The organism is Thiogranum longum, from assembly GCF_004339085.1.
In the GTDB taxonomy this organism is placed as follows: domain Bacteria; phylum Pseudomonadota; class Gammaproteobacteria; order DSM-19610; family DSM-19610; genus Thiogranum; species Thiogranum longum.
Genome location: NZ_SMFX01000001.1, coordinates 2,584,573 through 2,641,390, shown reverse-complemented (window position 1 = coordinate 2,641,390; position 56,818 = coordinate 2,584,573). Strand labels below are relative to the sequence as shown.

Genomic DNA, 56,818 nt, shown 5'->3' with positions numbered 1-56,818 from the left:
TCGGTGTCGAGATTCTCTACCAGGTCAGTCTGGTTGACGATATCGACCAGGTGCTGCGACTCGGTGATTCCCCAGTAGACCTTGCTGATCCCGGCTGTCAGTTCCCACCATTCCGAAGTTACGCCAATGTTCAGTTCGCGGATATCAGCGTGTGTGCGTGCGGTATCGTATTGCGCACGACGCAGGAACGGCTCAAATGTGAAGCTCTTCTTGCCGTGGTCCCACTCGTGGTAATACTCGGGCTCGAGTGAAAACGACAGGTAGCTGTCATGCTGGGCATCAGACAGAGCCTGCTTGGGGAAGGCCAGCCATTCCACGCCGGCGTTACCCGACCATTCTCCAGCTACACCGGCGTAGCTGGCGCACATGGCAGTGCACAAGGAGATGGTTTTCAGTCTGTATCCGGCATGCATCATGGGGGCTGGTGTCCTAGCGCGCCCGTTTCAGCGAGTTGCGATCAAAATCACGATCACCCAGCCCGGTGCCGAACGCGTAGTTGCTCCAGGCAAGCTTTGTGCTCTTGCCGGTCTGGTGGTTGGTCATGTCCATTTCTGCAGCTTTCCAGAACTTGTCCAGATACTTTTCATAGCCGGAGAAGGTGAGTGTTTTCAGCAGGGAGTTTTTGCGATCGTAGTAAACAATCTTGCGTTCCCGGTACTCGTCCTGGTCCATCCATACGACCTGGCGGGTATATCCGGATTTCTTGTCAACCGGGTAGCGCTCGAAAACAAACATGGCTTCCCCGTCAAGCGGTTCGTCGCGCAAGTACTTGTAGGTGTACTTCTCGACTTCCTGGGAGCTGATATCCTCGTAGGCAAACTCGCTGCCCATAAACGGGCCTGACTTGTTGTTGGAGGCAATACGCTTGACGCGTTTCAGCGCAGGGAGGTACAGCCATTGGTCATCGGAGCCGGTTTTATGTGTAAAGGTCAGTAGCGCGGTGCCCTTGATATCCTGCGGGCGGTCAAAGATGGTCAGGCTCTTGTCGCCATCGCCTTCAACTTCAAGGTTTTTGGAGCGCAGCTCGCGCGTGCTTTCCTCGCCCTGTTTGTTTCGCAGAACCATCAGCAGGTCGGCAGTAAAATCACCGAAACCGTTTTTGCGTTTGTCTGCCTCAACGGCGATCTCGAGTCCCCTGTCATCTGCCGTATCAGCAAGCAATGGGCTGCTGAAGGCGCTCATACCGAGCAGGGCGATTAAAAACGTATTCAGAATTTTCATCAGACTTTACCTTTGATTTTCAGTAACAGGGGCGGAAGGAACAGGAAGTCGGCAAACAGTGCCAGTGCGATGGTAATGGCCGTCAGGAGCCCCATGCCGGCGTTCATCTTGAATGAAGAAAGGGCCAGCACCGCAAAACCGGCAATAAGTACGATCGAAGTCATGATCAGTGCGACGCCAACACTGGAGAAGGCAGCACGAATCGCGTCTTCGGCGCTCAGTCCCTGTTCGCGACGGGCACGCAGGTACTTGCTCATGAAGTGAATGGTGTCATCCACCACGATACCCAGCGTCATGGCAACTACCACGGAAAGCGAAACACCTACCTCACCGACCAGCAGTCCCCACAGGCCGAAGGCCATAATGGCGGGCATCAGGTTGGGTACCAGGCTGAGTAACCCGAACTTGATCGAACGGAAGGCAAAAATCAGCATGAAGGAGATCAACACCATGGCCATGGCATTGCCCTTGAGCATGCTGCGGATATTGCGCGATGTGATATGCGCAAACATGATGGCCGGACTGGCGCCAACGGTGTGCATGTGTGCGGGTGCGTTGGCTTCCAGCCATTCCCTCGCACGTGCTTCAACCAGAAGCAGTTCGTTGGTGGTGAGATTATTTACCGTTACCGTCATACGTGAGGCCGACTTGTCAATATCGATCTGGTTGTTCAGATCCAGGCCATAGGGCAGCGACATTTCATAGAGAAGGAAATATTGTGCAGCAAGTTCACGGCTTTCAGGTATCCGGTACCAGCTACGGTCATCACCGTGCAGGTTCATGTTCAGCCGTTTGATGATATCGGTAATCACATTGACGTGAATGACTTCCGGCTGTTCGCGATACCAGTTGGCGAAGTTTTCAATAACCTGCAGCTGTTCCGGCTCGTTGATACTGCCGCTACCACCGGTTTTCAGCGAGTAGTCGATGGTGTAGATGCCGGTCAGATTGTCGGTGACGAAGTCTGTGGCGCGCCGGAACTCGATGCTGTCGTCGAAATATTCGACAAACTGGTCGTTCAGTTCATTACGGGTAATGGAGAATGCCAGGACGACCAGCAGGGCAAGGTTGCCCCAGAACAACATACGGCGGTTGTTCAGTACAAACTCACCAAGACTGCTCATCCACTTGCTGGCAGTTTCCTGGTTGGCATGTGTGCGTATCGGAAGAATCATCACCAGTGCCGGCATAAAGACAAAGGAGTAGACCCATGCGGCAATTACACCCATGGCGACGATGTTGCCGAGGTCGCGGAACGGTGGTGCGTCCGAGAAGTTCATGCTCAGGAAGCCAACAGTTGTTGTCAGACTGGTCAGCGCGATAGGCTGGAAATTGACGCGCAGGGCCTCGAACATGGCAGCACGCTTGTCCATGCCCTTCGTCATGTTGTGCATCAATGCAACCAGCAGATGAACGCAGTGCGCAACCGCCAGTGTCAGTACAATAGTTGGTGCACTACCGACCGGGGGTGTCATGCGAATACCGATCCAGCCAGCCAGTCCCATAGCGGTCGCGATGGAAAAAGCCACGACCAGCAGGGTGGCGATAATTCCGGTGAGCGAGCGCAACAGGAACCACAGTGCAACAAACACAACCAGGAACATCAGTGGTACCAGTGTGCGCATGTCGTGTTTGGATGCTTCGGGGAAAGCGTTGTTCATCATCACCGTGCCAGTGATATAAAAGTCCAGGTGCGGGTAGATGTCCTGGTACTTCTTCACCATGTCACGTGCGTACGCCACAACACTGGGGACTTCGGTGGTCTGGTCGATACCCGGTGTCTGGATGGTGATATTGATGCCGGTCACTTCACCGCTGGGTGATATCAGGCGATTCACCAGTAGTGGTTCGTGCAGCGCAATGTTCTTGATGCGCTGAAGGCTGGAGTCCATCAGGTTGGCACCATCTACTACCAGGTCGCCGACTACCAGGTCATCTTCCTCGGCTACTGTGTGCTGGTAGTTGGTCAGTGAATCGACCCGAATCGAGAAGGGCACCTGCCAGGCTTCCTCGGTGATAGCTTCGACGGCGGCCAAGGTCTTGCGTGTGAACACCTTGTGGTTCTTTGGTGCCAGTACTATCAGAACATTGTCATTGTTGGTATAGGTGTTCTGTAGCGCTTCGAAAGCCGTCAGTTGCGGATTTTCCTCACTGAAGAATACGCGGTAGTCGGTTGTCAGCGTCAGGTTGCGCCCGCCCATGGCAGCCCATACGACGAACATGACGGTAAGAAGAACCCACAGGTAGCGTCCTCGCAGGATAGCGGTTGCGATTGTCTCAACCATTATTGGTCTCCATGAGCAGTATTCTGCGTAGTGCGCCGTTTAGCGAGGCGCTTGATGTCTTCATCTGCAAGCAGATACTCGGGACGCGGGGCACCGCCCAGCGGCTGTATTTCACGGTTGCCTGCAATAGGCGGTGGCAAGGGTTTCAGCAGGTTAATGCGATTCAATTCGGGATCGACAGTGTGACCGGGCAATGTTTGCAGGTAGTAGGCTACTACGGCAGTTGCATCGACAATGCCGCCAAAGCGGTCCTTGAGCACCTTGATTTCCAGTGCTCGCGAGCGATTGATCTTGCCGGGCAGATCCAGGTACCAGTAACCCGCCACCGTGTAGTAGCGTTCCGGATCCAGGGCCTCGTTATTGACGCGAATGTTACTGGCGCGGAAGCCCCATTGGTTATACGGATCGAGATCATAGGTGATGCCGGAAAAAGCCAGCAGCCAGCCGCCACCCCAGTAACCTACAATACTGGTCAACGAACCCTGTGCGCCGTTCTCTATCATCAGGCGCAGGTCGTCTCCGCTGATCAGGCCGCAGGCGATCTGCGGGCCAATCGGAATATAGTGGTAGATGTCTTCCAGCTTGATCGGTCCGGGCGCGATATGGGTTCCATAACGAAAACCGCGGATGAGGCCGATGTCTGATTCGCAGGCGCCGCGAAAGGCGTCGGCCAGGAAGTCATGCGATGAACCTTCAATAACTGCCGGCAGGGATTTGGCATCGGCATAGTTGGAGCGGTGCAGGGCCTTCCGGGTATAACCGATTGTTGTATCAATCGGTGCGCGCAGTACGTAGCCGTTCATCGGGTTGACGTGAGGAACAAATTCCGCACCCTTGACGAATGTTTTGCGAATCTCCTCGACCCTGGCGGCGATCATCGGGTCGGGCTGGTTGTTTTCTACCGTGATGCGGTGTGCCTTGAAGTCCCAGCTGGCCAGCTTGCCATTCCTGACTGTCAGGTTCATTTCACCAACCATGGTGCCGTCCTGGCCTTCCTCGACCAGTAGCGTGCCGGATTTTGCCTCGACAACCTTCCAGGTTTCCTCGTGCATGTCCGAGGACAGTACAACATCAATGCCGGGCCAGGTTTCCACCAACTCCAGATTCGCTGCAAGGCCACGTTCAGAGATCAGAACCAGCAGATCGACCTTTTCCTCGTTGCGCAGTTTGGGGATGGCGGCCTGTAGTTCCTCCTCGCCAGGTGTCAGGTAAAAGCCGTCCATGACGCGGGTGCTCACAGCTTGCGGGCCACGGTCTGCGGTAAGCCCGATGATGCCTATTCGTACACCATTAATTTCCTTGATCATGTAAGGGGGCACAACACGCTGGCCGGCCTGTTTTGCATAGGGCGTTTCAGGGAATTCATATAACGTTGCGTAGTAGAGGTTGGCGGACAATGTCTGCCAGTTGAACATTGGCTTGCGTCCGTCTACCTCGGCAAACAGTTCGCGAAAGCGCTCCGGACCGTACAGGAAATCCCAGTTCCCGGGAGCAAAGGCGTCGATTTCAAACAGGTTGAGGATGTCGGCCATGGCTTTACCGCGCGAATACAGTGCTTCTGCAGAACCCTGGATGGTGTCACCTGTGTTAACCAGCAGATTATCCGGGTGTTCGCTCCGGATTTTCTTGATCTGGTCATAGACATAGGCCAGCCCGCCGGACATAACACCACGATCATCGTCACCATCACGCATATTGGGACGCGGCACCAGGTGACCGTGCAGGTCACCGATGTGAATCAGGGTGACTTCACCATCGCCGGCGCTGGCGGCGGATGCGAACAGCACCAGCGGCAGAGCCAGGTTGCGGAGTAGTGTGCGAGTTAGTGTCATGAATCTGTTATCCGTCTCAGGGGCGCACGTAGGCCCAGCCCTGGTATTGTTTTTCAACCAGTTCTGAAACGCCTGAAGGCACGTAGCGCAGTTGCTGAAGCATGTCGGAAGGACGCAGCTTGTGAGTACGCATGGCTATTTCACAGGCCACGATACGCACGCCCTCGACAGTTGCCTCCTCGACCTTGTCGGCAATCGGAATGGGGGCGTAGTACTTCAGTGTGTTGACACCATCACCGAATACGACGATTTCAACTTCGACGTTATCCGGTCCAAACTGGTGCTGCAGGTTGCGCGCAGTGTTCAGCGTGGTATTCATTTTGTCGACACTGTTTTCGCTGACCTGCAGCAGTACCTGGTACTTCAACTGCTCGGCAGCCAGGGTTGTGGATGTAATGGCTGCAAGAGCCAGACCGGTTAACCAGTATTTGAAAGTCATGTGGATTTACCTTTGTTCAGCTCGCGTAATGAATGTTGTACTTACCCAGTAGCGATACCAGGCCACTACGCTGTAGCAGGTCGTCGAGATTATGGTCGCGCAGCCACAGAATCAGATCGCCACCGGACTCCCTGCGCTTGCGTGCTTCCTGCGCGATCGAAGCGGCGCCGGCATCGTCCATATTGTCTATCAGTTCGCCGGCGATTATCAGCGGGTTGGCACGATGATCCTCGTGAGCCAGGTCCGAGAAACCTCGTTCAATAGCGTGTGTGGAACCGAAGAAAATAGAGCCGGACAGTTGCACTACTGTTGCGTCATGCACGCCATCAGGCATGTACTGTTCAGCCTCGTTCTCGAACAGCAGGTCCAGTTCCGGGCGCGATACATGGCGCATGTAGGCAATGATGGAAACCGCAATACCCAGCATGACTGCCCACTCCAGGCCGCCGTAAACCGTGGTGAAACAGACCAGCAGAAATGAAATGCGCGGCTCGCCGCGGATCGCCAGCAGCTTCCTGATGTCCTTTATCTTGATCAGGCCGGCACCGACCAGGAACAGGATGCCCGCCATGACGGACAGTGGCATCTGCGCAATGATGGGTGAGGCAAAAGCCACCAGCAGCGCCAGCACGATTGCCGAGACAATGCCAACCAGTGGCGTTTTTCCGCCGATTTCGATGTTGGATGCACTGCGGTTGAATGATCCGCAGCTGGGGTAACAGCTCAGGAAACTGCCAACCACATTGGACAGGCCCTGGCCGATGACTTCCTGGTCGATGTCCACATGCTGACCGGACTTGACCGCCATGGCGCGCGCGATGACGGCAGACTGCATCAGGCCGAGAAAGGCGATGATGAATCCGCCCATCATCAGGCCTTCTGCCGCTTCGTAGAAGTTGGTCGGACTGAAGTCAGGTGCTGACAGGGGCAGGATTTCCAGTGACAGGTAACCCAGCTTGTCGACATTGGTATTGCCGGCACCGAACAGAAATTCGAGCAGCCATCCACCGGCCATGCCGACGATAACCGCAATGATAATGGCCGGCTGACGCGGGAAGCAGCGTTTGACCAGCATGCCGGTAACGACAGTGAGTATACCCAGTGATGCGGCCCACCAGTTCACTTCGGGCATGCGGAACAGCATGGAATACAGGGTGTCTTGAACCGGTTCGCCGGGGTTGACCGTCAGTCCCAGGAAGTTACCGATCTGCTGGATAATAATAATGATACCAACGCCGGTGACAATGGCGACCATGACGGTGTGCGAGAAGTAGTTGAACACCACGCCCAGCTTCAGCACCCCGAACAGTAACTGTATGACACCGGCGATAAAGGTCAGCGTCAGCGTGTACATGATCCAGTCCGGTGTGCCGAGGCTGGCGTAACCGCCGATGATGGTGGCAACCATTACCGAGATCGAAGTGTTGGGGCCGGACAGTACGTGCCAGGACGAGCCAAACAGCGCACACACGATTACCGGGAAGATCGACGTATACAACCCGATCTCCGGTGGCAGCCCCGCCATGGTGGCCAGTGCAATGGCCTGTGGAAGAATCAGGATGCCGGCGGCAACACCTGCCCAGATGTCATTACGTACCGTCATGGCGTCGAGCATCGGCAACCATTCCGTGAACGGCAGGAAACGACGCACCAGCGGGTGAGTGTTGCTGCGATTCATGCTCAGTTACCTCCGCCGGGTTTTGGTGAAAAGCGGTTCATGAAGAATGAGGCGCGCGGGTCATCCGGGCGGAAGTGAATCCACATGTAGGCGGCAACGTCCAGCGCCTCGTCATCGGTCAGCGTGTAACCGGAGCCCAGCGGCATGTTGGCCTTTATGAACTGTGCCGCGGTTTTCACCTTGTTGAGGCCGGCAGCGCGGTTGAAGGAGTCCATGCCCCACAGTGGCGGGAACATGTATCCCTCTCCGTTACGGTTCTTTTGCCCTTCACCATTGGCGCCATGACAGATAGCGCAGCGGGAGTTGTAGATAATTTCGCCCTCAATAGTCGAGGGGTCGTGTGTTTTCTTGATGCTTGCAAAGCCGCGGCCCGGCAGCGCCACACCAACCGGTGCACCGGTCGAAAGCCACTTGGCGTAGGTCACCAGCGCATCCATTTCCGGGGCATCTACTGTCGGGGCGATACCATCCATGCTGTATTTGAAACAGGACTGAATACGTTGCGGGAAAGTCACGACACGCTTGGTCTTGTTACGGGATTCCGGGTAAATCGGGTAGGCGGCCCACAGCGGGGCCGCGTAAGGCTGGCGCCCCTCTGACAGGTGGCAGCTGACACAATTCAGGCCATTGCCGGCATATCGCGGTGCATATTTCTGCGTGTTCACAAAAATATTGCGCCCCCAGCGAATCATGTCGCCGGTTTTGTCATCCGGGATATCGTCATAGGCAGGCGGTACAAAATACTCGCCCGGGTTAACCACTGGCACGGTAATCAGGTTAGTCGGCAGGCTGACCTGCGGACGTACCAGGGTAGGACGTACCTCCAGCGGATCAAGCGGTTCGGCTTTTGCGATGGGTGGCGCACCCGTTGCTACAGCAATGGCCAGCAGCAGGAAAGGAATTATTTTCATGGTGCCGTTACTCCTGGTTAACGCTGTACGATTTGTTGTTGTAATAGCGTGCGGCGTTAATCTTGTCGCCATCCGTCAGCAGGTTGGCCGTGTTCTTCATCATGGCGAGCTGATCATTGTCCCGGTCGCCGTTTTGCCACTTGTTGATCTGGCGGACAATGTATTTGACCGGTTGCCCGGCCAGTGGCGGGAAGTGTTCGCCGAAGCCTTCGCCATTCGGTCCGTGACAGGCATTGCAGCGCGGCATCAGGTATTCGGGTTTTCCACGTACTGCGAGTTCGTGCCCACGCTCCAGGGTTTCGAAATCGACCGGTTCAGGGTTGGCGGAAAACGGCAGGCTCGCGTAGTAGTGGGATACGTTGTAGATCTCTTCTTCGGTCAGGGCCTGCGCAATCGGGTTCATCATGGCGTCGCGGCGAATACCGGGGGAGTAGATGGTGAGGTCTTTATAGATGCGCGGCGTTTTCTGGTAGTCGCGGGCAATCGGATCGACCTTGACACCGATATCCATCTGGTCACGTGCAAAGTCCTGTAACTGCTTGGCGATGTAGCGCGGGTGCAGGCCGGCAAGTCGCGGGTAACCTAGCGGTTCATTGCCTTCACCGTTCTGGCCGTGGCAGGCTGAACAGGCGGCAATTCCGTCGCGCCCGTTCAGTGCGAGATGCTTGCCTTCCAGTGCCGCAACGGCATCAGTTTCGACCGCCAGGAAGTTGGGCTTGTGAGTGAAGCGATATCCCAGCACAACCGCAATAACTAGAGCGAAAAGCAGCGTCATCATGCGTTTAATGCGGGTACCGAAAAAGGTTTCCTTGACCATAGTGTCTCGCTCCGGTCAGGTACTGCGAACTGCGATGGCATCAAGCGGGCTTGCGCCACCGTCGGGCTCACTGCTGTAACGCAGATGCAGGGAGCCAAACAGGTACATGCCAAGCGACATGGACAGCACGAAGGTGAGAACCTGGGGGTTACCAGTGACGCCGGAAACCAGCGCCGGACCTGGGCAAAAGCCGACCAGGCCCCAGCCAACACCGAACATGGCGGCGCCTGCAACCAGCGGAGTGTCTATATCCATACGGGTGGGCAGCTGGAATTTGTCGCCGAATACACCGCTGTCACGCTTGAGTATCAGTCGCTGGCTGATGAAATAGGTTACTACCGCGCCAAGCAGCACCATGACCAGGCTGGGATCCCAGTTACCTACAAAGTCGAGGAAGCTTATGACTTTTTCCGGTTGCGTCATGCCGGAAGCGGCAAGGCCAATGGAAAAAACAAACCCGCTAAGGAAAATTACAATATTAGGCAACATCAGATCGAACCCCCGAAGTAGTGGTTTACAACGATGGCAGTAATTGCACCTGTGACAATGAATGTCGCAGCGGCGACAATAGAACGCGGTGCGAGTCGGCCAATACCGCAGACACCGTGGCCGCTGGTACAGCCATTGCCGAGACGTGCCCCGAAGCCAACCAGCAGGCCGGCAACGATCACGGCAGGCATGGATCGGTCAACGCTGAAATCGAGCGCTGCGGGGTGAAAAAGATCGATGACAATGCCACCGCTGAGCAGGCCGGCAACAAACAGTACGCGCCACAGGGTGTCGTTCTTTTTGGTTTGAAGGAGTCCGCCGAAAATACCGCTGATACCGGCAATCTTGGCATTGAAATACAACATGGCTGCTCCGGCGAGACCAATCAATATGCCGCCGACCAGCGAAGCCACTGGCGTGAAATTTTCCATTTTTCCCGTCCTCTTGCGGTGCCGGGTCATTTCGTGGATCCGGCCGCCTTGTCTGCTTTTTCGCAGTTATCTGCGATTCATTATGTGAATGTTCATGTTCAGCCATGAACGATCGTCTGGGAACATGGCAAGTTACGGGCCAATCAGGAAAATTACTATATAAACAATAATATACAATTATTTGTGAGCATTGGTTCAGATGCCGGGATATCGGCCCGGAAAAGTGATAGAAATTTCGACATAATTAAACAATAAATACGCCAGGTTGCTGTATTAGCTATCCCTTAAATATTTACATAAGAAAATTATATAATACTAATAATCTAATTTAATTATCCCTCAATCTATTGAAAGATATATATTTATTAGAATTTTGATGGGGATGCTCAAAGGGTATAATTCTGTAACATTCATCGACAGGCCGCTGTAGTCGACTGTCTATTTGTCATGTCATGATGACAAATAGACACAAATTTATCAGGGAGAATGTAAGGGTATTCCAAGTATTTAGTGACAAAGTCACATTCGGTATGTTGCTTTGCAAGTGGTGTGCCATCAAAAAACTCGAGCGGCAAACTCAAGGTGTGGGCCTTTTGCGTCGAAAACAGGCCATGATCATTTTATACAAAACTCTTTTTCCCGCGAGCTGCGTGCTCGTGTTTTCCTTGTTCAGTCTGCCCGTGTTCGCGAATTTGCAGCAGTTTCAGTCAAACTGGGAAGAGTCAAAGTGGGTAGTAGATGCGACACCGAAGCATTGTTCGCTGACGCATCGGATTCCGCGCTTCGGGCGTGTGCGATTTGAACAGCATTCAGGGCAGAGGCTGAAATTTTCCCTGTTTGCTGATCAGCCGCCAGTAAGGGAGCAACAGGCACAGATTCAGTCAGAGGCACCGCCCTGGAAGCACCAGGAAGTTCAGCGAGACCTGGGCAGTTTCAGGCTGAAGGAGGGCAAGACGCCACTCAGTATTCCGCGCGATCAGGCGCTCCGTCTCTACTATGAGCTTGAGCAGGGTATGCAACCGACAATCGAATTCGATGACTGGGGTGATGGGCGCGACAAAGTCAGGGTTACATTGATGCCGGTGCGTTTTCGTGAAGCACTGCCGAAGTTTCTCGAGTGTACGGCAGGTCTGCATTACCTGGATTTTGAGCCACGCGCAGAGAAGCGGGTCTTCTTTTCGACCAACAGCGCAAGCCTGAGTCGTAAAGCCCGGCGCATTCTTGAAGATATAGCACGTGACTACCGTAAAAAACCGGATTTCCGTATTGTGCTGGGTGGTCATGCGGATGAACGCGGTGACCCGGATTTCAATATGGCATTGTCACACAAGCGCGCGGGTATGGTGGCACGCTACCTGCGTTCTCGTGGCGTTCCTGCAAAGTCAATTGAATCGAGATACTTCGGAGAGAGCCAGCCAGAGGTTGAACAGAGTAATGACAGGGCCTGGGCAAAGAACCGGCGTGTTACGGTCTGGATTGCGAATCGTTAATACGGTGTAATTATTTTCTGACCGGATGCTTTGCCAGTTTCCGCTGCAGTGTCCGGCGATGCATATTAAGTTTACGCGCAGCAGCAGAAATATTGCCTCCACATTCTGTCAGGACCTTCTGCAGGTGCTCCCATTCGAGACGCTTGACACTCATCGGGCTGATCGATAGCGGAACCTCGGAGTTTCCTTCATCCCTGTGCAGTGCAGCAAGGATTTCATCGGCATCCGCAGGCTTGGCCAGGTAGTGGGTGACGCCCAGCTTGATGGCTTCAACCGCAGTAGCAATACTGGCATAACCGGTAAGAATCACCATGCGTGTATTTTCATCACGGGCATGTAACTGTGCTGCCAGCGTCAGGCCTGATTCCTGGCCAATACGCAGGTCAATAACCGCATACTCGGGGTCCAGGTTACCGGCTTTCTCCAGGGCGGAAGTGATATTGTGTGCACTCTCTACCTGGTAGCCCCGATCCTGCAGGGCATCTTCGAGTACTTCGCAGAACAGCTCGTCGTCATCGACAAGTAACAGGGTGGGGCGAATACCGGCGGTGTCAGTCATAGAGGGGTATCCAGTCTCGTTAGCGGCAGTTGTATACGCGTACAGGTGCCCCCGCCCTGGCGATCGAACAGGGCTATATCTCCGCCAAGGCGCCGCAGGGTTGCATGGGTTAACAGCAGGCCCAGGCCCATTCCATGTTCCTTGTTGCTGCTCTGTTGTTCTCCAAGTGTGGCCGCGATTTTCGGGTGCAGGCCCGGTCCCCGATCGAGTATATCGATAGTAAGTTTGCTGCTGTCCCGGCGGACCTCCATGACCAGCTCTTCTCCCGAGGCATCTGCTGCATTGTTCAGCAGGTTGATAATGGATTGTTGCAGGGTTTGCTCATCGATAATGGCAGCGTCGGTTATTTGTTGTGGAAAGTTAACGGTAATCGATGCGTCATGGCGTTGGGCTTTCCAGGTATCGATAATATGCTCCAGCCAGGTAAGGACAGGTGCGAGTCCGCCGCTTTCCGCGCGTAGCTCGCCGGCAGAAGCCGAGATAACCGACAGGGCCTGCTTGCAGCGATCAACCTGGCTGCGCAGTATGGTCAGTTTGCGCTTCATGCTGTCCGGTACTTCCGCGCGCTCCAGCTCACGGGTAACCACAGCCATAGTAGAAAGTGGTGTGCCGAGTTCATGCGCAGCACCGGTGGCCAGTGTGCCCAGTGCAACCAGCTGTTCATCGCGCAATGCCTGTTCGCGTGCACGTGCGAGTAGTTCATCACGCTGGCGCAGTGTGTTGGAAATACCAACGACAAACCAGGCAATAAGTACGGCGCTGAGCGCAAAGCCGAACCACATGCCAAAGATGTGCTGGCTGAAAGCCTGATCATGGTGCATGTGGGCGTCATTTCCGAGTGGCTGGTAGAAAAAGAACAGCAGGGAATAGCACAGCGTGGTCAGGGCCGCCATAAACCAGACGGCCGGCGTGGACAGAACCGTTGCAGCGATAATCAACGGAATAAGGAACAGCCACGCAAAGGGGTTGGTAGCACCACCGGTGAAATAGAGTACGGCGGTCAGTGCCAGTACATCGGTGCAAAGCTGCAGAAAAAATTCCCGGTCGCTGATGATCGCGCCATTGCCTGCGTGTTTCCAGGTCCACAGACTTGCGAAAGCCATGAGTGTAAAAATTGTAAATAGCGGTATCAGTGGTAGCGCAATATTGGCGAGGAAATATACCCCCAGGACTACAACGAGTTCGGCGGTCAGCATTAGCCCCCGCAGCAGTGCCAGACGCCTGAGGTTACTCGAACTGCTCGATTTTTCGGGGTTTTTCATCAACATGAAAAGTATTCTATCCGTCGGTGGAAAAAGCAGATTACGGCATATTATTGGGTTAAGTATGTCAGAGATCCGGGTTCATGTTTATTATCCCTGTGTTCCGTTACATTCCGGACGGGTGCGACACTGTGTCGCATTCTCCAGGATGCACGTCATTGTTAAAGTACCCGTCATAAAATCAAAAGATAAATACTTTAACGGGAGTCGGGAATGTCAACGAAAATCACAGCACTACTGGCAACAATACTGTTCAGCAGCCCGCAGGTGCAGGCTGTCGAACATGTGCATCACACCGGCCACGCGAACCACCTCGGGCAGGCGCCTGCCGGGGTCATGGGGGACCACGTCCACACCGCGGGTGATCTGATGTTTACCTACAGTTATATGCGTATGCATATGGATGGTATGCGCGATGGTGACAGTCATATCAGTACTGCAGATATCCTGTCCGAGTATATGGTTGCGCCATTGCGTATGGACATGGAGATGCACATGTTCGGTGCCATGTATTCCGTGAGTGATCGTCTGTCGTTAATGGCTATGGTTCCGCTGCTCCGCAAGGATATGGATCACATCACGCGCATGGGTGTGCGTTTTACAACCCGCAGTGACGGGCTCGGCGATATCAGTCTGCGGGGGGTCTATGCATTGTCTGCCGCGCCGGGCAACAGCATCTTGTTGAATTTTGGTCTGTCTGTCCCGACCGGAGATATTGATGCAAGCGACGATACGCCGGCGGCTGCCGATGCGCAGCTGCCTTATCCGATGCAGCTGGGTTCCGGTACGTGGGATCTTCTGCCCGGCATCACCTGGAGCCGACAGAGCAATGTATGGTCGCTGGGTGCGCAGGCGATGGCAACCATCCGGCTCGGCGACAACGATAATGATTACACACTGGGTGATCGCCTGGAATTGAGTGGCTGGGTTTCCCGAAAGTTGTCGCCTTCACTTAAAGGCTCACTGCGCCTCAAGGCACAGACCTGGGACGAGATCGATGGCGCAGATCCAGAGCTGAACCCGCTGATGGTAGCGACTGCCGACCCGGAGTTGCAGGGCGGCTCACGGGTTGATTTTCTGGTTGGTGTGAACTTTTATGGCCCGCAGGGTGTCTTTAATGGCAGCAGGCTGGCTTTAGAGGCGGGCGTACCGGTTTATGAGAATCTTGATGGCGTGCAGATGAGCGCCGACTGGCAGCTTTCAGCAGGCTGGCAGGTTGTTTTCTAGCAAAGGATTCCAGGTTCAGTTATTCAGCGAATTCCCTCCCACTGAACCGGATGATTAACGCGGGCCATGTGCCCGCGTTTTTTTTGCCTCATTCGATCAAGGTTGACTCCGCCAGATGATTGGTGGATAAAAGGTGTCACTATGAGTGGCGCCCCGAACATACTTGATCAATGGTTTCCGCAGGATGATATGGTCCTGCAGCAATTGCGCAGGCAGGTGCAGAGTGTGCAGCTGCCCTCTGGGCATACCGTATTTCACAGAGGGGATGCCTGCAGGAATTATCTTGTCGTTATCCGTGGCAGTTTGCGTGTTCAGGCATTGTCTTCGGGGGGTCGGGAAGTGGTGCTTTACCGGGTTACCGACGGCCAGTCCTGTGTGATCACTACTTCCTGCCTGATCAGCGAAGAATCTTATCCCGCAGAAGGTATTACCGACGAAGAGACCGACGCGCTGGTGATTCCACAGTCTGTATTCAATGAAGCACTGGGGCACTCCGAAGCCTTCCGGCGGTTTGTCTTCGCCAACCAGGGGCAACGGCTGGGTGACCTGATACAACGTGTCGAGGATGTCGCCTTTGGTCGAGTCGATGCCCGGCTTGCGAAGCATCTTGTGGATCGATGCGGTAATCAGCCGGGGTCGGTATCGGCAACTCACCAGCAGCTTGCCAGTGAGCTGGGTACGGCGCGTGAAGTGGTCAGCCGTCAGCTGAAGGTATTCGAAAAAGAGGGCTTTATCGCTGTACACCGTGGGGCGGTAGAGGTTATCAGGCCTGAGGCGCTGACTCGCGTCTGGGAAGCAGTACACTGACCCGAAACAGCGGGGTTATGTGATTTAGTCACTGCAGCCCCGTATGCCAGCTTTGTATAGTTACTGACACCTGATAACCGAAATGCTGTTGCGAGGTGTAAATCATGGCAAATGTATGTGGGGTTGAACGAGTCATTCGTATTGTTGCGGGCGCTGCACTGGTAGGGCTGACCTTTGCTGGTCCATGGACCGGGATACTTTATCCCTGGGGTCTGATTGGCGTTGTGCCGCTGCTGACCGGTATTGTGGGCTGGTGTCCGGCCTACTCACTGTTCGGATTCGGGGGTTGCCGTTCCGCCGAATGAGAGCCTTCCCGGCGGTTACCGGAAAGCTGAAAAAGCCCGCTTTTCAAGCGGGTTTTTTTTGCAGTGAAGTGTGTCCCGCCCACATTTTTCTTCATGAGCAAATGCTCCGTTGACTGGAAGCATTGACGTACATGACATGACAGACTGGCAGCATGGTCATGCCCTCCGTCGCATTTGTTTACATGTTTGATACAATTATTTAATTGTATTTAAACGATTTATTGTTAACTGCATACTTGTTCTGATCAGATTTTGGCTTGAGCGGGCTTGGCAAGAGCGGATATAAATCAATGTCTATATAGTCACTAATTCCATGAATAATATAAATAAAAATCACTATTTCTATAACTGGCAGTGATTTGAAAATATTTGTCATGTCGGAATTATTTACACTATGAGCCAGATATTATCAAGCGTCGCCTCACGGAGACAGTAAGTCATATAACCCTCTGTTTTAAGTGTGGAAATCAAGTTGGCCCGGCCATTGCAATAGTACTGTTTGCTGAATGGCGCCTGTCCACTAGACGGGTGCTGGTTTACCAAACAATCCACGTCAAGTGGGAGGGTACCCAACAATGAAATTGAAAACGATTAAGCAGACGGCACTTGCTGTCGCGGTCGGTTCCGCCATGGTCATGGCTGGTTCTGCCCACGCAGCCAAGTACTTGATGGTCTGGACCGGTGATAAAGGCGGTTGGCAGACCATGGACGGAGCAGCACTAGACAACGATTACGATCCCAACTATGAAGTTAACGGCAAGGGCGCGGCAACCACCGGCACCCCTGACGGTGATTTTATTGCTGTCATTAATGCGACCCGAAGTGATATTTACAATTACGGTGCAGTGGCCAACACGGTTCAGTTGCCGCCAGTACTGAATGCCCACCTGTTGGCCGAAGTTGAGTTTGGCCTCGATAGCAGTGTGACAGATGGCAGTATTGTGCCTGTACCGACAGCTGGAACAGGTGGCCTGTTTCAGGGTGGTATTACTTCACAGTTCGCCAACGAGTCTCATCACACTAACGCATTCATCTCTATCGACGAAGATACGGGCGACAAGCTGTTGTTTGCCGGCGGCCTGATTTCTGCCAATGTGTTTGGTTGTAACGTCAATGACCCGATGAACGTTCGTCCGATTGACGGTACCATCGTCGGCGGAGACGTGACCAGCGCAGTGATTCGTTATGATGAAACCAGCATGGGTACAGATCCGGCCTACGACAACATGTGTGGCCTGGTGATTTCAGGTGGTTTTGATCCGCGTACCGATGCGCTGTCCGGCACTGATGATTTCATCGATGTTGGTGACGGCCTGATGGCATCCTCCTTCATGGGTGCCAAGGGTAACTGGGGGTTCCCCAGCAATATGGGCGCAGCGCCTCAGCTGCCTCCGACCTTGACCACGCCGGGTGGTGTGGTGATTTTCGACAAGGACGGAATGGACGTTCGTCAATTCAGTGCTGTCTACGAAGGTGGTGATGCCCCCCAGCGTTACAAGCCTCGCTGGCAGTGTGGTCTGTGTGCGATTCTGGCCGGTGCACCGGAAACTGTTGCACCGAGCACAGCTGGAATTGCGCATCCGCACGGCATCTTCGCGCGTCAGGATCTGAACACGCTGGTGACTTCTGATTATGGTGACCCGGTTTCCCTGGCACTGGCTGGTGCGACTCCGCCTGACAATGAAGAAGGGGCAGCAACAACCCAGACCTATGACATGGGTACAACAATCCGTTTCTGGGATCTGAACAAGCTGAAAACCCAGGCTTCCGGTACCTATACACCTGATGATCTTGCCCAGGTGCCTGACGGTCCTCGTGTTGAGGGTCGTGAAGGTGGTGGTCCAGAGCAGCTAGGTTCCTCGGCTGTTACCATGGAAGAACCGGAAGGCCTGATGGCTGCCTGGACAACAAATGGTGCGGCTCCGTACTACTCCAAAGGCGGTTTCGTGGCTTCCATGTGTGGTGGTACGCTGTTCTACACCCCTGACATGACTACCTGGCAGAATGGTGTGCGTCCTGAATTGCGTGCACTGTATGACAGCGGGCCATGCACCGGTTTCTCGGTGTTCTTCACTACGCAGGACGATACTTACCTTGTCGCTCCGATAGCCGGTATCGTAGCGCCGGGTCAGCCGACCTTTGATCGTGATTACCCGTTGCAGCACTCACGCCGTATCATGCTGTTTGATATACGTCCGCTGCTTGCCAAGGGTGACAACATCAATAACATCGAGTGTGATTACGCTGATGCCAGCTACTATACCGCCAGTGATGATCCGGGCTATGCCCATATGTTCACCGGTGAACCAACCACCACTTTCGCTGCCAAGCGAAACAACGGTGCGTCGGATTGCCCGGTGGTAGCCGACAGCCAGAACCTGGATTCACTGGATAACTTCCTGTCCCAGGGTGGTCCTCACTTCACTATCTACAACCGTGCAGAAAAACGTGTCGCATCGAGCCTGTACTTCGTCGATCTGCGTGAATATGCACTGCCGAACCCGGTTGGTCAGCTGCCGGGCACCGGTTCTGTGGGTGATGACCGTGTCTGCATGCTGAAGATGCGTAAGCGTCTCAACCGTGGTATCGGTAAAGGCCGCATCTACACCGACTCGCTGTTTGGTCTGTTCACCGATGTGAGCTCCTACGGTGATGAAGGTCAGCGCTATGGACCGCATTTCTACTACAGCTACTTCGATGGCTGTGTCGACTTTGACCGTGCATCATGGCCGCACGGTGATACCGGCCACGCTGCGCCTCATGGCATCGCGTGGTGGGAATAAGTCGAACTGAAAAGTTCCTCGCATAAGAACAGGTAGCAGGTAATACTTGGGGGGTCTGGATGACCCCCCTCCTTTTTTCGAACTTTCTGACTACCAGGGGGTTGGAAAAAGGGAAGATTGATGATGAATACCCGGATGGCGCTATACTTGGCCAACCGTCACTCAGGCAAGCAGCACCATGTCCAGAAAAATCACGGTTCTCTATTCGTTGCCTTTATTATTCGTAGCCGGCCTGTTGTCAGGATGGTTGCTGTTTGCCGACCGGAATCCGGTTGTTCAAGGTAAACCGGCACTGGACGAGATCGGGCTGCACGATACAAGCCATTACGTCTGTCCCATGCACCCGGAAATTATTACGTCTGAGGCGGGTAGTTGTCCGGTTTGTGGCATGGATCTCGTGCTGGCAGAAAATGAGGCTGCTGCTTCAGCTGGTGGCCCGCCACAAGTATGGATTTCGCCAGTCATGGAACACAATCTGGGGATACGCACTTCACCGGTGCAGCGCGGGACCCTGCAGCGTTTGATCCGGACTACCGGGAGCATCAGTAAAATCACACCAAGTGGTGGCCGAACTATCATGCCGAGGCTTGCCGGGCGAGTCGAATGGGTGCTCGAACGAAGCACTGGTGAATCTGTCAGACGTGGAGAAGAGCTTGCAAAAATATTTTCACCTGAACGCCTGCAGGCACAGCAGGACTACCTGGCAGCTTTCAGAGCCGGTGATAACGATGCCATGAAACAACATTGGGAAACATTGGCAAAACTGGGTTTCCCGGGAAACAAGGTGCGCAAACTGGAAGAAAGTGGAGAGGTTGAAAGGAATCTTACACTGTATGCGCCACAGGATGGCTCAATTATGGAAATTCCTCTGAAGGAAGGTGATCCTGTTGAAGCCGATACTACTGTAGCCCGACTCGGGGGGCTTATTGTCGCCAATGTTTCGGCTGAAGTTTTCGAACGCCAGTGGACATGGCTCAAGTATGGGCAGCGCGCAGTTATGACGATCCCGTCGCTGCCGGGCGAGGAATTCGAGGGTACGGTAGAGCGTGTTAATGAATCTATCAGTTACAAGACGCGTACCCTGACCGTACGGTTAAGATTCCTGACCATGAACCCGCTGCTGCGTAAATCGATGTTTGCCAGCGTGACGATCTACGCGCAGCCGCACGAGGATGTGCTGTGGGTGCCGGCTGATGCCGTGATTCGTACGGGTGATGGTGAGCGCGTTATCGTGGTCCGGGATGACGGGCATTATCAGCCCGTAGAAGTACGTGCAGGCATTGTCAGTAATGGCCGGGTAGAGATTTTATCGGGATTGCAGGGTGATGAAACTGTTGTAGTGTCCGGTCAGTTCCTGATCGACTCAGAGAGCAGCCTGACGGCTAGCTTTCGTCGTATGCAGGAGCCGGAAGCATCGAAACCGGAACACAATGAAAGTGGTCATACGCACTGACGGGCGGTTAAGATGATCGCAGCTATTATTCGCTGGTCCATACAAAACCGGCTGCTGGTACTGGTGCTGGCGGCACTGGTTTCTGTCTGGGGTTTGTACGCGATGCGTACCATTCCGCTGGATGCCATACCCGATCTGTCTGATGTCCAGGTTATTATCAAGACCAGCTACCCGGGGCAGGCCCCGCAGGTCGTAGAGGATCAGGTCACCTATCCCTTGTCGACGGCCATGCTTGCCGTGCCGGGCGCAACTGCTGTACGCAGTTATTCATTCTTCGGTGATTCTTTCGTTTACATTATTTTCGAGGACGGGACAGACCCTTACTGGGCACGCTCGCGTGTGCTCGAATATCTCAGCCAGGTCTCAGGCCAGTTACCGGACGAGGCAAGTTCGTCGCTTGGTCCGGACGCTACCGGGGTGGGCTGGATTTTCGAGTATGCACTGGTTGATCACAGCGGTTCCCGGGATCTGTCGCAGTTACGCAGTCTTCAGGACTGGTTCCTGAAGTATGAACTGCAGACAGTACCCGGCGTTGCCGAAGTGGCGACCGTTGGTGGCATGGTCAAACAGTATCAGGTTGTTATAGATCCCAATCTGTTGCGCCTGCATTCACTCCCGCTGTCAGCAGTCAAGCGGGCGATTCGCAGCGCCAACCACGAAACCGGTGGCTCGGTAGTTGAAATGGCAGAGGCTGAATACCTGGTGCGATCACGCGGGTATATCGAGTCCATCGATGATTTGCGAAAGATTCCACCACTTGGCGTTGGTGCGTCCGGCGCATCGATAATGCTGGATGATATCGCCGAGATCCGTACCGGGCCACAAATGCGTCGTGGCATTGCGGAGCTGAATGGTGAGGGCGAAGTGGTGGGTGGAATAATTGTCATGCGCTTTGGCGAAAATGCACTGACTACGATAGATGCAGTAAAGGACAAAATCAGTGCTATCCGAAACAGTCTGCCGAAGGGGGTGGAACTGGTAACGACGTATGACCGTTCCGGCCTGATAAACAGGGCTGTCAAAACCCTGTCCCAGCGATTGCTGGAGGAATTCGTTATTGTGGTGCTGGTATGCGCGGTGTTTCTCTATCATTTCCGTTCCTCTCTGGTGATTTTGATCAGCCTCCCGGTCGGTATACTTGCAGCATTCATTCTGATCGAGCAGCAGGGCGTCAATGCCAATATCATGTCACTGGGCGGTATAGCAATTGCCATCGGCGCCATGGTGGATGCGGCCATAGTGATGATCGAGAATGTGCACAAGCACCTGGAACGTTCCGGTGGTGAGAATCGTATTGCAGCAATTACTGCCGCTGTGACCGAGGTGGGGTCACCACTGTTCTTCTCGCTGTTGATTATCACCCTGAGCTTCCTTCCTGTTTTCAGCCTGGAGGCACAGGAAGGCCGCTTGTTCACGCCTCTGGCGTATACCAAGACCTTTGCCATGGCGGCAGCAGCAGGGCTTTCCATTACATTGGTACCGGCATTGCTGGTTTACCTGGTGCGTGGTCATATTCGTAACGAAAATGCCAACCCGGTCAACCGTGGGTTGATTGCGCTCTATCAACCCGTTATCAAGGCAACACTCAACCATCCATGGCGTGTCGTTGGGCTTGCGCTGCTGCTGGTTGCCAGCAGCCTGTGGCCACTTTCGCAGCTCGGCGCGGAATTTATGCCCGAGCTGGATGAGGGTGACCTGCTGTACATGCCAACAGCCTTTCCCGGAATATCAATCGGCAAAGCGCGTGAGTTGTTGCAGCAGACTGACAAGTTAATCATGACGGTCCCGGAAGTCGAGCGTGTCTTCGGCAAGGTTGGTCGTGCAGAAACCGCAACCGATCCGGCTCCACTTACCATGATGGAGACCACAATCCAGTTAAAGCCTCGCGATCAGTGGCGCGAAGGCATGACGCTGGAAGGGATCAAGCAGGAACTCGACGCGCGTGTGCAGGTGCCAAGCCTCAGTAACGCATGGCTGATGCCGATCAGGACACGCATTGATATGTTATCCACCGGTGTGAATACACCGGTTGGTATTCGCATATCCGGCCCCGATCTTGAGGTCATTCAGCGTATCGGCGAACAGATCGAGCCGATCGTACGCACGGTGCCGGGTACCCGGTCTGTGTTTTCCGAACGAGCTACCAGCGCGCGCTATATCGAGGTTGACATCGACCGTGATGCGGCGGCGCGCTATGCCTTCAGCGTGGAGGAGATCCAGGAGTTGATTAATGTCGCAGTAGGCGGCGTTAATGTCACTTATACCGTGGAGGGGCGTGAGCGCTACCCTGTCAACCTGCGTTACCCACGTTATGTGCGCGACTCACTGGATGCAATACAGAATCTTGCAATCGTGACTTCGCGTGACGAGCATATTCAGTTGCGGGATGTGGCAGATATACAAATCACCAACGGACCGGCAATGATACGTAGTGAGGATGCACGTCTGAGTGGCTGGGTTTATGTCAATATTTCGGATCGTGATCTTGGCTCGTACGTGGACGAAGCGAAACAGGTGGTGGCGGAACGTATCGATCTGCCTGCCGGCTATACGGTGCACTGGACAGGCCAGTACCTGTACCTTGAACGGGCGCGGGAGAGACTCAATGTCATTATCCCTGTCACACTGGTGATTATCCTTTTGTTGCTGTACCTGAGTTTTCGAAATTTTACCGAGTCACTGATGGTGATGGGCGCCGTACCGCTGGCGCTGGTAGGTGGTTTCTGGCTGCTGTATGGCCTGGGTTACAATCTTTCCGTGGCCGTCGGCGTCGGTTTTATTGCGCTGGCCGGTGTAGCAGCAGAGTTTGGTGTTGTTATGCTGGTGTATCTTGACGAAGCGGTGCGCCGTCGCCAGCCAACCACTCGCGTCGCATTTCGTGCAGCAGTGGCAGAGGGCGCCGTACAGCGTGTACGCCCCAAGGCCATGACGGCGGCAGTGATTATTGCCGGACTGTTACCGGTTATGCTGGGCGCAGGGACAGGTTCAGAAGTGATGCGTCGTATTGCAGCACCCATGGTGGGTGGCATGGTGACGGCACCACTCGTGTCAATGATTTTGATTCCTGCACTCTATTATATTTGGCAGGTGCGCCGTTATCCCGAGGTGGAAAAATGAAACAGTTTTTAATGTACGGCGCTGCTGTTGTGCTTTTTGCCAGTGTTGTTATAGCGTATCGCTATATCCAGCAGCAGCAGCAAACAGATGAGCATGTGGTGCAGTCAGCGGAAGAAGGCAGTAAGGTGCCTTCCGTTCCTGATGTGGAGCGGGTGCTTGTCCAACCAGGGGCCGCAGAGAGTGCGTCTGACGATATCGCAGGACAGGCGGATGGTTCCCCGGCAACAGGAAATGAGGCCGCTGCCAATGCGCCCGTGGATGAGCCACCGCCTTCCTTGCAAACGGGCTCAGTGCAATATACCGCGCCGCCAAATCCAGGTGCAGCTTCTCTTGGAGAGTTCGAGCAGCATTTCCAGAAGCAGCTTAACCGAATGCCGCCCGAGGAGCGTGACGCTGCCGAATTGAGCCGCCGAATGCAGCGGGACTACAAGGACTCGCGCTCGTCGCTCGCCGATGCGGTGAATAAATCAAAATCAGGTCAATAAAAAGTTACGGGTTATTTGTGCAGCATGCGTTCACGAATAATTTTCCACTGTCCGTCTTCAAATAGCATATCAACGACTATGTTGTAACTTTCATTCTTTTCCTTGCTGGTTGCGTTGTAGTTCAGTTTGCTGCGTCCGCCGGTTATTTCCTTGCTGACACTATTGCGGTCTGTGATGGTGGCCCGGGCTTTCATCTGCTTGAGAGCGGCTTTTTTGTCTTCCCCGGCATTACGCCCAATTCGCGCGGCACGACGGATTTCCTCATTGACTTCATTGATATGATTGATTGTCCAGAAGACAAACAGCTCATCCAGGCTATTCGCCTTCAGAACAGAATCCAGATAGTGGTTGTAGACAGATTCCGGTGTTTCGGACTCGGCCAGCAGGCCTTTGCTGCCCAGCAGGAAAATAATGATTAATGAAGTTCTCAGTAACGTTTGCATAGGTATTGCTCCGGCTGCTTACATCGAGTGATTATTTTGGGGTACAGGCGTAACCGGGACTGCTTCATGTCCTTCCTTGCCGCCGGCATCACGCAGCAACCCGATCAGTTTCTGGTTGCCGCCGTGCAGGGCGAAGCGTAGAGCTGTCTTGCCTTCCTTGTTGGCAATGTTTGGGTTAGCCCCTTTTTCCAGCAGGAATCTGGCAGCATCATATTTGTCATGCCAGGCAGACCAGATTAGGGCCGTCTGGCCAAACTTGTCCCGGGCATCGATTTTTGCACCGCGATCAATCAGCAGCTTCAGGGTGTCAACGTGGTTCTCTGCTGCAGCGAGGATTAATGCAGTGGTTTCGCGTTCGGCTTCCTTCTGGTCAGGGTCTACGCCGGCATCCAGAAGCACTTTTAAAGTATCGGTATGTCCCTTGTGTGCGGCAACCATGATGGGGGTAAACCCATCCTGGGTGAACACATTCAGGTTTGCTCCAGCCTCAATGAGGGTTTTGACGCTGCCAGTATGACCGTTCTGTGCAGCCAGAGTCAGCGCTGACCAGTTTGTCTTGGTGTGCGTATTGACATCGACGCCGGCCTTGATAAGGCGTTTGACCAGTGGCAGATTGCCTGTCTGTGCGGCCACCATCAACGCATTCCAGCCGCGTGAATTGCTGAGTGAAGGGTCGGCTCCTGCATCCAGCAGGTGTTCGGCAATAACCGTTTTGTTTGCGCCTATGGCGAACAGTAGTGCAGAGCTCTGGTCTGAATCCGACTGATCGGGATCGACACCTTTACTGATGAGGGTGTCAACCTCGGAGAGGTTACCTGCCCGCACCGCATCGATCAGTGGCGTGTTTTCAGTTGCCTGGATTAATGGTGTGACAAGGAACCCTGCCAGTAAGGCGAAAGTCAGCCAGAACTGTTTGTAATGATTCATCCGGAATACCCCTGTTATTGTCCGCTAACCAGTTCGCTGGCGGTTTTGGCGCCGGCCTTTTTCAGGCGCTCGACCATGCCCGGTCCGCGTGCGCGCTTGATCGCAAAATCGAGTGCTGTCTGGCCACTGTTATCGATAATGTTTATGTCGGCACCGGCTTTTATCAGCAAATCGACTGTCTCCGGATCACCCCACCATGCGGCAAGAATGAGTGGTGTGGCACCAAGCTGGTTTCTCATATCGACTTTTGCGCCGTGCTTGAGCAGCACCGCAACCGGGTCGGGCTTGTTGATCATGGCCGCGTAGTGGATAGCTGCCATGCGGGCATCATCTTGCAGGTTTACATCGGCGCCCTTGTTGAGAAGTGCTTCCATGAACTTGTCGCGGCCTGATTTCGCAGCTTCCATCAGGGGCGTGATATTTTTGAATCCGCGGGCATCAATATCAATATCCAGGGTGAGAAGGTAGTCGAGTGCATCCTTGTTACCACGGAATATGGCTACCATAAGTGGAGTTCCCCCCTGGCTTTGTTCGCGTGTTTCCAGGTTGGCGCCGGCTTTAACCAGGGTGCGGGCCACGTCAACGTGGTTATTGCCAATGGCATAGGCCAGTGCCGACCAGCCAGTCGTGTTGGTATCATTGACGTGGGCACCATGCTTGAGCAGGAGCTTGACTGCATCATGACTGCCATGCTTTGCAGCCGTCATGAGGGCGGTGCGACCGTGGTTACCCCTGGCATTGATGTCCGCACCCATTTCAATAAGGCGTTTCACAATGTGGGTGCGTTCGCTCGCAGCGGCAGCAATCAGTGCTGTGGTATTACCATCAGTTTTCGCTTTCGGGTCTGCTCCGGCATCCAGCAAGGCATTGGCTATGTCATCGTGGTTATTATGTATGGCCATATGCAGCGCCACGAAACCGGGTTTGACATTGCGTGCGTTGACATTGGCACCTTTGCTGATCAGTGCCTGTACGGTTTTCAGGCTGCCACCTGTTGCGGCATCCATCAATACGGTATTCCCGTCAGGTGTCTTCGCATTAACATTGGCGCCGGCTTTTATCAGCGCAAGTGCGACATCCTCGTAACCGCCGCGTGCAGCCAGCATCAGAGGCGTTTTCTTGTCCGCATTGCGTGGGTCGATATCGGCACCGGCGTCGATTAAGGTCCTGACGACCTCGAGGTTTCCGTTTTCGGTTGCAAAGTGCAGCGGTGTATTCTCTTCATCATCAGCCGCATTGATGTCAGCGCCAAGTTTGACCAGGTGCTTTACCAGATTATCGTGACCACCAATGGAGGCGAACATCAAGACGGTGCGCTCGGCGGAATCTCGTGCCGAGATACTGGCGCCCATCTTGATCAGACGATCAACCAGTCCGGTTTCGCCCTTGTGTGCAGCAATCATCAGTAACGAGAGTCCGGCGGCATTAGTTTCGTTCGGGTCGCCACCTGCTTCGAGCATTTTGTTGACAGTTGCCATGTCATTTCGTATCAGGGCTTCAAGAATCGGTGTGGCCTTGATTTCAGGCGCCCCCTGTTCCTTGCGGATCAGTTCTATTTGCTTTTTTGCGGCATCAGTATCGGCCGGGGTGGTACTGCCCATGCCCGCCCAGGCTTGTGTGATACTGAGCGAGAGTATGAGTGCGGGTAATGAGTAACGGGTCTTCATAGGAGTGCCTCTTGTAAAATATTCTGATCAGCTTGCATATTTTCAGGTTTGGACATGTACTTATTGTGGTACATGTACATGAACCTGCTTTTCTTTACCGCCACGCTGGATACCAAATACCAGTTCCTCTGCTTCAGAGACTGCATCCAGCGCCTTGACAAGTCCTTCGCCACCATCCAGTTCGTGGCCATTTATACTGGTAACGACATCACCCAGATCGAGTCCGTGACGATTGAGAAAATCTTTTTCCTCTTCCGCCTCCAGCTTCATCCCGGCGATCTTTCCATTTTTCATAACAGGCTCCCATTGGATGATCTGCCAGGGGTTGCGTACATTCTCGAGTTTTTTCTTGTGATATTCCTTCACCAGCCTCGTCATACGCTCTACGCGCTCACGGTTTTTGCCTAGCCGCTGGCCAACAGGGCGGGGTTTTGGTGTTTTGAGTGCAATTCGGTTTTCAGGCAAGTGTAGCGTTTCGTAGCGCCCGTTGTGCAACAGGATGACCCGGTCCGGGTAAATTGCTTTTAATGTTGCCATAGCAAATACAGAGTCGCCGATGGAAAAATGCCGCTCGTCTTTTTTCGGGTCCTGGATTATGGCCAGTGCAGTATCCGGATTATCGGTGGCCAACAGGCCTCGCAAGGTCAATTTGAGCCGGGTAGCCGGTGCACTCTGGCCGGGTGCAGGTTTGGAGGTGACCCGTTTGCCGGGCGTGCCAAACAGGTGCAGCTCGGCAATGTTCCGGTCGAGGTCCCGGGGCCGCGTGGGTTGCTGCCGGCTCGGGATATTGTGTTCAGGAATATCAGGTCGGGGGGGCGCGGGAACCAGTTGCCAGGTCAATCGGGCAGCCATCCAGGCAATGACAAGTGTCAGTATGATATTTGTCAGTGTCGGCAAGCGACGATTCAGGGCGCCGATTTGAAAGTTTTCTGGCAGAGTTGTCATCATTATCCAGGGTGTTTTCTGCTGCATCGCGGACGAGCGTTACGGGTGCGCCCCGGGAAATTGGCAGCTATTCATTATTCTAGTCGAAAACAGCGAGTTAACGTGAAACTTAGAGCTGAATATCAGCGCGGGGTTCCTGAGGCGGGCGAAAAAAGCGCCAAGTCTGGACAAGTGTCCAGCGGGAGGCGCCGGCAGCTGATTTCGATACGCCATTGGAGGGCCAGGGATTGACCGGTACAATCGAGTGCTTTGCCGTAACTGCGCCATCCTGGCGCCATGAGGAAGGAAAATGGCTGACAAACTGAACCGCTTCAGTTCCCGTATCACCGAACCCCGTTCGCAGGGCGCCTCGCAGGCCATGCTGATCGGCACGGGTATGAAGCCCGAGGATATGGCGAAAGCCGAAGTGGGTATCTCCAGCGTCTGGTGGGAGGGTAATACCTGCAATATGCACCTCAATGATCTCGCCGCCAAGGTGAAGGAAGGAGTGCGTGCAGCCGGCCTGGTCGGGTTACGTTTCAATACCATAGGTGTCAGTGATGGTATTTCCATGGGCACTGATGGCATGAGCTATTCGCTGCAGTCGCGCGACATCATCGCCGATTCCATCGAAACCGTGATGGGCGCCCAGTGGTACGACGCCAATATCTCGATCCCGGGTTGCGACAAGAACATGCCCGGCGTGATGATCGCCATGGGCCGCGTCAACCGGCCGGCACTGATGGTTTACGGCGGTACCATCAAGCCCGGTCACTGGAAAAATGCCACGCTGGATATTGTTTCGGCATTCCAGAGTTACGGTGAATACCTGGCCGGCAAAATCGATGACGAGGAGCGCAAACAGATTGTTGCGCACGCATGTCCGGGCGCAGGTGCCTGCGGTGGCATGTACACGGCCAATACCATGGCGTCTGCAATCGAGGCGATGGGTATGAGTCTGCCCTACAGTTCCTCGATCCCGGCAATTGATCCGGGCAAGCTCGAGGAATGCCTGCAGGCGGGTCAATCGATCCGTTACCTGCTCGAGCACGATATCAAACCACGCGACATCATGACCCGGCAGGCATTTGAGAATGCCATGGTGATTATCATGGCGCTGGGTGGTTCAACCAATGCGGTGCTACACCTGCTTGCCATGGCGCGAGCCGTAGATGTGCCGCTGAGCATTGATGATTTCCAGAAAATCAGCGACAGCGTACCGTTCCTGGCCGACCTCAAGCCATCCGGCAAATACGTGATGGAAGACCTGCACAACGTAGGTGGAACACCGGCGGTTATCAAATATTTGCTGGAGCAGGACTTGATGCACGGTGACTGCCTGACGGTGACCGGCAGGACACTGGCCGAGAATGTTGCCGATGTGCCGGGGCTGACACCGGGCCAGGAAGTCTTCATGCCCATCGACAGGCCGATCAAGGAAACCGCACATATCCAGATTCTCAAGGGTAACCTTGCGCCCGGCGGTTCGGTAGCGAAGATCACCGGCAAGGAAGGTCTGGCCTTTTCCGGCCCGGCGCGCGTGTTCGACCGCGAGGAAGCCATGCTGGCCGGTCTGGAAAAGGGCCTGATACAGAAAGGGGATGTGGTGGTGATTCGCTACGAGGGGCCGAAGGGCGGTCCCGGCATGCCGGAAATGCTGACCCCGACCTCGGCCATCATGGGGGCCGGTCTCGGCAAGGATGTCGCACTGATAACCGACGGGCGTTTTTCCGGCGGCTCACACGGTTTCATTATTGGTCATGTGGTGCCGGAAGCGCAGGAGGGTGGCCCGATCGGTCTGATCCGTGATGGCGACATCATCAGCATCGACGCCAGTACGCAGCGTCTCGATGTGGAGGTCAGTGATGAGGAAATGGAAAAGCGTCGTGCCGGGTGGACGATGCCGGCCTACACGGCAACACGCGGCACCCTGTACAAGTACATCAAGAACGTAAAGGATGCATCGCACGGTTGTGTGACAGACGAATAGCGTCTCGCGGTTTCGAGACTGCTGTCATTGCGAATACCACGAAGCAATCTTTCCGGCCTGGCTCCAGGCCGAAGGAGATTGCCTCGCTGTGTTTATGCCCTGACTCCGGGCACTCACAATGACAGGGGATTAAAGTGAATCCCAGCTCGACTTCTTGCGCCAGCGAATGCGTGGAATGATCAGGCCGATGATCATACCGAGAAGGATCACCCCGGCCCCGACCATAAACCAGTCTCGCGCAGTACGGTCTTTCAGGCTCTGGTTTTCCTGCAGCAGGCTTTGCGACTGGCGTTCATAGTTAGCAATCCTGCTTTTCAGTTCCTTGTTCTCGGCATCTATGGCCAGCGCGCTCGATGCAGTGCGGCGGATACGTTCCAGCTCCTGACTGACCCGGTTGGCCTCCTTCTGTAACGAACTGCGTTCCTTGTCCGTGCTGCCCTTGGCCTTGCGCAAATCCGCCAGTGCCGCTTTCAGCTTCCTGTTCTCCAGCTCCAGCTGGGCAAGTTTTTTCTCGGCTTTTGCCAGCCGGTCACGTGCCGATGGACCTGACATCAACAGGTGATTGAGTACCCAGCCTTCCACGCCATCCGGCGCACGCACACGCGAATACTGGTTTTCTTTATCAACCTCGAGCACTTCCAGGGGGGTCCCGCTGGGCAGGCTGCGAAGAATACGGAACTGGGTACCCTTGCCGGCGCGCATCTGGATTTCCAGTCGGTCACTGACGTAGCGGGTTTCTGCCATGGCCTGGCCAAGCACGCCCAGCACAAGGGCGAGGGTAAGAATAATCGATTTCACAAAGGCTCCTGATGATCCCTGAACAACAAAACTGCGCTGCATTGTAACGGAACAGGCCGGCACGCCATAATGGCGCAGCGGCAACAAACGGTAAACATAATGGAATTGACGGAAGATGGCGACTGGCTGGTCGATGTTCGGCGTGTTTTGTCGCCGAATTGCGACGAAAGACCGGCTCCCGGTGTGATTTCCCTGATTGTAGTACACGGCATCAGCCTGCCGCCGGGTGAATATGGCGGACCCTGGATTGATGATTTTTTCACAAACCGGCTGGATGTCACTGCACACCCCTATTTCGCTGAAATCGCGGATCTGCGTGTGTCATCCCACCTTTTGATACGTCGTGACGGCGAGCTGGTGCAATATGTGCCCTTCTCACGCCGTGCCTGGCATGCCGGCAAATCCTGCTTCAGGGGGCGTGAAGCCTGTAACGATTTTTCTATCGGCATCGAACTGGAAGGGCAGGACGAAACATCCTATGAACCCGCCCAATACCGCCAGCTGGCCCGGGTAATCCGCCTCTTGCGTACTCATCACCCGGAAATCGGTGCCCAGGACATTGTTGGACACGCGGATATTGCCCCGGGCCGCAAAACCGATCCTGGCTTTGCCTTTGACTGGGAGCGGCTGCACGTTCTGCTGGCTTGACAGTCCGCGCGCGCAACCGGTAGCGTTAGCCGGACTTTCCCACACTGGCAGCCCCATGACACTGATTTCAGCTATCCTTGGCATTATTGCAGATCGCCTGCTGACGCACCTGCACGAGTACCGTCACTACCGGCAGTTCCTCGCCTGGGTAGATGCCGTGCATTCACGGTTCTCCGGTGGTTTGTGGGACGGTATCGCGGGGGTTATGCTGGTACTGCTTCCGGTGTGGGTTCTGACCGCGCTGCTCCAGGTCTGGTTGCACGACATGTTGTTCGGTCTGATCGGCCTGTTGTTCTACGTGGGCACCTTTGTGTATTGCCTGGGGCCACGTGATCTGGCCATCGATGTGAATACCTATTGCGAAGTCGCGGATTCTACCGATGAAGAACTGCGCGCACGCGCTGCCGCCCGCCTGCTTGGTGACGAAGCACTGGCGGGGGATGACAGCGATGAACGCCGGATTGCACGTGCAGTGCTGATCGAGGCCAATGACCGGTTGTTTGCCGTACTGTTCTGGTTTGTGCTGCTGGGGCCGGTAGGTGCCGTGATGTATCGCAGTGTGGTTGTGATGTACCGTGAATGTCGTGAGCCCGGAGACTATGGCGATGCTATCGAGTGGGCCTACAGTGTTCTGGTGTGGATACCGGCACGCCTGCTGGCACTGGGTTACGCACTGAGTGGTCACTTTGATGCCGCTATAGAAGGCTGGCGCGCCGCACACCGCGAAATACCGCGTGGCAGTGAAGGTTCCTGTGATGTTTTGGCTTTCACCGGCGAAGGCGCGCTTGGTCTGTCAGATGAAAGTACGGTTATCGAGGGTGTTGCCTCTCCGGTTCGTGCCGCCATGCGCCTGGTGTGGCGAACGCTCACTATCTGGGTGGTCGTGCTCTCGTTGCTGACACTGGCCGGCTGGTCCGGCTGATTACAGGTAGCCGATGAGCAGGGTACGTTTCGGTATTGACCTTGGAGGCACCAAGACCGAAATCATTGCACTGGATGAAGGTGGCGATGAATGTCTGCGCTGGCGTGTTGCAACGCCGCAGGGTGATTATCCCGCCATACTGAAAACCGTCACCGGGCTGGTAACGCGTGCTGAAGACGAGTTGGCCTGCCATGCCAGTATCGGCATCGGTACGCCCGGCGCCATATCACCAGCCAGCGGTCTGATGAAAAACTCCAATTCCACTTGCCTCAATGGCAAACCACTACGGGATGATTTGCAGCAAGCCTTGCAGCGCCCGATACGCCTCGCAAATGATGCAGACTGTTTTGCCCTGTCCGAAGCCAGCGACGGGATTGCCGCCGATGCCAGCAGTGTTTTCGGTGTGATTGTCGGGACCGGCACCGGTGCCGGCATTGTGGTTGACGGCAAGCTGTTGTCCGGTATCAACGCTATAGCCGGCGAGTGGGGACATAATCCGCTGCCCTGGCCGGCTGATGAAGAACGCCCAGGCCCGGATTGCTACTGTGGCCGATCGGGTTGTATCGAAACCTGGCTTTCCGGTCCCGCGCTGGAACGCCAGTATCAACAGGCGGGTGGTATATTTATTAATGCACAGAAAATTTCCGCCGCCGCAGCGCGTGACGAAGCGCTTGCCGTCAGGGTGATAGACGCCTATGTTGACCGCATGGCGCGTGCGCTGGCCGGTGTCATCAACCTGATCGATCCGGATATTATTGTGCTCGGTGGTGGGGTTGGAAATATCGAACGCCTGTATCGTGAAGTTCCACAGGTCTGGCAGCAATATGTTTTCTCGGATCGTGTTGACACGCAACTGCTGAGGCCGCTTTATGGCGATTCCAGCGGGGTCAGGGGCGCAGCGTGGCTATGGAGTCTGGAAGAAATATTACAAGGCTGAAGCAGAAAAGACAGGAAATGAACATACAGGTAAACAGGGATACAGAAGGGTATCTGATGCATGAGTGAAAAATCACAGTGCGTATTATTGGCGGAATACAACCGCCTGATGAACGGGCGCATCATCGAAGCTTCCGCCGGGCTGTCAGTTGCCGGGTTGGCCGAAGACAAAGGGGCATTTTTCAGCTCGGTGATAGGAACCCTCAACCATATTATGATCGGAGACATCCTGTGGTTGAAGAGATTCGCTTCGCACCCGAGTGCTTATGTTTCACTGGAGCCCCTGAGCAAGATAAAGAAGCCGGATCGTCTGGACCTGGTCCTTTTTGCCGACCTGTCTGTTTTTGCAGAAGAGCGGGAGGTGCTGGACAGTATTATTATCGCCTGGTGCGCTGACCTGAAGGAAGTCGACCTGGATCAGCCTCTCGGGTACACCAGTCACAACGGTGAGCGACATAAAAAACGAATGGGAGACCTGGTGCTACACATGTTTCTTCACCAGGTCCATCACCGGGGACAGATTACAACGCTCCTGTCACAGGCTGGCATCGATTTTGGCGAAACCGATTTGCCGGAAATCGTCCCTGACGAGGTATAGTTTTCCTTTTCAGACACCCTGGGCAGGGTATAGACAAGCTGTCGGCGGTGAGCGGGTGAGCTATCCTGCAATCTTGCGCATGACCGGCACATCCACCCCGTATTGATCCGCAAGTTCCAGGGCGCGTTGCAGGCGTGCCGGTGCACTGCGTCCCATGCACTTGTGTTCGGTATCACCGTTAAAAGCTTCCACCATGGCCTTGATCAGGGCTTCATGGTCGAAGTTGTGGCCAGTGAGCTTCTCCTGCAGGGTGATAACTTCACTGGCCACGGCGCGCGCCAGGTCCTGGTGTTGTGACCATAACTCACCGACTGTGCCGCCGGTTTTCAGGCCGGCAATGTTGGTGGTCAGGATGTAAACATTTTTACGTACCAGCTCGAACAGCAGCTGGTCTGCATCCTCCAGTACAGTGACAGGGATATCGATGTTGCCCAGTGCTTCGGCAAGCAGGCCGGCCTTGGGTCCGAAAGCAGGGGAAGGGATGATGACTTTGGCATCCTGGCCTTTTTTCTTTTCAAACCAGACGGAGATAACGGTGGGATTATCGTAGCCGTATTGTACCCAGTCGGCGGGGAGCAACTCGTTTTGCAGTAGCGCTATACGGTCGCGCCAGACGGTGGGGATCTGTTTCAGAACCGGGTGCAGGTCTTTCTCGGCAACGGCGATCAGTACCAGCTCCGGTGTCTTCAGTTCGGCAGCCAACGCCCCGCAGTCCGTATCACGGGTGACCGGGTAGACCGGGTGCCCGCTGCGCAAAAAGCCCCGCGCGAATACGCCGCCCATTTCACCCAGACCAATAATGACAATCGGATCTTTCATATGCATAACCCAAATATGACTGGCGGCGGATTATACCCGCCTTTTGCGTCTCGCGTAGAATGGCCTGCATGAGAGTATTTCTTGTCTTACTGGTTCTGGGCATGCTGACGGGCCGGGCCAGTGCTGCCGTGGAAGCCAGGGATGATGCAGGCCGTATTATCCACCTGGAACAGCCGGCACACCGGATTGTGAGTCTTTCTCCCCATGCGACAGAATTGCTGTTTTCCGCGGGCGCAGGCGATCGCGTGGTTGCCGTGTCCGAGTACAGCGACTGGCCACCGGCTGCGCGCCAGTTACCACGTGTCGGTAGTGGTGCCGGGTTGAATGTGGAAGCTGTTGTTGCGCAGCGGCCGGACCTGGTGGTGGCGTGGTTAAGTGGCAATGCCAGGTTGCAGCTACGCCAGCTGGAACAATTTGGCATTAAGGTTTTCTATTCCGAGCCACGCGATATAGATGGGATTGCCAGAAATCTTCTTGCACTCGGCCGACTGGCAGATAGTGAGGTAAAGGCGCAGCAGGCAGCTGAAGCATTTCGTGAGCGTGTAGACGCCTTGCGATCTCGTTACGCCGGTCGACGACCGGTGACGGTGTTCTACCAGATTTGGGATCAGCCACTGATGACCGTAAATGGTCAGCATCTGATCAGCCACTGGCTGAGCCTGTGCGGGGCTGTAAATATTTTTGATGATTTAGCAGACCTTGCCCCGGCAGTAGATCCTGAAGCTGTGCTGAAAGCTGATCCGGAGGTGCTGATTGCCGGTCGCCACCCCGGCAAAAGTGCTGGCTGGGAAGAGCGTTGGCGCCAATGGAAAAGCCTGCGCGCCGTTCAGGCCGGTCATCTCTACACTGTCCCGGCAGAACTGCTGGAGAGGCAGACACCGCGTGCCGTGCAGGCGGCACAGGAACTGTGTGAACACATTGATCAGGCGCGACAGGGTAATGTTAGCGGTCGTGACGCCACAGCACGTCCGGTACCCGGGCGCTACGGTTCAGGTGACGTGCCAGCACAAACAGGTAATCCGAGAGGCGATTGATGTATTGAACGGCAGCAGGGTTGATGGATTCAGTGCCGGCCAACGTGATCAGTCTCCGTTCAGCACGCCGGCATACACTACGCGCAAGGTGGCAGTGAGCGGCAGCCGTGCAGCCACCGGGCAGTATAAATTCTTTCAGCATTGGCAGGCTGGCGTTCAACGCATCGAGCTGTTGTTCCAGCTGTTCGGCAGCAGCTGCTTCCAGAATAGTGTGCCCGGGGATAGATAATTCACCACCAAGGTCAAACAGCTGGTGCTGTACTTCAGTCAATTCCGCTCGTATTTCCTCTGGCATTTCACCACTCAGCATGACTCCGATCAGGCTGTTCAGTTCGTCTATGGTGCCGATGGCTTCTATACGAAATGCATCCTTGGAAACCCGTGAGCCGTCACCGAGTCCGGTTTCGCCGTTATCGCCGGTACGGGTGTAGATTTTTGACAGGCGGTGTCCCATGCCTTCAGCTTCCGAGTAACTTGTATTGCACGGGGAGCCGAACTTCCAGAGATCCATTCTTTAGCCAGCGTCTGGCCTGGGGAAGATGTTCGATGCGCTTTACGGCCTTCAGTGCTGACTGGTCGAGAGTGCGGTAGCCGGAGGTTTGTATAATTTTCCATTCGGTCAGGCTGCCGTTGCTTGCCACACGTAGCGATAAAAGCACACGGCCTTCCCAGCCACGCTGTTGTGCCAGCCAGGGATATTCAAAGTGTTGTGCCAACCGGTTTCTCAATGCGGCGCTGATATATTCGCTGACAAGTTTGGTACTGCTGTGTTGCGTGGTTGTCATCTGCTGGCGCGAGGCCGGTTGCCTGGCTGTAGTATCGGAGTGTGGCGTTGTGTTTTCGGCCAGCGGTTGTGGTGTGCTTCCGGTAAATTGCGATACGTCTGTACCCTGCTTTGCCGCGACGGGGCTGACCGTTTTCGCTGCTACAGGAACAGGCGCGAGAATATTTTTTTTACGGTCGCTATCCCGTTGCAGGTCGTTTGCTGGCGCCAGGGCTTGTGTATTCCCGGCCCGGGCTATGCTGTGCTCAGTGCTTCCAGCCAGGGATGCGAGTGTTACCTGTAACGCCCGCGCTTCTCCACCAACGGTCAGTTGTTGAGTCCGGTCTGCAGCAGGCCATAGCATGAGGACGCTGTGGGCGAGCGTTGATGCAGTTACAAATACGGCAATGCGAAGATCCATGAGCAGGGCTGAGAGGGTCTGGAAAGATGCGCCACTGTACGCGTCAGGCGGATGGCCTGTCAATAGACGGAGACGGTAAGCCTATGAGTTTAAAGCCTGTTTTTGCTGTTAGCGATTTGCCGTTGAGCGGGTTCTGCGAGTGTATTAGGCTTCACCGATACTCAGACGGCAGGTGGGCAGGTCATGAACGGTTTACAGAGCGAATTTCATCGTGAGTTCAAGGGTACGTTTTATGGCGTGCTGCGCTGGGAACATCTCGATGAACTTTGGGAGCGTCTGAGAGCCGATGCAGCCGGTGAATGGTATGTATATGCCGTTGGCGAAACACCGCCGGAGGAGACCGCGGACGCTGATGACGTGCTGCGCTTTGTCGATGAGATCGATGTTTTACTGCGCAAGGAGCATGAGGAAGACTATTGTGGCATTGTCTATGTCGATGACCCGGCTAACCCCAGTTTCGTGAAAATCTTTGACCCGAACAACCTGGGTGTGTCCTGCGGATACAGTGATAACCCGCCCCTGCCCGGCTGGATTCTTTCCAAGCTGCCTCCAGCCGACTTGCAAGCGCCGATGCCGCAACCCGGCAACCGGCGCCGCTGGTGGCAGCGGCTGTTTTCCAGTTAATTTTTTTTGTCATTCCATCACTCCCAACAATACGGCTTCATACAGAATCAGTACGCCATAAACTGACAGCAGCAGTTTGAGTACCTGCTTGCCGCTGGTGACTTTCAGAATGCGAAAGTGCGAATGCATCAGCAGGAACAGGATGCCGATACAGGTAATGGCAATTTTGGTGGCAACAAAAGTGCCGATACCGATTTCCATCAGCTGTGCCATGAACTGATTGGCTTCATAGGCGCCACGATTGAGCAGCGTCAGCGTCAGCAGCGCATCCAGGCAGCTCAACAGGACAATGCCAAGGCCTGTCATCACCAGCCTTGGGTCATACCAGTCCAGGTAGTAGTTGTGTCCTTCACGGCGCGCATGCCGGCGGCGGCCGCGGCCATGCAAGCCACAGTAGGTTACGGTGCGCCAGCTGTGGCGACGGCGATCCAATTGATCACGCCGCTCTTCAGCACGGGACTGGCTGTTCAACGCTGTTGCTGTGTTGCCTGAAGGCATGATGACTTTTCCGCAGATTCTTTACTTAAACGGAGCAATTGCTATGCCGTTTGAGAAGATGCTGAAAACTCAGTCAGTTAGCGAATTACCCCGGTTGTCGCAATCTAAATGTGTAAAAATTTCCGATTAAAGCTGACTGGCCTGCAATGACGGATTATCAGAATAACATTCTATTAACAGCATGATAGGTGTCTATTTACGAGAGTTCGAGGTTACAGAGAGAAATTGCCCCAACTTACTATGTGTCGAAATAATTTACATTTATTGGGGTAGCCAGGCCTTTCCATGTGCTGTCTGGAGGGCTGTCAGAGGGTAGTTGAATGCCTGCTCCAGTGTTTCCGTCCGAAGGATATCCCTGCTTTCTCCGACACGAATTTGTGCCTGCCCACTCATCAGTATCGTGTGGTCACAGAAGCGCGCCGCGAGATTGATATCGTGTAACACCATGACAATCGCGGTAGCGTTTTTCCGGGTGTGGTCACGTAGTCGTTCCAGAATTTGAATGCGATGTTGCAGATCCAGATGATTTGTCGGTTCATCGAGCAGAAGCAGGCGGGGTTGCTGGGCAAGCAAAGAGGCAATAGCAACACGCTGGCGCTCACCGCCTGAGAGGGTCTGCACATCGCGTTCGGCAAAGCCACTCAGATCAACTTGTGTCAGGGCGTTACTGGCAATATCCCGGTCTGTCCTGGATTCCCACTGCCAACTGCGCAGGTAAGGGTGCCTCCCTTGCAAGACGGTTTCCATGACTGTCGCAGGGAAGTGGTCTTCCTGGTTCTGGAACAGCACACCAAGCCGCTGAGCGATATATTTACGCGCCAGTGTCTGGACAGGATTGCCTTCGAGTCGCACTTGTCCCGTGGTGGGTGAATGGAGCCCTGCCAACGTATGCAGCAACGTGGTCTTGCCGGCGCCGTTACGGCCAAGAATGCACCAGCATTGTCCGGGTTTTACCTCGAGGTTCAGGGTGCGGGCAAAGACTTTGTCGCCGATGCAGATGTCGACATCGGTGGTTTGCAGCAGCGGGATATTTTCAGGCATGCCGGTTGTCCTGCGAACGGTATAGCAGGAGCAGGAACATCGGTACCCCCAGCAGTGCAGTCAGTACGCCGACCGGCAGCATTTGTGGAGCTACCAGGCTGCGCGACAGTGCATCTGCAAATAATAAAAGCGCGCCCCCGAATAATGCGGCACCGGGGATCAGCAGACGATAATCCCGGGCGCCCGCAAGACGCAGCATGTGCGGTGCGATCAGACCGATAAAGCCGATGTTGCCTGCCTGTGTGACGGCCGTAGCGGTCGCCAGTGATGCCAGAATATAAAGGGTGAATCGAAGTTTGTTGACCTCTACACCGAGTGATGCGGCACGCAGTTCACCGCTGGCCAGCAGGTTCAGTGACGGGGACAATGCAATGGCAAACACTGCAGTAACCAACAATATAACGCTGCCGGCGACAGGCAGGTGTGCATAACCGAGATCGCCCATCAGCCAGAACAGCATACCCTGTATATGGCTGGCGGGACTGATGGCGAGCAGCAGGCTGATGAGCGCTCCCCAGCCAGCGGCCAGTACCACGCCGGTAAGTAACAGACGGGTGGTATTCCAGTTACCGTGTCCGCGCGCCAGTACAAAGACCAGTAGCGTTGATATCAGCGCTCCGGTAAAAGCCGAGGCCTGCAGAAGCAGTGCACCGGCACCCAGCAACAATGCCAGCAGCGCACCAACCGAGGCACCACCTGAGACACCGAGGATGTAGGGGTCAGCCAACGGGTTGCGTAACAGCACCTGCATAAGTGCGCCGGCGATTGCCAGCAAGGCGCCAGTGACGAAAGCGGTGGCAGTGCGTGGCAGGCGAAGCTCCAGCAGGATTTGTGTATTGAGTGTGCCACTGTCCGCAAGAAAGTCACTCAGCTGGAGCGTGGCAGTTCCGGTATCGAGGCTCAGCCAGAGTCCGGCCAGCGTGGCAAGACCGAGTGCTGCAAACAGAGGTAGAGGGCGTAGTGGCTTCACTGTGTCAACGCAGGCTGGTTACCGGCCAGCCGCGTTCGTTGGCCAGTGCGCGGAGCTTGTCATCCGGGTCGACAGCGACCGGGTAGTCGACCTGTTCGAGTAGGGGCAGGTCATTATGCGAGTCGCTGTAGAACCAGCTGCCGTCCAGTGTGGCACGATTTTCTTTCAGCCACTGTTGCAGGCGTTTGACTTTGCCGCCCTGAAAGCAGGGTTCGCCAATGATTCCGCCAGTGTACTCGCCATTGCGAAGTTCAGGCTCGGTGGCCAGCAAGTGTCTGATCCCGTAACGCGCTGCAATTGGCTCGGTAATAAAGCGATTGGTGGCAGTAATAATCAGTAATTCGTCTCCAGCAGCGCGGTGCCGATCAAGCAGCTGGTGGGCTTTTTCGAGCATGATGGGCTCGATCCGGGTAGCCAGAAATTCTTCTCGCCAGGCTTCCAGTTGTTGCCGGCTATGGTCGGCCAGGGGTTTAAGCTGAAAACGTAAAAATTCATGAATATCCAGGCTTCCGTCGAGATATTGGTCATAAAAGCGTTGATTTTCGGATTCATAGGCTTCGCCGTCGACGATGCCGTGTTCTGCAAGATAGCAGCCCCACAGATAGTCACTGTCGCCGGCAAGGAGTGTATTGTCGAGATCAAAGAGCGCCAAGGCCATGATTTTTATCCGTTAAGGTAAACTGCGTGTGCAGGATAGTCGTACCACCGACAAAGGTAAATCAGACTATACACGGCAGGGGTGTCTTCTCGAGTTTGAGCCTCCTTACCCTACGGATTTGCGCCGCTTGACGCCGTGTGTACAATGGTTTTATTCAATAAAAGATTCTATAGAGCGCGCAAGTGATTGATTCAAATGGTTATAGGGCGAATGTCGGGATTATCTTGACGAATCCGCAAGGTCAGTTGTTATGGGCGCGGCGGATCCGCCAGGATGCCTGGCAGTTTCCGCAAGGTGGTATTCAGGACAAGGAAACACCCGAGCAGGCCATGTATCGTGAGCTGGAGGAAGAGATTGGCCTGGAGCCGGAGCACGTGGACATTCTGGGATCAACACGTGGTTGGATGCGTTACCGACTGCCTGAGCGATTTATCCGTCATCATCAGAAACCGGTGTGCATCGGTCAGAAACAGGTCTGGTTCATGTTACGGCTGGTGGGCGACGAACGCTTTGTGAGGCTTGACCTGAGCGACAAGCCGGAATTCGATAACTGGCGCTGGGTGGATTACTGGCACCCGTTAAGTGAAGTGGTGCCCTTCAAACGCACAGTCTATAAAAAAGCACTGCACGAGCTGGCACCGCTGATCTTTCCCGACGGCAAGGTGCCGGATATGGCCACTCGCTGAGTGGCTTCACGGGCATTTGCCCTGACTTGAATGGAATCTGAAACTTGCTCGATACCCTGAGACGTATTATTCAGGAAGTGAATCGCGCGCCGGACCTGGCACGCGCGCTTTCCATTATCGTCACTCGCGTCAAACAGGCGATGGTGGTGGACGTTTGCTCGGTCTACCTTACCGATACGGAGAGACAGCAGCACGTATTGATGGCGACAGACGGGTATAACCCGGATGCCGTCGGCAAGGTAAGGTTCAACTTTGGCGAAGGCCTGGTCGGTGTGGTGGCGCGTCGTGAGGAGATGCTCAACCTCGATGATGCGTCTTCACACAAGGCCTATGTCTATACGGGCGAAATCGGTGAGGATCCTTTCCACGGTTTCCTCGGCGTGCCAATCGTCCAGCACCGCAAGGTGCTGGGCGTGCTGGTGGTGCGCCAGCGTGAGCGGAGACGTTTTGCAGAACCTGAGGAAACTTTCCTGTTTACCCTGGCTGCGCAGTTGGCGGGCGCTATCAGTCACGCGGGTGCCAGTGGCGATATCACTCACCTGCTGCAGCAAACCGATGAATCACGCTATGCCCTGAAAGGTAATTCCGGTACACCGGGCGCCGCAGTCGGTCATGCGCGCGTGGTGTACCCGATGGCAAATCTGGAAGCCATTCCGGATCGCCCGGCTGAGGATACAGAGACTGAAATTGCCGAGTTCCGTGCAGCAGTAGGTGCGGTCGAACGCGATATGCGCATGATGTCTGCGCGCATGGTCGATTCCCTGCCGGCAGAAGATATTGCACTGTTCGACGCGCTCATAATGATGCTGCGCAGCGAGAATCTTGTCGAAGGCACTATCGAAAGAATTCGTGCAGGCAACTGGGCGCCGGGTGCCTTGCGCGAGACGATTGTTGAACACGTCGATGCCTTCGAGGCGATGGAAGACCCGTACCTGCGAGAGCGAGCCAGCGATGTACGTGACCTCGGGCGGCGTATCCTTGAGCATTTGCAAAGCACCAGTCCGGTTCAGCGCTCCTTTGAACCGGATACCATCCTGGTCGGTGAAGAGATCAGTGCCAGTCAGCTGGCCGAAGTGCCGGTACAGTACCTGATTGGTGTTGTGTCAGCGCGTGGTTCAAGCGCTTCTCATGTCGCGATTCTGGCGCGTGCGCTGGGCATCCCTGCCGTGATGGGCGTTGAAGACCTCCCGGTCAATCGCCTGGAAGGCCAGAATATTGTTGTTGATGGTTATCAGGCGCGTCTGTTCGTGCGTCCGTCGCGCGCTATCCGTGAAGAATTTCAGCGCCTGCAGGAAGAAGAGGCGGCGCTGTCCCAGGATTTACTGGATCTTATAGAATTACCTTCGGAAACGCCTGATGGTGTACACATACCGCTATATGCGAACACCGGCCTGTTATCGGATATTTCGCCGTCGCTACGCTGCGGTGCCGAAGGGGTGGGCCTGTACCGTACCGAAGTGCCTTTCATGATCCGTGACCGTTTCCCGGGTGAGGAAGAGCAGTTTCGAATTTACCGCCAGGTGCTGGAGGCTTTTGCGCCATCACCGGTGACGGTGCGTACGCTGGATATCGGTGGCGACAAGGCACTGCCTTACTTCCCGGTAGAGGAAGAGAATCCCTTTCTTGGCTGGCGCGGTATTCGTATTGCGCTGGATCACCCGGAAATCTTTCTTACCCAGGTACGCGCGATTCTGCGCGCCAACGCGGGACTTGATAATTTGCAGTTGATGTTGCCCATGATCAGCAGCGTCAATGAGATTGACGAAGCTGCAGGCCTTGTGCGACGTGCGCACGAAGAACTGGTCGAGGAAGGTGAACAGACCACCTACCCGAAAATCGGCGTCATGATCGAAGTGCCATCGGCAGTCTACCAGGTACCGGCCATGTCAAAGCGTGTGGATTTCTTTTCCATTGGCAGCAATGACCTCACCCAGTATTTGCTGGCGGTGGATCGCAATAATGCACAGGTCAGTGATCTGTATAATGCGCTGCACCCCGCAGTGTTGCGCGCTATTCACCAGGTGGTTGTCGAGGCGCATGCACATCAACGCCCTGTAAGTGTGTGTGGTGAAATGGCAGGTGATCCCGCCGCGGCCCTGTTGCTGCTCGGTATGGGAGTGGATTCGCTGAGTATGAGTTCTGCCAGTCTGCTACGCGTGAAGTGGGTGTTGCGCAGTTTTAATACCGAAAAGATGCAGAGCCTGCTGGAAGAAACCTGGTTACTGGAAGATGCTACTGCCGTTCGCGCGTTGTTGCACAACAGTCTGGATGAAGCGGGCCTTGGTGGGCTGATACGTGCAGGCCGTTGATGTCGTGCCTGCTGTCAGCGGCGGCGTTTGAGCCAGATCCAGGTCCCGGTCAGCGACAACAGAATCAATAGCGCTGCAGCTATATCGAACAGCCAGGGTCCGGCCTTGCCGAAGAAACGCCCGCTGTGCAGGTCAAGGAGTACGCGCTCGACCGGCAGCACTTCCCCCCGGAAATGATTCTGCAGCAATTTTTTCAGACGCGGCTCCAGTGGTACGGGTGTGGCCCAGCGAATGTCACTGCCCTTGTTATCGAGTCGCTGCCAGCGGATAAAGTCTTTATCCGGCCGATATATCTCATGCCGGGTGCGCACGGCAAGCTTGCCCCCGGCATCGATACCGATCTGTTCTATCCCGGCAGGTACCCCGTCATTGCGTTTGAGGCGCTCGATCATTTCGCCGCGTGGTGTCAATAGCAGGATGTTGTTGTTGACACTAACGACCAGCATATCGCCAAGCTGTAATGCGCCGGTCAGATCGTGATAGTCGTCACCGATTTCCTTGCGGTCCAGGTACAGGTCATCACCCATCAGGGTGATGTGACGGTCACCGACCGGGAAGCTCAGGAGTTGATCAGGCGCTTCAATGCCGTACCAGTCGAGTATCCATGTGGATTGCACATGTGAGTCCCTGAACCTGAATGTTTCCGTGTGGTTTAGCAGAATACCGGTAAAGGCAATGACCAGTGTAAACAGTGCCGCAGCAACCCCCATGTAGCGATGCCACACGTAGAAGGAACGCAGCTTGAAGCGCTGTTTTCTATGGTGCTGTCTGGACATCCTGTTTTCCCGTGATGCTGTCAAGGTACAGGGCCAGGGCAGCAACCTTTTTCATCGCGGTTACCGACAGGGTGGCGCCCGAAATTCCATCGATATGCCTGTTCAACTCCTGCCGGTCATCGATGCCAATGCCCTTGAACTGATCGGTGAAGAAGGGATAACGTATTTCGCCCCCCCGGCTTTCCCGGAAGGCGAGAACCTTGATGCGCTCAAGTGTGCCATCGTTGACGATGACGCCAATGGTGATGGGTTGTTCCTTGCCGGTTTCTTCGAGTATCCATGCACTTCGTTGATCGCTGCGCCAGTAGCGGATACGCAGGGCGGGGTAATTATGGCCGAGGATACGTGCAACGGCTTGCTTGCGTTCACCGCTGAGCCAGACCATTGCCGGTTCTGGCACTTTGCCGTGAAAAGCTTCTTCAAGAAAGGCTTCCGCTGCGTTACTTTCATCAGCTGTTGCGGGGAGCCATAACAACAGTGCAAGCAGTGGCCATAAATTTTTCATGCTGCGCATAACAGTTTACCTGGAACGTAAAAAAGCTATGGGGCACAGCGTGCCCCATAGCCCTGCTGGCTGTATGTTTCCGGCAGGGTCAGAACTGATAACCGATACCCAGGTTAAAGCCATCTTTCTCGCCCGTGTTGCTTTCGTTATCCTGTTTCTGGTAATCCGCTTTCAGGACAACGTCCGGGTTCAGCCAGTAATTTACACCAACATCGTACTGTTTTTTTCCGGTATCTGCATTGTTTCCTGCCGCGTTGTCATACTGGTTGTAGCGGGCAAATACACCGAATTTTGGTGTCACTTTGTAGGAAGGTTCGATATAGAAGCCTTCCTGCTGGTCCGCGCCGACAGCCTTTGCACCACTGCCATCGATGTCCCACATGGCGTAAAGCGCGCGTAGCCCGAAGGGTCCACGCTGAATATCGGCGTGGGCTTCGTACAGCCAGGCACTGGCATCATTGTCGATGCCCTGGGTGATATTCTGCTGGTACTGGATCGAGGCGGCCAGCTCAATACCGGCCACTCCTGTCCACTTGATACGTGCAGTCGAGGCAAGGTCATGTGCATCGGCTTCGGCGCTCTTTTGCCGGCCCTTGCGGATGTTATAGGCGCTGTTGTTCAAACCTTCGTGGAGGGAAACGTCATAACCCCAGCCCGGCGCAATCTCGCCGCGTGCACCGACACCGGCGGCCCACCAGGTGGCAGGGATAATATTCTTTTCGACCGGGTTGCGTTCCACGCCATAGAAGGTAGGCGGTTCATGGGTTTCGTTCAGGATGCCGACCGGGATGAGTGATACCCCGCCGCGGACATGGTGTCGATCATTGAGGTCGTACTCGATATACGCCTGCTCAAGTTCGACTTCGCCCTTGCCTGAACCATCTGCGGTGTCCTGGCTAAAGGCGTGTTCCAGTTCGAGTTCAGAAAAGAACCTCAGGCGATCCGTAAACTGGTGACCAAAAAAGAGTACGAAACGGTGGAAGTCCAGTGACTTTTCGCTGCCGTTATCGGTATCGAGATTGTTGTAGTGGAGTTCACCATAGCCGCCGACCCGGGTTTTACCGCTCGCAAGGGAAGTGCCGTGTGAACCATCCGTTGTCTGTTCTTCTATGGCCTGGACAGTGGCTTCGACTTTCTCGTCAGTATCTTTCTGGACGGCCTTGAGTGCGTCGATCTCTTTCTGTTGCTTCTGGATGATGTCCCACATGACTTCCGGAGAAGGTAGTTGGGCTGCACCTGCCGTTGTGGTCAGGAGTGCGGCGGCAAGACTGATACCTGTTTTCATTGATCGCTTCATCTTCATTTTCCTGTTGTCCTCGGTGCGGATTGGTTTCGACTGGTTGCACATTATAGGAAAAATTAAACTAAATGCAAATCGTTCGCATTAAGATAATATTAGTCTATGTTTGAGAGAGGAAACGCAGAAGGGCGGGGCGTTGGTCAGGCCGGTCGAATGACAGCAAGCAGCACGATCGCTACCAGCAACAAAGCAGGTATCTCATTGAACCAACGATAGAATATTCCCGAGTGGGAGTTTTTACCGAGACGAAACTGTGTCACGATACGAGTACACTGGAAATGGTAGAGGATGAGTGCTGCAACCAGCACCAGTTTTAGCTGCAGCCAGTGCTCCACAAGCGGCCAGTGCCAGCCGGCCAGCAGCCAGAAACCAAAAAATGCTGCCAGTATGGCGCCCAGTGTCATGATGGCCAGCAGTTTGCGTTCCATGATGACAAAGCGCTCATGCCCGACCTGGTCCTGGCAGTCTGCGTGATAAACAAACAGCCGGGGCAGGTAAAACAGTCCGGCGAACCAGGTCACCATAAAGATAATATGAAAGGCCTTGATCCACAGCATGGTCAGTTGGCACTCGCTGTCTGCGAGTTGCCGGACCGGGCCAGCATATCGTTAATCATCGCACGAACCTTGTCCATGTCCATCTCCCCGATCTTCTGGTGAACGATACGGCCATCGGGCGCAATGAGAAAATTACTGGGAGTAAGGCGGACATCGCCAAAAGCATGTGCCGCCTCACCCTTGATATCAAGGGCAATGGGGTAAGGTATTTTTCGCGTGCCGGCTAAAGCGATAACCTGGTTTGGCGGGTCGTAGGGCATGGCGATACCGATGATCTCCAGTCCTTTCGGTGCAAGCGCTTTATACAGTGCTACAAGGTGGGGCATTTCCTTGATGCAACCCGGGCAGGTCGTGGCCCAGAAATTAACCAGCACGGGTTTACCGCGCAGTTGTGACAGCGTGATTTTATCTCCATGGATCGTTGACAGCGTGATATCCGGTGCCTTGGAAAGACCGGCCGGGGCCAGCCACAGGTAACCCATGCCGGCAACCAGCGCCAGTGCAAACAGTGCGATCAGGTTATCTTTCAGTTTCATGGCGAAATGGTACCGTGTTGGTCAGTTCAGCGCGAACAGCCATACTCATTGCGAACACAGCGCGGCAATCTCCCATGTCTGCCACGAGACTGAAAGAGATTGCCGCGCTGTGCTCGCAATGATGTATTAATCAGGGCTTAATCTACAGGTGTTTTCTTTTCCACGGGTGGTGGAAGGAAATTACGGGCCAGTTCACGGTAAATAGGCTCCGGACAGACAATGCGGGATGTCGCGTAGGCAATGAAAGCGGTTGCCATCAATGGCAGCAGCAGTTCCTGGTTATCGGTCATCTCCATCACGATGACAAAAGCGGTTATGGGCGTTTGCACGACACCGGTAAAGTAACCGACCATGCCGAGGATGATAATGGCGGACACCGGCATTGATGGCATCCAGCTGGCAATTTCCGCCCCTACGCCGGCACCGGTTGCCAGCGAGGGTGCAAAGATACCGCCGGGGATTCCACTCAGGTAAGAGAAGATTGTCGCCAGCATTTTCATAAGAGGGTAGCTTTCCGGCAATGTGCTGGAGCCGGTAAGGATAGATGAAGCCTCCTCATAGCCGGTGCCATAAGCCGTGTTACCGGACAGGTAACCGGCGCCGGCGATACCCAGGCCACAAAGTATGGCAATAATTACCGGGCGGCGCTGCATGACCGGCGCCAGGCGCCTGGTCCCCTGGATAAGAATAGTGCTGAATAGTCCGCCCAGCAGGCCGCCGACAATACCGCAAACAAGGATTGGCACCAGCATTTGCGATGTCTGTAATCCGGCTGAGGTGCTACCGAAGTAGGTGTAGTTACCTTGTACCACCACGGCAGTTATACCGGCTATGAAAACACCCGTCAGTAGCACGCCACTGGTGCGCTCTTCAAACGAGCGTCCCATTTCCTCCACAGCAAACAGAATGCCGGCCAGGGGAGTGTTGAAGGCGGCTGCAATACCGGCTGCACCCCCGGCAAGGATCAAGCCACGATCCATATAGTGGTGCGGGAACTTGGCGAAGCGCCCCAGCGAGAACATGATGGCTGCACCGATGTGAACGGTCGGTCCTTCGCGGCCTATCGATGCGCCGCTGAGCAGGCCGAGCAATGTCAGCAGGATTTTCCCGAAGGCAATCCGGAACGACAGAAGCACAGTGCGCGAGGTATGTTCGGGCAATTGCAGGGCGGCAATCGATTGCGGGATGCCGCTGCCCTGGGATCCCGGAAAAACTTTCCGGGTCAGCCAGGAGACCAGTACCAGGCCGACCGGGCAGAGGATGAAGGGCACCCAGTCTCCATAGTCGAGCAGCGTATGAAAGCCCTTTTCGACGTACACAGTACTGATGGCAAAGCCGGAGGCGACCAGTCCAACCACAACTGCACCGGCCCAGAAGATCAGCCGGATTTTCCAGGCGTCCGGCGACAGCAGGTCTTTCCCGGAATTGCGAAGATGAGTCAGCATGAGGTGTTGTCGCCCTGTGGCATCCTGGAGAATACGGGGTGTCTGCGGGCGACATGGTATTTTCTCCGGCGCGCACATGCAATTGCCGTGCATGGACAAACTGTGGTGTTGTGCGGAGAATGAGCGTCTTTGATGTCATAAACGCGACGGAACCCTTCATGATCAAGGTTGGCGTAGTAGGCGGGACCGGGTATACCGGTGTTGAATTGTTGAGATTGCTGGCGTTGCATCCCGGGGTGCAGCTGGAGGCGGTCACCTCGCGAGGCGAAGCGGGTACGCCGGTGGCGGACCTGTTCCCGAACCTGCGAGGACATGTCGACCTTGATTTCAGTGAACCGGATCCGGAGCGACTGGCGGCGTGTGAGCTGGTGTTTTTCGCCACCCCCAACGGCATTGCCATGAAAATGACAGAGTCGCTGCTGAATGCGGGTGTGAAGGTGATCGATCTTGCAGCAGATTTTCGCCTGAAAGATCCGGCCTTATGGGAGGCGTGGTATGGCATGCCCCATGCCTGTCCGGGTTTGCTGGAAGAGGCGGTGTACGGTTTGCCCGAAGTGAATCGCAAATCGATCGCCGATGCCCGCCTGGTGGCCAATCCGGGTTGTTATCCCACGGCGGTACAGCTTGGTTTCATGCCCTTGCTGGAGTATGAGGGGATCGACCTGTCCTGCCTGATTGCCGACTGCAAATCCGGGGTTAGCGGTGCCGGGCGCAAGGCAGCCGTGGGAACACTGCTGGCGGAAACTTCCGAGAGCTTCAAGGCCTACGGAGTGCCGGGGCATCGCCATTTACCGGAGATCCGGCAGGGTCTGGAAACCGTTTCCGGCCAGCAGGTAGGGCTTACTTTCGTGCCGCACCTGACGCCGATGATCCGTGGCATACATGCCACACTGTACTTGCAGCTGGACGATCCGGACCTGGACCTGCAATCCCTGTTTGAAGCGCGCTACCGGGATGAACCGTTCGTCGATGTGCTGCCGGCCGGATCACACCCGGAAACCCGCTCCGTCAAAGGTGCGAATCACTGCAGGCTGGCGGTCCACCGCGCGCCTGCATCGAACGTGGTTGTAGTGCTTTCCGTTATCGACAACCTGGTCAAGGGCGCAGCAGGCCAGGCGCTGCAGAACATGAATATCATGTTCGGGCTGGATGAAGCCGCCGGTCTGCGCGGCATTGCCTTGCTGCCCTGATGAGGATGCAAACGCGATCCGGGCGAGCTTGTTCCCGTGGATAGCAGTCAACGCAAGATACTGGTGTATTCACCGAGGATGTTGTGGCTGTTGCTTGGCATACTGGTTTTACTGGCCTTGCTGGGCGCGTCGATGGCGTTCAATTTCGGCAAGCAGTATGCCGGTGATGAATTGGTGCAGCTGAAGTCGGAACGTGGTCACCTGGATAGCCAGATCGAAAAGCTTGAAAAACGTAATCGTGAATTGCGTGAGCGGGTGGCGGTGCTGGAGAAATCGAGTGAGATCGACCGGCTTGCAAACCTTGAAGTGCGCGATTCCTATGCGGCCCTGCAGAATGAGCTGCTGGAGTTACGGAGAGAGCTGGAATTTTATCGCGGTATTGTGTCGCCCGGTGGTGAAAAAGCCGGTTTGCGTATACAGCGTCTTGAACTGGTTCCCGGACATGAGTCAGGGCATTTTGACTATAATCTGACCCTGACGCAGTTGAAACGTAATGATCGCTATGCGCGTGGCACCATCGCGCTTGAAGTCGAAGGCTTGCAGGATGGCAAACAGGTCAAACTGCCGCTGTCAGCGCTGACGCCTGGAGATGCTGCAGTCTTGAACTATAAGTTCAGGTATTTCCAACATTTTGCAGGAGAACTCGTGCTGCCTGACGGCTTTGAACCACAGCGGGTGACCGTCCGTTTGAAACCCCGGGGTAAAGGGCAGCCATCTGGCGTCGAAACAACAATGGAGTGGCCGACCTGAATGACAGGCCGGTCTTGCCAGGCTAAGGAGACAACAATGTTTGGATGGGGAAAAAGTGCCGGCTGTTCCGGTATCGACACCATTATCGGTCAACACACGCGCCTGAAGGGAAATATTCACTTCAGCGGTGGCTTGCATATCGACGGCCGGGTCGAGGGAAATATTATTGCCGAGTCGGGCTCCGGGGCCGTGTTGACGGTGAGTGAGCAGGGCGCCATCGAAGGTGACGTGCAGGTCCCCAACCTGGTATTGAACGGAGCCGTAGTGGGTGATGTCCATGTCAGCGGGCGGGTTGAACTGGCCAGCCATGCGCGGGTTACCGGTAACCTCTACTATTGCCTGATCGAAATGGCGATGGGGGCGGAAGTAAACGGAAATATGGTACATCGGAAAGCACTTGATCCATCAGAATTGTCAGGCAATGAGGAGGCCCCGGTATTGGGGGAGTCGAGCATGACGGCAATCAAGTAATACTTGACCAAATTACTAGGTAAATGCATACTGAGTGCATCGGAATTTCAGTAATTGAGTGGAGCCGGATCAATGAGCGAAAACACTGCCCAGAATATGGAAACTTCGGAAGAACTGCTGGTTTTCACCGATGATGCCGCCAGAAAGGTAAAGAGTCTGGTCGAGGAAGAAGACAACGACAAGCTGATGCTGCGCGTTTTTGTAACAGGTGGTGGCTGCTCGGGCTTTCAGTACGGCTTCACGTTTGAGGAAACGGTCAACGAGGGCGACACAGAGATTGAAAAGGATGGCGTCAAGCTGGTTGTCGATCCCATGAGTTTCCAGTACCTGGTCGGCGCAGAAGTCGATTACAAGGAAGACCTGGAAGGTGCACGCTTCGTTATTCGTAACCCGAACGCAACCACGACCTGCGGCTGCGGCTCGTCCTTCGCGGTCTGATAAACGCTGTAAGTTTTTTGAAAAGGCGCAATTTTTGCGCCTTTTTTCATTCTGGAGAGGGCATTCCAGATGCGTTAGCCGTCAGGCTCTGTAGAATACCCCCCCGTCATGCCTGGCGCGAAAAGCCGCGCCCTGTAATCAGGAGATAGGAATGAGCGAATACCTGCCCGGCCTGGAAGGTGTGCCGGCGACACAGTCGAATATTTCGGACCTGGATGGCAATCTTGGCATCCTGACCTACCGTGGTTATCCCATCGAGGAGCTGGCGCTCAACAGCACCTTCGAGGAAACGACCCTGCTATTACTTGACGGTCGCCTGCCTACCGCCGATGAACTGGCGGCGTTTGAAAAGCATTTACGCGCCAGTCGCGTGGTCAAGTACAACGTGCGTGACATTATGAAGTCCCTGCCAGCTACCGGGCACCCGATGGAAATGCTGCAAACTGCCGTGGCCAGCCTTGGTATGTTCTATCCGGGTGATGAATGTCTCACCGGAGGGATGCAGTGCCAGGATCTGAATTATGTGCACAACATGTCAGTCAAGATTATTGCCCGCATGGCAACGATCGTGGCGAACTGGGAACATGTGCGTAACGGCTACGATCCAATCCCACCGCGCAAGGATCTTAACTATGCCGAAAATCTGCTGTACATGTTCAGCGGCGAAGATCCGGATCCCCTGCTGGCACGCATCATGGACGCCTGCCTGATCCTGCACGCGGAACATACCATCAATGCCTCGACTTTTGCGGCGCTGGTGGCAGGCTCCACACTGGCCAGCCCCTTCCTGGTGGTGGCGGCTGCCGTTGGTACCCTGGCAGGCCCGTTACACGGCGGTGCCAACCAGCGGGTGGTGGAAATGCTGAAGGAGATCGGCCGACCGGAAAATGTCCGGCCCTGGCTCGAAGAACAACTGGCCAAAAAGGCCAAGATCTGGGGTATGGGTCACCGTGAATACAAGGTAAAAGATCCTCGTGCGACTATCCTGCAGAAAATGATGCGCGAATTAATGGAGCAGCGAGGCGGTAATATGGGGCCGTTGTTCGAAACAGCGCTGGCCCTGGAAGAAGCCTGTGAAGAAAAACTGGCGCCCAAAGGTGTGTACGCCAACGTCGATTTCTATTCAGGGATTCTCTACCTGGAGATGGGTATTCCACCGGACCAGTTCACTTCGATTTTTGCTGTTGCGCGTTCCGCCGGCTGGTTGGCGCATTGGCGTGAACAGCTCGGTGATAATCGTATCTTCCGCCCCACCCAGGTCTATTCCGGTGAGTCGAAGCGCAGCTACGTACCGATCTCTGAACGTCATGCGAAATAGACTGCACCCAGTACCACGGGATGTGAGGCGCCAGTAACAGAGGGCAGATTGCCTGGCTGACCCTGCAGTGTTGCTTTCGCCAGCCAGGCGAAGGCAACGGCTTCCACCCAGTCCGGGTGCAGACCGAAGTCCTCGGTCGAAGCGATTTCTATATCTCCCAGGAATTCAGCAATTCGCTGCATGAGTAGCGTGTTATGCGCGCCACCTCCGCACACCAGTAACTGACGCGTTCCGGCAGCATGTCGCCTGACGGCGTCAGCAATGGTCCTGGCCGTAAATTCCAGTAGCGAACGTTGTATGTCTTCTGCTTTTGCCGGGCTTGTCAGCCGCAGTCGACCGAGCTGTTCGTCAAGCCAGTTTGCGCAGAACACTTCACGTCCCGTGCTTTTGGGCGGGACCTGTTGCAGGAAAGGGTGCTCAAGCAGCGTTTCCAGCAAGGCTGACAGACATTCCCCTTGTGCCGCCCATGCGCCGCCCTTGTCGTAGGGATCGTGGCGGTGCCTGCGGTGCCAGGCATCCATCAGGACATTGCCCGGCCCGGTATCGAACCCCAGAACCGGAGCTGCCTTGCCTGGAAGAACCGTCAGGTTTGCCATACCGCCAATATTGAGCACAGCACGGTCTTGATCGGGGCTGGAAAAAACAGCCTGGTGAAATGCGGGAACCAGCGGGGCACCCTGGCCACCGGCAGCGATGTCACGGCGGCGGAAATCGGCAACGGTGGTGATGCCGGTGATTTCAGCAATACGATTCGGATCACCGCACTGGTGGCTGAAAGCCGGGGTACTGTTCGGTGCATGGAAAAGGGTTTGTCCATGACTGCCAATGGCGAGAATGTCCTCTGCAGCTATCCCGGCTTCCCGGGCAAGCGACTGTGCAGCATAGGCAAAGGTTTCGCCCGTGAGTGCATCGAGTTGCCCCAGGCTGTGGAGTGAAACCACCTCCGGTTGATCGACAATCTGTGAGAGTTGTTGACGGATCGCGTCTGGCCAGGCGAATGTCTGTGCGCAAACAAGTTCGGGACGGGCGTTCTGCAGATCGACCAGCACAGCATCGATACCGTCCATGCTGGTGCCAGACATCAGGCCAAGGTAGTACTCAGCCATGAAATACGTGCATGTACAGTAGTATGCGGCCGCTCACTCTTTCAGAGCGATGGCCTGTGACCTGGCAAGTTCCAGGCGAGCCAGCAGGTTTCCGGTTTTCAGTTTGAAATCTGCCATGTAGGTGCGTTGCAGGGGTGCGGCATCCGGCAGCTTTACGGTAAGTGGGTTGCGGTGTACGCCGTTAACGCGGAATTCATAATGCAGATGTGGTCCGGTTGCCAGGCCGGTGCTGCCAACGTAACCAATAACCTGGCCCTGCTGGACGCGACTGCCATTGCGTAGACCACGGGCATAACTGTTGAGGTGTGCGTACAGGGTGCTGTAGCGACTGCCGTGCTGAACCACTACTGTTTTGCCGTAGCCCCCTTTTTTGCCGCGTAAAACGATCTTCCCGGCGCCTGTCGCCTTGACCGGGGTTCCGCGTGGTGCGGCATAGTCCACACCTTTATGGCTGCGGATGGTGTTCAGGATGGGGTGCTTGCGGCCAAGACTGAAGCGCGAGCTGATACGCGAGAAGGTCACCGGGGTGCGCAGGAAAGTCTTGCGCATGCTGCGGCCTTCGGGCGAATAGTAGTCGGTATGATCGCGCGCATCTGTATAACGTACTGCCTGGTGAGTTTTGTCGCGGTTTATAAACTCGGCGGCGAGGATGTTGCCCGTACCAATACGCTCCCCGTCAAGGTAGAGGTCTTCGTATATCACAGTGAAGCGGTCACCCTTGCGGATGTCCAGGGCAAAATCGATGTCCCAGCCAAAGATGTTGGACAGCTCCATGGCAATATTTTCGGGCAAATGAGCCTTTTGAGCGGCGAGAAACAATGAGCTGTTGATTTCGCCGGTCGCCTGGACTTTACGGCGTTCCGGTGCCCGGGTGACCAGTTGTGCGTCGAAATTATCACCGTTACGTGAAACCTCGATCTGGTTCAACGCATCGATTTCATATTTCAGTTCCAGCAGGCCGTCTTCAGGTGTGGTTCGCAGGCGTAGCGTTTGACCTGGATAGATTCTAGTCAGTTTTTTGGCGACTTTTCCGCTGGCGATCAGGTGATGGAGCTGTGTGGCCGGAATGTCCTGTTTTGAGAAAATACGCGCCAGACTGTCGCCTTCGCGCACCGTAACAGTGTGCCATTCACCTTTTGCGAGAGGTGCTGGTGCAGGCTCAGGTTGCGTGGCCGCATCTTCTTGTCGAGGTTCGGCGACAGTTGTTTCCATGTACGTGCCGGCACTTTCGGATACCATTTCAGGTACCGGCAAGTCAATTGATAACTCTTTGACTTTTATGGCGTTTGCATCAAATGATGTCAGTGAGAACAGGCCGATGGCCAGGCCGGAAGCCGAACCAAGCAGAGCCCACCGAAGGCCTTTCGGTGAACGTTTTGACGACCGGCTATCGCTCCAACCGGTGCTGTAATCCCGCAGTGATGAGTTGTTGTACCGCACTGAAATCCCTTTTAAATAAGTATGTAAAGCTAACTGACATAGGCCGCCGGGGTCAACCGGTGAATCAATATTCAGGTATTTCAAGGCAGAAAGCATGCCACCCTGGCTCGGTTATCGGCAGAGGTGTGATACCCTTTCGCCTTATTTTTCAGGGATCCGGGAGAGGTTGGATGTCGCAGCAAGAGGCGCTTGAGCAGATCAGGCGGGGTGCAGAGGAAATTCTGGTTGAATCAGAGCTGGTTGAGCGCCTGAAAACCGGTAAGCCATTACGTGTTAAAGCGGGTTTTGACCCGACAGCACCTGACCTGCACCTTGGGCATACCGTGTTGCTGAACAAACTGAGGCAGTTCCAGGATCTGGGCCATGAGGCCATCTTTCTGATAGGCGACTTTACCGGCATGATCGGAGATCCAACCGGCAAAAATATCACGCGCAAGCCTTTGACTCGCGATGAAGTCATCGAGAATGCAAAGACTTACGAGCAGCAGATATTCAAAATCCTTGATCCGGAAAAGACACTTGTGATGTTCAACTCCAGCTGGATGAACGAGATGTCGGCGGCTGATCTTATTCAGTTGGCGGCGAAACATACGGTCGCCCGGATGCTGGAGCGCGATGATTTCAACAAGCGATACGGCTCTGGCCAGCCCATCGCTATCCATGAATTTCTTTATCCTCTTGTGCAGGGATATGACTCGGTAGCGTTGAAGGCAGATGTTGAGCTGGGAGGTACGGACCAGAAATTCAACTTGCTGGTTGGCCGGCAGTTGCAGGAAGCCTATGGCCAGAAACCCCAGACTGTTTTGACGATGCCTATTCTCGAGGGGCTGGATGGCGTGCAGAAAATGTCAAAATCACTGGGTAACTATATCGGTATTGCAGATGCGCCAGACGAAATGTTCGGCAAGCTGATGTCGATTTCTGACGATTTGATGTGGCGTTACTTCGAATTGCTAAGTTTCAGACCTCTTTCAGAGATCAGTAAGTTGCGACAGCAGATGGAAGAAGGCCGTAATCCTCGCGATATCAAGTTTGAGCTGGGTGTCGAAATTGTTGAGCGTTTCCACACCCGGCAGGCGGCCGAGCAGGCGCAGCAGAATTTTGTGGAGCGTTTCCAGAAGGGTGCCATGCCAGATGATATGCCGAAGGTTGAGCTTGTGGCTGATGCCGGAGGCATCCCGATTGCCAATGCGCTGAAAGATGCAGGTTTAACGTCAAGCACGTCGGAAAGCATGCGTATGATCCGTCAGGGTGCAGTTAAACTGGATGGAGAAAAAATTTCTGACGCAAAGCTAAGGCTGGATCCCGATCATGAGTTTGTTTGTCAGGTCGGAAAACGGCGTTTTGCGCAGGTGAGAATCGTTTCGGCCTGACATCCTCTACATACAGTAAGGCAGCCTCCAGTGTAGTTACGCCTTGCGCGGCGGCTCATCGGTGCTGGTTGCGCCATGCTGCCTCACCGACGGATACGTCAACCGTATGGTTTTACTGTAGTTGTTTTACTTCAGGGCAGCGCCAGAATTTATTTCCTTTTTTGAGTTGACGGTCGGCAAACGGCCTGTATAATGCGCGCTTCGCTTCGGGGTGGCACAGGTTGTTTGAGTTGGCCGGAAGCGAGAAAAGTATTGACGAGATCGGCATTTGTAAGTCATAATTGTCGGTCTACGCTGGACGAGCGCCAGCGGGTTCATTAACAAGTCAGATTAGGTAATTTGTGTG

55 protein-coding genes (1 of these 55 cut by a window edge) are annotated in these 56,818 nt (G+C 54.9%); 23 read left to right on the top strand and 32 right to left on the bottom strand.

The window, feature by feature from the left end; translation table 11 throughout:
* From DFR30_RS12860 to DFR30_RS12815, 10 genes are all read right to left on the bottom strand, one after another.
* On the bottom strand, positions 1-368 hold the start of the coding sequence (locus DFR30_RS12860) for a hypothetical protein (protein WP_207891901.1). 790 nt of this gene lie to the left of the window's left edge; the window shows 368 of its 1,158 coding nt (coding positions 1-368); its start codon is at positions 366-368; its stop codon lies beyond the left edge, outside the window.
* A 61-nt stretch (positions 369-429) separates the two neighbouring features.
* On the bottom strand, positions 430-1,221 hold the full coding sequence (locus DFR30_RS12855; RefSeq protein WP_132973857.1) for an outer membrane lipoprotein-sorting protein: 792 nt from the start codon (positions 1,219-1,221) through the stop codon (positions 430-432).
* Positions 1,221-3,506, bottom strand: coding sequence for an efflux RND transporter permease subunit (locus tag DFR30_RS12850; protein ID WP_132973855.1), 2,286 nt, complete (start codon positions 3,504-3,506; stop codon positions 1,221-1,223). The genes DFR30_RS12855 and DFR30_RS12850 overlap by 1 nt, the downstream gene beginning before the upstream one ends.
* Positions 3,506-5,338 (bottom strand): bifunctional metallophosphatase/5'-nucleotidase, encoded by a 1,833-nt coding sequence (locus DFR30_RS12845; protein WP_132973853.1) that lies wholly within the window; start codon positions 5,336-5,338, stop codon positions 3,506-3,508. Before DFR30_RS12845 ends, DFR30_RS12850 begins: the two co-directional genes overlap by 1 nt.
* A 16-nt stretch (positions 5,339-5,354) precedes the next feature.
* Positions 5,355-5,777, bottom strand: coding sequence for a DsrE family protein (locus DFR30_RS12840; protein WP_132973851.1), 423 nt, complete (start codon positions 5,775-5,777; stop codon positions 5,355-5,357).
* Positions 5,778-5,793: 16 nt separating this feature from the next.
* Positions 5,794-7,455 (bottom strand): SulP family inorganic anion transporter, encoded by a 1,662-nt coding sequence (locus tag DFR30_RS12835; protein WP_132973849.1) that lies wholly within the window; start codon positions 7,453-7,455, stop codon positions 5,794-5,796.
* Positions 7,456-7,457: 2 nt separating this feature from the next.
* The gene (locus DFR30_RS12830; protein WP_165869210.1) at positions 7,458-8,366 is read right to left on the bottom strand and encodes a c-type cytochrome; all 909 of its coding nucleotides are present in this window, start codon (positions 8,364-8,366) and stop codon (positions 7,458-7,460) included.
* Positions 8,367-8,373: 7 nt separating this feature from the next.
* Positions 8,374-9,183, bottom strand: coding sequence for a c-type cytochrome (locus DFR30_RS12825; protein ID WP_132973845.1), 810 nt, complete (start codon positions 9,181-9,183; stop codon positions 8,374-8,376).
* Positions 9,184-9,198: 15 nt separating this feature from the next.
* Entirely contained in the window at positions 9,199-9,672 is a 474-nt protein-coding gene (locus DFR30_RS12820) for a DUF6691 family protein (RefSeq protein WP_207891900.1), read from the bottom strand.
* Complete coding sequence (locus DFR30_RS12815) at positions 9,672-10,103, bottom strand: YeeE/YedE family protein (protein ID WP_132973844.1); 432 nt, start codon at positions 10,101-10,103, stop codon at positions 9,672-9,674. Before DFR30_RS12815 ends, DFR30_RS12820 begins: the two co-directional genes overlap by 1 nt.
* Positions 10,104-10,759: 656 nt before the next feature.
* Between DFR30_RS12815 and DFR30_RS12810 the strand changes: the two genes are divergently transcribed.
* Positions 10,760-11,593, top strand: coding sequence for an OmpA family protein (locus tag DFR30_RS12810; RefSeq protein ID WP_165869209.1), 834 nt, complete (start codon positions 10,760-10,762; stop codon positions 11,591-11,593).
* A 10-nt stretch (positions 11,594-11,603) separates the two neighbouring features.
* Here DFR30_RS12810 and DFR30_RS12805 read toward each other — a convergent pair whose 3' ends face one another.
* Both DFR30_RS12805 and DFR30_RS12800 read right to left on the bottom strand, forming a co-directional pair.
* Entirely contained in the window at positions 11,604-12,152 is a 549-nt protein-coding gene (locus DFR30_RS12805; RefSeq protein ID WP_132973840.1) for a response regulator transcription factor, read from the bottom strand.
* On the bottom strand, positions 12,149-13,420 hold the full coding sequence (locus tag DFR30_RS12800; protein WP_132973838.1) for an ATP-binding protein: 1,272 nt from the start codon (positions 13,418-13,420) through the stop codon (positions 12,149-12,151). Before DFR30_RS12800 ends, DFR30_RS12805 begins: the two co-directional genes overlap by 4 nt.
* Positions 13,421-13,627: 207 nt before the next feature.
* Between DFR30_RS12800 and DFR30_RS12795 the strand changes: the two genes are divergently transcribed.
* The 7 genes from DFR30_RS12795 to DFR30_RS12765 all read left to right on the top strand — a co-directional run bounded on the left by DFR30_RS12795 (position 13,628) and on the right by DFR30_RS12765 (position 23,591).
* On the top strand, positions 13,628-14,641 hold the full coding sequence (locus tag DFR30_RS12795) for a transporter (protein ID WP_132973836.1): 1,014 nt from the start codon (positions 13,628-13,630) through the stop codon (positions 14,639-14,641).
* A gap of 141 nt (positions 14,642-14,782) precedes the next feature.
* Positions 14,783-15,448, top strand: a complete 666-nt coding sequence (locus DFR30_RS12790; protein ID WP_165869208.1) for a Crp/Fnr family transcriptional regulator — start codon at positions 14,783-14,785, stop codon at positions 15,446-15,448.
* A 104-nt stretch (positions 15,449-15,552) separates the two neighbouring features.
* Entirely contained in the window at positions 15,553-15,753 is a 201-nt protein-coding gene (locus DFR30_RS12785) for a YgaP family membrane protein (RefSeq protein ID WP_132973832.1), read from the top strand.
* 575 nt (positions 15,754-16,328) lie between these two features.
* Entirely contained in the window at positions 16,329-18,536 is a 2,208-nt protein-coding gene (locus DFR30_RS12780; RefSeq protein ID WP_132973830.1) for a hypothetical protein, read from the top strand.
* Positions 18,537-18,714: 178 nt separating this feature from the next.
* Positions 18,715-19,989 (top strand): efflux RND transporter periplasmic adaptor subunit, encoded by a 1,275-nt coding sequence (locus DFR30_RS12775; protein WP_132973828.1) that lies wholly within the window; start codon positions 18,715-18,717, stop codon positions 19,987-19,989.
* 12 nt (positions 19,990-20,001) lie between these two features.
* Positions 20,002-23,106, top strand: coding sequence for an efflux RND transporter permease subunit (locus DFR30_RS12770; RefSeq protein WP_132973826.1), 3,105 nt, complete (start codon positions 20,002-20,004; stop codon positions 23,104-23,106).
* Complete coding sequence (locus DFR30_RS12765; RefSeq protein ID WP_132973824.1) at positions 23,103-23,591, top strand: hypothetical protein; 489 nt, start codon at positions 23,103-23,105, stop codon at positions 23,589-23,591. The genes DFR30_RS12770 and DFR30_RS12765 overlap by 4 nt, the downstream gene beginning before the upstream one ends.
* An 11-nt stretch (positions 23,592-23,602) precedes the next feature.
* Here the strand turns inward: DFR30_RS12765 and DFR30_RS12760 are convergent, their stop codons facing one another.
* Genes DFR30_RS12760 through gspC form a run of 4 tightly spaced genes read right to left on the bottom strand, consistent with a single transcriptional unit; the run spans position 23,603 to position 27,573 of the window.
* Entirely contained in the window at positions 23,603-24,034 is a 432-nt protein-coding gene (locus DFR30_RS12760) for a hypothetical protein (RefSeq protein WP_132973822.1), read from the bottom strand.
* Between the two features lie 18 nt (positions 24,035-24,052).
* Complete coding sequence (locus DFR30_RS12755) at positions 24,053-24,961, bottom strand: ankyrin repeat domain-containing protein (RefSeq protein ID WP_132973820.1); 909 nt, start codon at positions 24,959-24,961, stop codon at positions 24,053-24,055.
* 14 nt (positions 24,962-24,975) lie between these two features.
* Positions 24,976-26,628, bottom strand: a complete 1,653-nt coding sequence (locus DFR30_RS12750) for an ankyrin repeat domain-containing protein (RefSeq protein WP_132973818.1) — start codon at positions 26,626-26,628, stop codon at positions 24,976-24,978.
* A gap of 60 nt (positions 26,629-26,688) precedes the next feature.
* The gene (gspC, locus tag DFR30_RS12745) at positions 26,689-27,573 is read right to left on the bottom strand and encodes a type II secretion system protein GspC (protein WP_207891899.1); all 885 of its coding nucleotides are present in this window, start codon (positions 27,571-27,573) and stop codon (positions 26,689-26,691) included.
* Positions 27,574-27,862: 289 nt separating this feature from the next.
* On the opposite strand from gspC, the gene ilvD reads away from it, so the two are divergent.
* Positions 27,863-29,542, top strand: coding sequence for a dihydroxy-acid dehydratase (ilvD, locus tag DFR30_RS12740; RefSeq protein WP_132973815.1), 1,680 nt, complete (start codon positions 27,863-27,865; stop codon positions 29,540-29,542).
* A gap of 129 nt (positions 29,543-29,671) precedes the next feature.
* Here the strand turns inward: ilvD and DFR30_RS12735 are convergent, their stop codons facing one another.
* Positions 29,672-30,340 (bottom strand): TIGR04211 family SH3 domain-containing protein, encoded by a 669-nt coding sequence (locus DFR30_RS12735; RefSeq protein WP_165869206.1) that lies wholly within the window; start codon positions 30,338-30,340, stop codon positions 29,672-29,674.
* A gap of 99 nt (positions 30,341-30,439) precedes the next feature.
* On the opposite strand from DFR30_RS12735, the gene ampD reads away from it, so the two are divergent.
* Genes ampD through DFR30_RS12715 form a run of 4 tightly spaced genes read left to right on the top strand, consistent with a single transcriptional unit; the run spans position 30,440 to position 33,444 of the window.
* On the top strand, positions 30,440-30,988 hold the full coding sequence (gene ampD, locus DFR30_RS12730) for a 1,6-anhydro-N-acetylmuramyl-L-alanine amidase AmpD (RefSeq protein ID WP_132973811.1): 549 nt from the start codon (positions 30,440-30,442) through the stop codon (positions 30,986-30,988).
* Positions 30,989-31,043: 55 nt separating this feature from the next.
* Entirely contained in the window at positions 31,044-31,910 is an 867-nt protein-coding gene (ampE, locus tag DFR30_RS12725) for a regulatory signaling modulator protein AmpE (protein ID WP_132973809.1), read from the top strand.
* A gap of 13 nt (positions 31,911-31,923) precedes the next feature.
* Positions 31,924-32,847: an ROK family protein gene (locus DFR30_RS12720; RefSeq protein ID WP_132973807.1), complete on the top strand. Its 924-nt coding sequence runs from the start codon at positions 31,924-31,926 to the stop codon at positions 32,845-32,847.
* 60 nt (positions 32,848-32,907) lie between these two features.
* Positions 32,908-33,444: a DinB family protein gene (locus DFR30_RS12715; RefSeq protein ID WP_132973805.1), complete on the top strand. Its 537-nt coding sequence runs from the start codon at positions 32,908-32,910 to the stop codon at positions 33,442-33,444.
* 60 nt (positions 33,445-33,504) lie between these two features.
* Here the strand turns inward: DFR30_RS12715 and DFR30_RS12710 are convergent, their stop codons facing one another.
* On the bottom strand, positions 33,505-34,263 hold the full coding sequence (locus DFR30_RS12710) for a ketopantoate reductase family protein (RefSeq protein WP_132973802.1): 759 nt from the start codon (positions 34,261-34,263) through the stop codon (positions 33,505-33,507).
* A 101-nt stretch (positions 34,264-34,364) separates the two neighbouring features.
* Between DFR30_RS12710 and DFR30_RS12705 the strand changes: the two genes are divergently transcribed.
* On the top strand, positions 34,365-35,297 hold the full coding sequence (locus DFR30_RS12705; protein WP_132973800.1) for a cobalamin-binding protein: 933 nt from the start codon (positions 34,365-34,367) through the stop codon (positions 35,295-35,297).
* On the opposite strand, the gene DFR30_RS12700 is transcribed toward DFR30_RS12705, so the two are convergent.
* On the bottom strand, positions 35,206-35,751 hold the full coding sequence (locus tag DFR30_RS12700; RefSeq protein ID WP_132973798.1) for a cob(I)yrinic acid a,c-diamide adenosyltransferase: 546 nt from the start codon (positions 35,749-35,751) through the stop codon (positions 35,206-35,208). The two genes, DFR30_RS12705 and DFR30_RS12700, sit on opposite strands and share 92 nt — an antisense overlap.
* Positions 35,752-35,755: 4 nt before the next feature.
* On the bottom strand, positions 35,756-36,481 hold the full coding sequence (locus tag DFR30_RS12695; protein ID WP_132973796.1) for an energy transducer TonB: 726 nt from the start codon (positions 36,479-36,481) through the stop codon (positions 35,756-35,758).
* Between the two features lie 183 nt (positions 36,482-36,664).
* Between DFR30_RS12695 and DFR30_RS12690 the strand changes: the two genes are divergently transcribed.
* Positions 36,665-37,105 (top strand): hypothetical protein, encoded by a 441-nt coding sequence (locus tag DFR30_RS12690; protein ID WP_132973794.1) that lies wholly within the window; start codon positions 36,665-36,667, stop codon positions 37,103-37,105.
* 9 nt (positions 37,106-37,114) lie between these two features.
* Here DFR30_RS12690 and DFR30_RS12685 read toward each other — a convergent pair whose 3' ends face one another.
* From DFR30_RS12685 to DFR30_RS12670, 4 genes are all read right to left on the bottom strand, one after another.
* Positions 37,115-37,603, bottom strand: a complete 489-nt coding sequence (locus tag DFR30_RS12685) for a DUF5658 family protein (protein WP_132973791.1) — start codon at positions 37,601-37,603, stop codon at positions 37,115-37,117.
* A gap of 261 nt (positions 37,604-37,864) precedes the next feature.
* The gene (locus DFR30_RS12680; RefSeq protein WP_132973789.1) at positions 37,865-38,644 is read right to left on the bottom strand and encodes an ABC transporter ATP-binding protein; all 780 of its coding nucleotides are present in this window, start codon (positions 38,642-38,644) and stop codon (positions 37,865-37,867) included.
* Positions 38,637-39,614, bottom strand: coding sequence for a FecCD family ABC transporter permease (locus DFR30_RS12675; RefSeq protein ID WP_132973787.1), 978 nt, complete (start codon positions 39,612-39,614; stop codon positions 38,637-38,639). The genes DFR30_RS12680 and DFR30_RS12675 overlap by 8 nt, the downstream gene beginning before the upstream one ends.
* A 4-nt stretch (positions 39,615-39,618) precedes the next feature.
* Positions 39,619-40,272: a histidinol-phosphatase gene (locus DFR30_RS12670; RefSeq protein ID WP_132973785.1), complete on the bottom strand. Its 654-nt coding sequence runs from the start codon at positions 40,270-40,272 to the stop codon at positions 39,619-39,621.
* Between the two features lie 182 nt (positions 40,273-40,454).
* On the opposite strand from DFR30_RS12670, the gene DFR30_RS12665 reads away from it, so the two are divergent.
* Positions 40,455-40,958 carry an RNA pyrophosphohydrolase gene (locus DFR30_RS12665; protein ID WP_132973783.1) on the top strand — a complete coding sequence of 168 codons (504 nt, stop codon included), beginning with the start codon at positions 40,455-40,457 and terminating at the stop codon, positions 40,956-40,958.
* Positions 40,959-41,002: 44 nt separating this feature from the next.
* On the top strand, positions 41,003-43,267 hold the full coding sequence (ptsP, locus tag DFR30_RS12660; RefSeq protein ID WP_132973781.1) for a phosphoenolpyruvate--protein phosphotransferase: 2,265 nt from the start codon (positions 41,003-41,005) through the stop codon (positions 43,265-43,267).
* 14 nt (positions 43,268-43,281) lie between these two features.
* Here the strand turns inward: ptsP and DFR30_RS12655 are convergent, their stop codons facing one another.
* From DFR30_RS12655 to DFR30_RS12630, 6 genes are all read right to left on the bottom strand, one after another.
* Complete coding sequence (locus DFR30_RS12655) at positions 43,282-44,043, bottom strand: PepSY domain-containing protein (protein WP_132973779.1); 762 nt, start codon at positions 44,041-44,043, stop codon at positions 43,282-43,284.
* A complete protein-coding gene (locus DFR30_RS12650) occupies positions 44,024-44,557 on the bottom strand; it encodes an FMN-binding protein (RefSeq protein WP_132973777.1) in 534 nt (177 codons plus the stop codon). Before DFR30_RS12650 ends, DFR30_RS12655 begins: the two co-directional genes overlap by 20 nt.
* A 79-nt stretch (positions 44,558-44,636) precedes the next feature.
* Complete coding sequence (locus tag DFR30_RS12645) at positions 44,637-45,845, bottom strand: porin (RefSeq protein ID WP_132973775.1); 1,209 nt, start codon at positions 45,843-45,845, stop codon at positions 44,637-44,639.
* 143 nt (positions 45,846-45,988) lie between these two features.
* Positions 45,989-46,405: a CopD family protein gene (locus DFR30_RS12640; protein ID WP_132973773.1), complete on the bottom strand. Its 417-nt coding sequence runs from the start codon at positions 46,403-46,405 to the stop codon at positions 45,989-45,991.
* A 2-nt stretch (positions 46,406-46,407) separates the two neighbouring features.
* Entirely contained in the window at positions 46,408-46,941 is a 534-nt protein-coding gene (locus DFR30_RS12635) for a peroxiredoxin family protein (RefSeq protein ID WP_132973771.1), read from the bottom strand.
* Between the two features lie 137 nt (positions 46,942-47,078).
* Positions 47,079-48,386, bottom strand: coding sequence for a chloride channel protein (locus tag DFR30_RS12630; protein WP_132973769.1), 1,308 nt, complete (start codon positions 48,384-48,386; stop codon positions 47,079-47,081).
* Positions 48,387-48,544: 158 nt separating this feature from the next.
* Here DFR30_RS12630 and argC point away from each other — a divergent pair, with 158 nt between their 5' ends.
* The 5 genes from argC to DFR30_RS12605 all read left to right on the top strand — a co-directional run bounded on the left by argC (position 48,545) and on the right by DFR30_RS12605 (position 52,553).
* A complete protein-coding gene (gene argC, locus DFR30_RS12625; RefSeq protein WP_132974480.1) occupies positions 48,545-49,576 on the top strand; it encodes an N-acetyl-gamma-glutamyl-phosphate reductase in 1,032 nt (343 codons plus the stop codon).
* 36 nt (positions 49,577-49,612) lie between these two features.
* Positions 49,613-50,326 (top strand): DUF6776 family protein, encoded by a 714-nt coding sequence (locus DFR30_RS12620; protein WP_132973767.1) that lies wholly within the window; start codon positions 49,613-49,615, stop codon positions 50,324-50,326.
* 36 nt (positions 50,327-50,362) lie between these two features.
* The gene (locus tag DFR30_RS12615; protein ID WP_132973765.1) at positions 50,363-50,797 is read left to right on the top strand and encodes a bactofilin family protein; all 435 of its coding nucleotides are present in this window, start codon (positions 50,363-50,365) and stop codon (positions 50,795-50,797) included.
* Between the two features lie 96 nt (positions 50,798-50,893).
* Entirely contained in the window at positions 50,894-51,235 is a 342-nt protein-coding gene (gene erpA / locus DFR30_RS12610) for an iron-sulfur cluster insertion protein ErpA (RefSeq protein WP_424565410.1), read from the top strand.
* A 151-nt stretch (positions 51,236-51,386) separates the two neighbouring features.
* Positions 51,387-52,553: a citrate synthase gene (locus DFR30_RS12605; RefSeq protein ID WP_132973761.1), complete on the top strand. Its 1,167-nt coding sequence runs from the start codon at positions 51,387-51,389 to the stop codon at positions 52,551-52,553.
* On the opposite strand, the gene DFR30_RS12600 is transcribed toward DFR30_RS12605, so the two are convergent.
* Positions 52,541-53,659: an anhydro-N-acetylmuramic acid kinase gene (locus DFR30_RS12600; RefSeq protein ID WP_132973759.1), complete on the bottom strand. Its 1,119-nt coding sequence runs from the start codon at positions 53,657-53,659 to the stop codon at positions 52,541-52,543. The genes DFR30_RS12605 and DFR30_RS12600 overlap by 13 nt on opposite strands.
* A 33-nt stretch (positions 53,660-53,692) precedes the next feature.
* A complete protein-coding gene (locus DFR30_RS12595) occupies positions 53,693-54,871 on the bottom strand; it encodes an OapA family protein (RefSeq protein ID WP_243640738.1) in 1,179 nt (392 codons plus the stop codon).
* Between the two features lie 398 nt (positions 54,872-55,269).
* Here DFR30_RS12595 and tyrS point away from each other — a divergent pair, with 398 nt between their 5' ends.
* Entirely contained in the window at positions 55,270-56,472 is a 1,203-nt protein-coding gene (tyrS, locus tag DFR30_RS12590; protein ID WP_132973755.1) for a tyrosine--tRNA ligase, read from the top strand.
* Positions 56,473-56,818: the final 346 nt, after the last annotated feature.

Bases quoted from the DNA above. Each gene is read 5' to 3' on its own strand.
- DFR30_RS12755 (WP_132973820.1), bottom strand. From the start codon at position 24,961: ATGAATCATTACAAACAGTTCTGGCTGACTTTCGCCTTACTGGCAGGG.
- DFR30_RS12775 (WP_132973828.1), top strand. From the start codon at position 18,715: ATGTCCAGAAAAATCACGGTTCTCTATTCGTTGCCTTTATTATTCGTA.
- DFR30_RS12840 (WP_132973851.1), bottom strand. From the start codon at position 5,777: ATGACTTTCAAATACTGGTTAACCGGTCTGGCTCTTGCAGCCATTACA.
- DFR30_RS12645 (WP_132973775.1), bottom strand. From the start codon at position 45,845: ATGAAGCGATCAATGAAAACAGGTATCAGTCTTGCCGCCGCACTCCTG.
- DFR30_RS12710 (WP_132973802.1), bottom strand. From the start codon at position 34,263: ATGAAAGATCCGATTGTCATTATTGGTCTGGGTGAAATGGGCGGCGTA.
- DFR30_RS12795 (WP_132973836.1), top strand. From the start codon at position 13,628: ATGTCAACGAAAATCACAGCACTACTGGCAACAATACTGTTCAGCAGC.
- DFR30_RS12705 (WP_132973800.1), top strand. From the start codon at position 34,365: ATGCTGACGGGCCGGGCCAGTGCTGCCGTGGAAGCCAGGGATGATGCA.
- DFR30_RS12800 (WP_132973838.1), bottom strand. From the start codon at position 13,420: ATGTTGATGAAAAACCCCGAAAAATCGAGCAGTTCGAGTAACCTCAGG.
- DFR30_RS12655 (WP_132973779.1), bottom strand. From the start codon at position 44,043: ATGTCCAGACAGCACCATAGAAAACAGCGCTTCAAGCTGCGTTCCTTC.
- DFR30_RS12825 (WP_132973845.1), bottom strand. From the start codon at position 9,183: ATGGTCAAGGAAACCTTTTTCGGTACCCGCATTAAACGCATGATGACG.
- DFR30_RS12690 (WP_132973794.1), top strand. From the start codon at position 36,665: ATGAACGGTTTACAGAGCGAATTTCATCGTGAGTTCAAGGGTACGTTT.
- DFR30_RS12780 (WP_132973830.1), top strand. From the start codon at position 16,329: ATGAAATTGAAAACGATTAAGCAGACGGCACTTGCTGTCGCGGTCGGT.
- DFR30_RS12750 (WP_132973818.1), bottom strand. From the start codon at position 26,628: ATGAAGACCCGTTACTCATTACCCGCACTCATACTCTCGCTCAGTATC.
- DFR30_RS12835 (WP_132973849.1), bottom strand. From the start codon at position 7,455: ATGAATCGCAGCAACACTCACCCGCTGGTGCGTCGTTTCCTGCCGTTC.
- DFR30_RS12830 (WP_165869210.1), bottom strand. From the start codon at position 8,366: ATGAAAATAATTCCTTTCCTGCTGCTGGCCATTGCTGTAGCAACGGGT.
- DFR30_RS12680 (WP_132973789.1), bottom strand. From the start codon at position 38,644: ATGCCTGAAAATATCCCGCTGCTGCAAACCACCGATGTCGACATCTGC.
- ampD (WP_132973811.1), top strand. From the start codon at position 30,440: ATGGAATTGACGGAAGATGGCGACTGGCTGGTCGATGTTCGGCGTGTT.
- ampE (WP_132973809.1), top strand. From the start codon at position 31,044: ATGACACTGATTTCAGCTATCCTTGGCATTATTGCAGATCGCCTGCTG.
- DFR30_RS12595 (WP_243640738.1), bottom strand. From the start codon at position 54,871: ATGGAAACAACTGTCGCCGAACCTCGACAAGAAGATGCGGCCACGCAA.
- DFR30_RS12605 (WP_132973761.1), top strand. From the start codon at position 51,387: ATGAGCGAATACCTGCCCGGCCTGGAAGGTGTGCCGGCGACACAGTCG.
- gspC (WP_207891899.1), bottom strand. From the start codon at position 27,573: ATGACAACTCTGCCAGAAAACTTTCAAATCGGCGCCCTGAATCGTCGC.
- DFR30_RS12855 (WP_132973857.1), bottom strand. From the start codon at position 1,221: ATGAAAATTCTGAATACGTTTTTAATCGCCCTGCTCGGTATGAGCGCC.
- DFR30_RS12700 (WP_132973798.1), bottom strand. From the start codon at position 35,751: ATGGGACACCGCCTGTCAAAAATCTACACCCGTACCGGCGATAACGGC.
- DFR30_RS12820 (WP_207891900.1), bottom strand. From the start codon at position 9,672: ATGTTGCCTAATATTGTAATTTTCCTTAGCGGGTTTGTTTTTTCCATT.
- DFR30_RS12695 (WP_132973796.1), bottom strand. From the start codon at position 36,481: ATGGATCTTCGCATTGCCGTATTTGTAACTGCATCAACGCTCGCCCAC.
- DFR30_RS12630 (WP_132973769.1), bottom strand. From the start codon at position 48,386: ATGCTGACTCATCTTCGCAATTCCGGGAAAGACCTGCTGTCGCCGGAC.
- DFR30_RS12845 (WP_132973853.1), bottom strand. From the start codon at position 5,338: ATGACACTAACTCGCACACTACTCCGCAACCTGGCTCTGCCGCTGGTG.
- DFR30_RS12805 (WP_132973840.1), bottom strand. From the start codon at position 12,152: ATGACTGACACCGCCGGTATTCGCCCCACCCTGTTACTTGTCGATGAC.
- DFR30_RS12640 (WP_132973773.1), bottom strand. From the start codon at position 46,405: ATGCTGTGGATCAAGGCCTTTCATATTATCTTTATGGTGACCTGGTTC.
- DFR30_RS12635 (WP_132973771.1), bottom strand. From the start codon at position 46,941: ATGAAACTGAAAGATAACCTGATCGCACTGTTTGCACTGGCGCTGGTT.
- DFR30_RS12815 (WP_132973844.1), bottom strand. From the start codon at position 10,103: ATGGAAAATTTCACGCCAGTGGCTTCGCTGGTCGGCGGCATATTGATT.
- DFR30_RS12790 (WP_165869208.1), top strand. From the start codon at position 14,783: ATGAGTGGCGCCCCGAACATACTTGATCAATGGTTTCCGCAGGATGAT.
- DFR30_RS12685 (WP_132973791.1), bottom strand. From the start codon at position 37,603: ATGCCTTCAGGCAACACAGCAACAGCGTTGAACAGCCAGTCCCGTGCT.
- DFR30_RS12615 (WP_132973765.1), top strand. From the start codon at position 50,363: ATGTTTGGATGGGGAAAAAGTGCCGGCTGTTCCGGTATCGACACCATT.
- DFR30_RS12670 (WP_132973785.1), bottom strand. From the start codon at position 40,272: ATGGCCTTGGCGCTCTTTGATCTCGACAATACACTCCTTGCCGGCGAC.
- tyrS (WP_132973755.1), top strand. From the start codon at position 55,270: ATGTCGCAGCAAGAGGCGCTTGAGCAGATCAGGCGGGGTGCAGAGGAA.
- DFR30_RS12715 (WP_132973805.1), top strand. From the start codon at position 32,908: ATGAGTGAAAAATCACAGTGCGTATTATTGGCGGAATACAACCGCCTG.
- argC (WP_132974480.1), top strand. From the start codon at position 48,545: ATGATCAAGGTTGGCGTAGTAGGCGGGACCGGGTATACCGGTGTTGAA.
- DFR30_RS12600 (WP_132973759.1), bottom strand. From the start codon at position 53,659: ATGGCTGAGTACTACCTTGGCCTGATGTCTGGCACCAGCATGGACGGT.
- DFR30_RS12850 (WP_132973855.1), bottom strand. From the start codon at position 3,506: ATGGTTGAGACAATCGCAACCGCTATCCTGCGAGGACGCTACCTGTGG.
- DFR30_RS12720 (WP_132973807.1), top strand. From the start codon at position 31,924: ATGAGCAGGGTACGTTTCGGTATTGACCTTGGAGGCACCAAGACCGAA.
- DFR30_RS12765 (WP_132973824.1), top strand. From the start codon at position 23,103: ATGAAACAGTTTTTAATGTACGGCGCTGCTGTTGTGCTTTTTGCCAGT.
- DFR30_RS12770 (WP_132973826.1), top strand. From the start codon at position 20,002: ATGATCGCAGCTATTATTCGCTGGTCCATACAAAACCGGCTGCTGGTA.
- DFR30_RS12760 (WP_132973822.1), bottom strand. From the start codon at position 24,034: ATGCAAACGTTACTGAGAACTTCATTAATCATTATTTTCCTGCTGGGC.
- DFR30_RS12785 (WP_132973832.1), top strand. From the start codon at position 15,553: ATGGCAAATGTATGTGGGGTTGAACGAGTCATTCGTATTGTTGCGGGC.
- DFR30_RS12650 (WP_132973777.1), bottom strand. From the start codon at position 44,557: ATGCGCAGCATGAAAAATTTATGGCCACTGCTTGCACTGTTGTTATGG.
- ilvD (WP_132973815.1), top strand. From the start codon at position 27,863: ATGGCTGACAAACTGAACCGCTTCAGTTCCCGTATCACCGAACCCCGT.
- erpA (WP_424565410.1), top strand. From the start codon at position 50,894: ATGGAAACTTCGGAAGAACTGCTGGTTTTCACCGATGATGCCGCCAGA.